Here is a 56,610-nt window from a genome sequence, read left to right on the forward strand (position 1 = left end):
TCTTTTTATTTTATTTATCATACAAATCAAACAATTTCTTTATGGTTTTCGTCTGATTCTTTGTACATATTTTGATATATTCTGAAAAAATATTTTTCAAATCCGACCACAGTCTGGACTAAAAAAGGCCAGAGCGTAAATCCCTCTGGCCGGACGGCTATACATATGAATTTTCTATTCTGACAGCAGTCTCTTTTCTCCGGTGATCTCCTGTATGGGGCCTATGTCCTGGGTCACTTCCAGAACCCCAAGGTACTCTCCTTCATTGCTTCTCACCGCATAATAGCGGATCAAAATATATTTTCCGGCCATTTTGATCCAAAAATCTTCCTGGTCTTTTCTTCCGGCTTTGAAATCCTCAACAATCTTTTCAACAATGTGGACACTGGCCGGCGGATGGCAGTTGGAGACATTTCTGCCGATTATGGCTCTTGTTCTGGGGAAAGCCCGCTCCTTTCCTTCTGAAAAGTACCTTACCACATCCTCCTTATTTACAAAGGTAATGTCAAAGGGAAGCGTATTTAACATGGCGGTCAGCTCTTCCACCTTAAATTCTCCGGAAGGAAGTTTTATAAGACCTGGTTCCTTCTTTGCCTCCGTCTTCTCCTTTTCCTTATCAGCTGCGGCAGGATTCCATTGGGGCACATGGTCGATCATAAAACCTATTTCTCCGCTTCCATCAGCAATTGTTTTCCACTCTTCCTGGGTCAGCTGCTCCAAAAGCATGGGAACCATGATATTTTCCTCTTTAAATATCATTTCCGTGATCTTATCCAGTAATTTCTCTATCTTCTGCACCAGGGGTTCATCGATTTTCACATTCTTTTTAAGAATTTCCATTATTTCTTTTACTTGACTTCTGATCTCATCATCCACTCCCCACATGACCTTTGGAGGCGCCGTGATTCCGTATTTCTCCATATATGGAAACAGCAGATTCTCCTTTTTTTCCGTAATGAAGGGATAAGTCTTTTAGTTGGTTTATGCCTTCCTTAAGCTTTGAAACTTCCTCCTTATCAGCCTTTTTTGCCAGAACCAGATACGGGCGGATTTCATTTTCAATAATATGAGCAATTTTCTTATTTTCTCTGACCAGCACATTCAAAGGATGTCCGGGAATTAAGGTTGGATCGTCCGGCTGGTGGATTTCCTCAATAGACCTTTAAAAACTGCGGCATGAACATCACAAAGCTTTTGTACCTCCTCCACCGGCAGGCCGTCTGCGATCAGAGCAGTCTCAGCCGCAGAAATTTCAGAAGCAGACACGCCATGAAAAGCCTCGTCAAACTGCTGCTTTACATCTTCCACAGATTTTCCTTCATGAAGCTTTTTAATGATCTCTTTTATTGCATTTTGCCTCATTTCACGATTGTTAATATATTCACTCATAGAATTCCTCCTTATGGAACAGAAAACTTTTTTCCCTGTCAAATCACTTTTCTTCCCTGCACGCGCTCATAGAACCCCGCCTGTTTTCATCGGACTGTATCTTCTCCCCACTATATAAAAAACGCCCCCGTCTGATTGGATCATTCCCCTCAGAAGGAGGCGCTCTTCCTGATTATTCTACTGTTATTACTGAAACAGGACAGCCTTCCTGCGCTTCAACTGCTGATTGCTCCGCAGACTCCGGAACTTCATCAACATATGCTTCTGCAGGCCCGTCATCTCCCATTCGGAACACTTCAGGACAAACTGATGCACACAGTCCGCATTCAATACAACCCTCTCTATCTACCGTTGCTTTCATATCAATAACTCCTTTCCCAAAGATATCTTTATTGTTGGTAATTTCTTTACAAATTATCCATTTTCCAAAAATATGTTTTATTTTTTTTCAGGATACCATTGCCTTGGCTGCATGTCTGTTGTAGTTACAACATTTTCCATTTTTTATTGGCAATGGGCTGTAAAATGTTGGGTAAGTTTCTATCGTTGTATGGAAGTATGGAAAAAAATGTGGAATAAAATATTGGTAGAAAACTATTTTCAGGCATGGATCAAAAAAGATGCAGAAGTGCTTAAGACGGTCTTTTCAGAAAAAATTATATACAGCGAGTGCTTTGGGCCGGAATATCATGGAATCGAACAGGTTTTAAAATGGTTTGCTGACTGGAACAAAGTCAGAACCGTTTTAGAGTGGTCGATCAAGCGATTCGTTTCGGAAGGAAATACAACTGTTGTGGAATGGTATTTTAAATGCAATTATAACAACGCAATAGACGGATTTGATGGAATTTCAATGATTGATTTTGATGATAATAAAAAGATCAGAGTATTAAAAGAATTTCAATCAAAGGCAGAACATTATTTTCCTTATGAGAAATAAAAAGCAGGGAAACTGCAAGACCAACTTTCGTTAGTGATGCAGCCCCCCTTTTATTATGCTGGTATCCGGCTATTATGCATTCATGAATAATTCAATGTCATCTTCTACGGTACCAATTCCTGCGATTCCAAATGTATCAACAAGAACCTTGGCAACATTTGGAGATAAGAATCCAGGCAATGTCGGTCCTAAGTGAATATTCTTCACTCCTAAGTAAAGCAGCGCAAGAAGTACGATAACCGCTTTCTGCTCATACCAGGCAATGTTATAAGCGATAGGAAGCTCATTGACATCATCAAGGCCAAATACTTCTTTTAATTTCAGGGCAATGACTGCCAGGGAATAGGAGTCATTACACTGTCCCGCATCAAGAACTCTTGGAATTCCGCCGATATCGCCCAGTTCCAGCTTGTTATATCTGTATTTTGCACATCCAGCCGTAAGAATGATGGTATCGCTTGGAAGCTGCTTTGCAAACTCTGTGTAATACTCTCTGGATTTCATTCTGCCGTCGCATCCTGCCATAACAAAGAACTTTTTAATGGCTCCGGACTTCACGGCATCAACCACCTGATCCGCAAGTGCCAGTACCTGATTATGGGCGAAACCGCCTACAATACTGCCTGTTTCAATTTCAGCCGGAGCAGGAAGCTTCTTTGCCATCTCAATGACAGCAGAAAAATCCTTCTTTCCGTTTTTATTCGCAGGAATGTGAGGACATCCTGGGAAGCCTGCAGCGCCTGTTGTAAAGATCCTGTCTGCAACTTCAGGAGTTTTTGGAGGAACAATACAGTTTGTGGTAAAGAGAATCGGTCCGTGGAAGGATTCAAACTCGCCAACCTGCATCCACCAGGAGTTTCCGTAGTTGCCTACAAAGTTATCATATTTCTTAAATGCCGGATAATAGTGAGCAGGAAGCATTTCTCCATGGGTATAAACATCCACTCCTGTTCCCTTTGTCTGCTCTAAAAGCTGTTCCATATCTGTCAGATCATGGCCGGAGATAAGAATCGCCGGGTTCTTTCTGACACCGATATTAACAGAAGTGATTTCCGGATTTCCATAGCGTGTTGTATTGGCCTCATCAAGAAGTGCCATTCCCTTTACTCCGTATTCACCGGTCTTTAAGGTCAGGGCAACCAGATCATCAGCTGTAAGGCTGTCATCAAGAGTTGCAGCAAGTCCTTCGTAAATAAAGGAATAAATGGATACCTCCTCTTTCCCGATGTTGAACGCATGCTCTGTGTAAGCAGCCAGACCCTTGATTCCGTAGATGATCAGCTCCCTTAAGGAACGGATATCTTCATTTTCCGTAGCAAGAACTCCTACTGAAGAAGCCTTGGAAAGCATGGACTCCCTGGAGTCCACAGTAAACACTGCTGCATCCTGGTTTCCGTTGTATCCTGTATCCTTTGCAAGCTGGTCTCTTAATCCAAGAACCTTTACGATCTGGTTTTCAATTGCATCCGCATCAAAGTTTGCGTTTGTGATGGTGATAAAGAGACTGGTAAGTACCTCATGATTGATTGTATGAATCTCTGCAGCATTGGTTTTTGTCTTTACAACAATTTCAGAAATCCCCTTTACCGCATAAACGAGCAGGTCCTGAAGCTTTGCACCCTCCTCATTCTTACCACAGACACCTTTGATGGTACAGCCTGTGTTTTTTGCTGTCTCCTGACACTGATAGCAAAACATGCTCATATTCCATTACCTCCTATTGTATATTATCTATGCATGGCACCATTCTTTCAGCGCTCCTGCTTTCTTTTAAAAGGATACCATTGGAAAGAATTTATGTCCGTTGTTATTACAACATAGTTTAATTTTTTTATTTTTTATTAAAAGGAGATCATGGATCATCAGCAGTTAAAGCAAGGTATGATTATTTCCGGGTACATTTTTTCACTGAAATTGAGACAAAAAAATGGCTGCATCAGCATTTAGTCCTACCTAAAATGCTGATGCAGCCGGTCATATCCCGGAACACTGATTTTATCCGGGCAGCCTTTATGAACTGCCCTAACGTTCTTCCATACAAACCTTCACAAATTTCGCCATTAATAAAATATAGCTGAATACGAAAACTAAACCTGCTGCCATAAGAGGCATTTTTCTCTTCTTTTCCGGGATCAATAATCCAACCATGATCCTACTGCACACAGACATATCTTTAATAGTGCGAAATCCTTTATGCTGCATTTCTGGACAAATGCATCGGCGCAATCACATATCCCTTTCATCCACACCGTCTCCTTTCATGAATTTTCTTCCCTGGTTCCTTTCAGGTTAGTATACGCTTTTGGAAAAATATTATTATATTCTGAAAGAAAATCCCTGTATAAATTTTGACGGCATGGCTCAAGCAGGATCATTTGTAATCCTGCACATCAAATTCCTTATTTTTATAGTAATATTTCCTGTCTTCCTCTGCAATCTGCCGGACCACTCTGCAGGGATTTCCCAGGGCCACCACCCTGTCAGGGATATCCTTTGTCACAACGCTTCCTGCGCCGATCACCACATCGTTTCCTATGGTAACTCCCGGGTTGATGATGACATTGCCCCCGATCCATACGTTATTTCCTATTGTTACAGGAATCCCATATTCATATCCTGAATTTCTGGAATCCGGATGAATGGGATGGCCTGCGGTATAAATAGAAACATTGGGTGCAAACATTACATTGTCCCCGATTATCACTTTTCCCACATCAAGGATCACGCAATTATAATTTGCAAAAAAATAATCCCCCACCTCAATATTGGTCCCATAATCACAGTGGAACGGCGCTTCAATATGAACATCCTTTCCCGCCTTTCCAAGGATACTGCGGATCAGCTCTTCCATTTTTTCTTCTTCATCCGGGCGCAGCTGATTATACTGGTAAATCTTAAGCTTGTTCGCCATTCGTTCCTCATTCAGCCCATCCAGCCATGCCTTATAAGGCAGGCCAGCCAGCATTCTTTCCTTTTGGTTCATGACCCTTCCACCCTTCCATCTTTCATTATGATCGAAACAGATATTACAATGATAAACCAAGAGCCACCGGATATCAACTGCTGCAGCTAAAAAGGTGGATCCATTATTTTTTTTGCCTTGTATCAGAGTTTATTATATTTTTATTTTAAATCTATTGACAGATCATTATCAAACTGGTATTATGTTCATTAATTTATAATATATTACATTTTTGAACAAAGGAGTGTATTATGCAGGCAATAATCCTGGCCGCCGGAATGGGACGGCGTTTAAAAAAAGCTAACTGAAAACCAGCCGAAATGCATGATTACCGTAAATGGAATTCCTATGATCGAGCGCATGCTGAAACAGCTGGATCACTGCCATTTGAACCGAATCATCATTGTAACCGGCCATAAGGGCGAAGAGCTGCAATCCTTTGTATCCTCTCTCCCTCTTTCCACTCCGGTCACGTACATAGACAATCCGGTCTACAAAACAACAAACAATATTTACTCCCTTTATCTTGCAAAGGACCAGCTTCTCATGGATGATACCATTTTGCTGGAATCAGACCTGATTTTCGAACAGGAAGTCCTGAACCAGATCATAAATGACCCTTATCCCAATCTGGCTCTTGTGGCCCATTTTGAAAGCTGGATGGATGGGACAGTGGTTTTGCTGGATAAACAGGACAATATAATGAAATTCCTTACACGGAAGGATTTCCGTTTTGAGGATATTCATTCCTACTACAAAACTGTCAACATCTATAAATTCAGCCGTAATTTTTCCACAACCCACTATGTTCCCTTTCTGGAAGCCTACAGCAGGGCCTTGGGAAACAATGAATATTATGAACAGGTATTAAAGGTCATTTCACTTTTAGATGACCACGATTTAAAAGCCACCAGGCTGGAAAACGGCTTCTGGTATGAAATTGATGATGAGCAGGATCTGGACATTGCGGAATCCATTTTTACAGATTCCCAAAGCAGGCTGTCCCGGCTATCCAAGCGCTTCGGCGGTTACTGGCGGTATCCTGGTCTTCTGGATTTCTGTTACCTGGTCAATCCCTATTTTCCAAACAGCCGTTTTATGGGAGAGATCAAGGCCAGCTTTGAAATCCTTACCACCAGCTATCCCTCCGGCCTTGATATCAATAACCTGCTGGCTGCAAAATCCCTGGGCTTAGACAGAAACCAGATTCTCACCGGAAACGGAGCGGCAGAATTAATCAAGCCTTTGATCCGCAGCTTTAAAAATGCCGTGGGCGTTCTGCGCCCTTCCTTTGAAGAATATGGAATCTGTTCGCAAAATGCCGTTTATTTCAACGTCTCAACTCCGGATTATACATATACCGCCCAGGATATCATGGAGTTTTACAAGGATAAGGAGCTGGATGCACTGGTTTTAGTTAACCCTGATAATCCCACGGGGAATTATATCCCAAAGCAGGAAGTCCTTTCCCTTGTACAATACTGCAAGGCCAGGAACATTATTTTCATTCTGGATGAATCCTTTATTGACTTCTCCTCTGCGGAGGAATCGCCGTCGCTTATGTGTCAGGAAATATTGGATGAGTATAGAAACCTGGTCCTGATCAAAAGCATTTCAAAGTCATACGGGGTTCCCGGACTGCGGCTAGGGCTTCTTACCTGCAGTGACCCGGAAATTATAAACCAGGTGAGGAAAGAACTGCCCATTTGGAATATTAACTCTCTGGCAGAGTATTTTCTTCAGATCTTTGAGAAATACAAATCAGACTACCAGGAAGCCCTGGAGCATTTTAAAAGGACCAGAGAAAAATTATACCAGTCCCTTGAGTCCATCAGGCAGTTGAAGCTTTACCCCTCACAGGCCAACTTTATTATGTGTGAAATCATTGATGGCTGTTCCGCTTCCCAGATTGCGGAACTGTTGTTAAACCGTTACAACATTCTGGTAAAGGATCTATCCCATAAGCCGGGAATGGAAGGCAGGGAATTCATCCGCATTGCAGTCAGAACAGAGGCAGACAATGAACGGCTGGCAGATGGGCTGAAACATATATTACGCTAGTCAAATATCCCGCAGGCAGCTGCCAGGTCAAGTGAGCTTGTCTTTGGCTCGATGCCTTCGCAAAAATAAAAGGAGGTAATCATTATGAATACACAAAATGCATCAAGAGAAACCTGGCAGCAGATCTGGACCCGGAAAGGCCGGGCAGACGGCTCCGTGACGGACCTGCTGGCATACGACGGCTATGAGGCCACCAAGGTGGATATGGAAGAGGTGGCCCGTCAGATAATCAAGCGGCTGGATATACATAAAAATGACAGGGTCCTTGAAGTCGGCTGCGGCGCAGGTGCTCTGGCCCAGTATCTGGACTGTGATTACGTTGGCATTGACTACTCCCCTACCCTGGTTCAAAAGCATATCGAACTTCTGCAGAATTCGGTCCTGACCGGTGAAGCCGCAGACCTGCCGTTTAAGGATAAATCCTTTGACAAAGTGATCTGTTACGGCGTTTACCTTTATTTTGATAATAAGGAGTATGCAGAGAGAGCAACAAAAGAGCTTCTCCGGGTTGCCAAAAAAAGGCGTGCTGATCGGAGAAATCCCCATGCGTTCTCACCGGAATGAACACTTATTGTTTTCTAAGGAGGAATTTCGCGGCTGGGATATCAGCGATGGTTTTTATGACCCTTACAGAAGTGACCGGTTCAATGCAGTTATATCTTTTCCTGACGAATATTTTATTGAGACGAATCCTGATCAGACCGGCCTCCCGCCTGGGTGTGCCAAATGCCTGCACTCATAAGAGTCCGTCTATATGGGAAAACAAAAAAAGGGCTGCCGCTTTAAGCGGATAGCCCTCCTCTTTCTATTCTTCCGTTCGTTGCAAATACCCCCGGGTATCAGCTGGTTTCAGCCAAAAAGGCACACTTGAATCAGGAGCAGTTCTTTTTTATTGTCATACTCTCATATTCTTTTGGAGTATAACCCGTAATCTTTTTAAATACGGCACTGAAATAGTACTGCGTATCAAAACCAAGCATATCCGAAATTTCATACATCATATATTGATACGTTTCTATCAGCTCCTTTGCCTTTTCAATCTTAACCTCAGTTACGTAATCTGAAAAGTTTTTTCCAGTCTGTTTTTTAAAAATACAGCTTAAATGTCCCTGGCTGATATTTAATAAGGCGGACATCTGATTTAAGGTTATTTTTTCCCGGTAATGCTTCCGAATATATTCCAGAACCAGTTCAATATACTTGTCCTTCCTGCTTTCCTTATAACTCTCCAGGGCTTCTGCCACCTGGTCCCGGAACCGCTCCAGCCAGGCGATCACAGAGTTTAAGTCAAACAGCCGGTTTAACTGCCCTGCCACATCCAAAATATAGGGAAAGTCCTGGTCCTCTCTCTCTTCCAAAAGGAATGTGATAAAGCAATAAAGGTTGCAGCACGCATTTACCGCCTGTGAACGGGATGGCTTACACTGGACAAACAGTTGAATGATCTGATTCATGATATTGGAAAAGCCCTTCCGGTCGTTTTGACGGATAATGCCTGTTAATTCCTTCTTTAAAAAATTAATATTAAAGCTTCTGCTGTGGCTGAAATTTTCTTTACAATTTTCCGGATAAAAAAACAATCGCACTGGAGCTGTCATAATAGGTATCATCCATAGCACTCATGGCCTGGTAAAGAAGCTCCTGAACCCCTTCTGCCTGCCTTACCGGCTGGCTGACAGCAACGGACACGGGAATCTCAAAATGATCCTTCATCGCCTTACAGAACTTGATACTCATGCTTTGGCCTGTTCTTTATACGCATTCATGCCCTCCAGTGAAAGAACAAGGATAAAACCATTTTGATCCTTTCTCAGAAGACAGCTTCTGTCAAAAAAAACCTTTTACCATTTCATGAATGATATTTTCCCCATAATTCATGATTTTCTTCTGGTCTGCCCTGGTGAATTTCCCGGAAGATCCGTCAAATTTGCAGTTAAAATGAAATAACATCAAAAGAAGCACCGGATAACGTTCCCGGATCATCAAAGTCAGCCTTTCATCCGGATGCGTATCCGTATCGCAAAGCAAAATACGCCTGAAATAATTCTGTATATGCTCATCTGGGGTCACCTCTCCGTCTTCCATCGCCCGTATCCTGGGACGGGTTAGATTGCATCTTTCCTTGGCCCTTTTAAGTGCTGCGATTAAAGCCTCCTTATCAAGCTCCAGCTTCACAAGATAATCAACGGCTCCCAGACGCAGCGCTTCTTTCACCAGAGAATATTCCTCAAGATTGGTCAGGAAAATAAAGGAGGCCCCATATCCGCTCTCTACACATGCCTTCATAAAACTGATCCCATCCATGGCAGGCATCTCAATATCCGTTATCACAATATCCGGCCGAAGGGCTCCATTTGGGCCAGAGCCTGGCGGCCGCTGGAGACCTTTCTCACTATTTTACATTGATGCTCTTCCCAGTTAAGAAGAGATGTGACCCCAGCCAGAATCAGCGGTTCGTCGTCTACGATCATGATCCGATACATATTTAATACTCCAAAGGACTTTTTACGGTTACCTGTATATACCCTGCCCCGGTTTTCTTTCAGCTTTTCCCTTTGATTATGGGCAGAGGTATTTTCTCTTCTGGTATTCCGGTTCCATTATCCTGCATCGTAATAAGCAGATATTTATCAAATAAATGCGTATCTCTCAATCGTTCCGCTCTTTCGTCCTGCTGCTTCCTTCCGGCTTATTGCCATTTAAAACAGCTTTTTTTATTGTTTCAGGAAATAACCATACTCTTCCATACACTGTTTTATGTACTCCTGATAAGCTCCCTCCAGCCACAGATTCCTTAAAAGTGTTTCAGATTCCTCATAACCTGCCTTACCGTAGTCGTGCTTATCCAGTACCTTTAAGATTCCCTGGGAGGCTCCATAGTCCAACACTCCGCTGCTTTGCCCCGGTTCCATAAACCGGGTCTGTTCTGCCAGCCAGGTCATTTCCTGGTTGTCTCTTGGAAAATCAGCCGTATCATATTCCGCTTCCTCGTATTCGATTTTAACCCCTGCCCCTTCATTGATCCCATTGACAATATCCGCAGGCTCCTTTTCTTCGGCAAGTCCTTTCTCCACAAGGCCCCAGACCTTTTTCAGTTCCTCCGGATACTCTCCCGCCTTCATGCCGTAATACATATAGATTCCGATCCTGGCTCTGCACCCCTTATCAAACAGGGAGGGATCTGCACTGGCGTAAAGCTCCTTTAACTGCTCTTCAGAAGGTTTCAGCCGTTCCTCCAGGAGTTTTCCCTTTAGTTCGTCTCTCACTTCCATCTGTGTCCTGGAGATATATTCCATCAGTCCATACTGACCCGGACCGTAAGAAACACCGTTAGAGGACTGCCGTTTTTTGTTTTCTACCTCCAGGGACCTTTTTATGTCTTTCAGAGTTATATCCGCAGGCATCCCATATTGGGAAGCCTTTATCCGCTCCACAGTATCCCGGACAAGATGGTCCATGGCTTTTTGCCTTAGTACCTCCCTTGGAATCTCTCCCTGGATTTTAGTCTCCCAGAATCCGTCTTCATTTGGGTCCAGCTGATATTTATTGTAAAAATAGGATGTAACTTCGGCCCGGCAGTCATTTTCATAAAGCGCCAGATGGTCCTGAGTGATGGTGTGGCTTCCAATCTTCATCACTCCATTGGAAGGACTTTTCAGCCACCAGATTCCCATCATGAATAAAGTTAAGATTGCAGCCGCTCCCATTATCCCCATCCATCTGCGCGCTTTCTGTTTCATCGTTTCCTCCTGCTCCTTACAGCTTTCTTCTATATTTTGCCAGTTCCTGAGTCAGACGTTTCTCCATTTCATGAATTTCTTCCATTTCTGCATTCGGATCCTGGAGAATGCGTTTTGCTTCTTTAACCAGCTGTGCCAGACCTGCCTCATCCACATTGCTGTAATCCTCTGCGTTGATATTAGAAGCCAGATCAATAATAAAGCTTAAATTCTTTTTTATTACCTTTTCTGCTGTATAATCGGATTTCCACACCAGGGCTGGCTTTAAAGCTCCTTCTTTGGCAGTTCTGGAAGAGTGAATATCCAGGTAGTTGTTTTTTTGCTGCCGTTGGTATACTGATCTCAAAAGAAATTTCAGTCTCCCCGTTCTTTTTGGCCCTGCAGACAGCTTCCGTCACATGAAGCTTCTGTAGCAGGCTCTCCGATGTCATGGCTTTTGTAAAGGAAGATACCGGTTCTTCCCCAATGCGGGCCGGAAAACGGTTGAAGGTTACTGTTGTCCCTTCCCAATCATTTTCCACCTGATAAATATCTGCACTGGTAAAATCCGCGCTTGGCGTACCTGTCAGCTCAAAGGTCAGATAAATTGCCTGAGCGGATTCCGGCACCTGTTCCAGGCTGAACTTCATAAGGGACTTTCTGGTGTAATTCTGCGCTCCTGCATCATTTTTTACAATCAGGTAAGGAGAACCGTTGAAATTTTTGTCACTGTCCGATCCGCCCTGCACATAAACATCATCCATAACTGGAGTGCATTCATTGCCGACCTGAACCTGGATTAACGCAGAAAACCCTGCCGTATTGTAAAGTCCCTCAGGCAATATTAGCTGCCCGGTTAAATCATAGGTCCCCAATACATCCTTCTGATAATCCCCTCTCTCCCACAAAATATCCAGTGTGTGGGTGCCTCCGGCATTGTCATAGACTTCCACTGTCTTAGGAAGCTGCAAATCCGTGAACTTTGTTCCAGGGTCTGCCTTGATCTGGCCAAACTCTCCGGAAAGCCCAATGATTTCACATGTTTCAGGCTCCAGCACTTTTAGCGTGATCCTGCTGGTCCGGCCTGCCAGCCCTGCCGTCCTTACAGCCAGCTTGATAAACGGAGTTTTCTGAAGCACTTCCACATTGGCGTCAGATTCTTTCATATCTCCCCCTTTATATGGAAGGGAAATCTCAATGGTGCCATTATTCTCCTGGGTCGGATCCGATACCCCCAGGGTTGCCTCATCCCCATTTATCTCCATGGTTATGGATGCGGCTTTATTTGATGTGATTCCTGCCACAGTCTTTATCTTGTTATTCCAGAAATTTACTGCCGTTATTCCCAGGTTCTTTTCTCTTACTCCATGAGCATCTTCGCTGCACTCCAGGACTTCAATGTCCGAATTTTCGCAGTACTGTGCCGTTTCTTCTGCAGTTTTTCCAGGAAGAATCACATAGGAATAATCTGCATTAGACGGCTTTTTCCCATGCTCCAGCCAAAAGGTGGCAAAAAGATTTGTCTCCTCGCCCTCGGTGGTTCCCTGGGCATTCCAATTGCCGGTCCGCTTTTCTTTCAGGGCCATGACATCCGCTTTTCCAGGAAAATAATATCCGATATCAGAGCCGGCCGTATTTCCCTCCAGATGGATCCAGGATGCATTGGCTATTTTTGTTCCTTTTAATGCACCTTCCTTACCATCGTCCTGATATCCTTTGCTTCCCCATTGATCAGCACTTCATTGCTTCCATCCTTATTCAGCTTCCGGTTGTCAATAATGGTCTCCACGTAATTGCCTGTGGAAGAGGTGATCCCGCTTCCCAGTGCTGCGATCTCGTCGTCAAACATGAACCAGGATTTTTTGGCGTCCGTGCCTGATCTGGTGCTGCCGCTGTTGCCCAGGGTCTTATAATGCATTCCTGCTCCGCCGTAATTGCCAAGCTGGAACCGCCCACCCAGCTGTAAATATTCTTTGTGCGGTCACCGGCGCCGTTGGGACGGGTCACATATTCCGTAGTTGTTCCTGCCAGGCGCTTTGGATCTACGGTGGCCCAGTAGCCTTCCCCGTACTGGTCTCTGTCACGGTTATAGAGGTATGTCATGCCATCGGAAACATTCCAGGTGTGCTTGCCTTCATCGTTGATCAGTTCATGCCCGTAGGTACGGCTGGAATGCATGGATAAAGCGAATCCGAATTCCGGCATAATATGTACCAGCTTATCCATGCCTGCAAACAGCTTGTGAAGCACATACTCACTTCTCGGTTCAATAGAAGCATCGTTCATGATCTGATTTGCCTTCATTAAGGAAGCAATATGAGTGCTGCGGCTGTAATAATAATTCTCATCAAGCCCAATGAAATATTTCATCATGCGGTTAAACCGTTCCTGCTGGTCTGCAGGCATGGCATCCCCCATCAGCATCATGGCATCCATGATTCCTGCGCCCCTTGCCTTGTCATTTGAGGTTTTTCTTGTAATGTCCCTGCCTGCTACCATATCCATGCACAGGCCGTTATAGATAAACGGCTCGATTCCTTCAAATACCATATCAAAGATCAGCTGCTCTGCGTGATCCTCATAGGTCAGCTCAAAATCAGTGCCGGAAAATACGGAAAACAGAATGCTCAGTTTCTCATAGAGCTGGGAACCGTATCCGCCCATATAGGCAAGGGCCTGGTGCTGGATAAAGGACCCGTCCTCATAGAATCCGTCTCCAGTGGTCACATATTCAAACACGGTTTTATATGCTTTTTTCACATGATCCAGCTTATCCCTGCTGTCGGTCAAAAGACCGGTCTGGACTACTACCATGCCTTTGTCGATCAGGTTTGCCCCTGTCATGGCCGGAGAACCCGGATAGCCGGAGGGACGGTCGCATACGTTTGTGAACCGGTTGACTGCCGCCCCATAACGGGCGATTTGATCCGGTGTCAGATCCTCATAAAGAATCAGGGCGGTATCCAGAAATGCAATGGGGCCACCGATTTCCCAGTGCCACCAGTTTCCGAACACCGGGGTCTTTTCATCACTGCTGCTATAGTGATGTTCATTCATAAAATCCAGCGCCAGGATCAGCTCATTTTTCACATCTTCGTTCTGGTACAGCTGGCATCCCTTTGTTGCCCATGCGATTGCTATGTCCTTTAACCGATAAAAGGTCTGGGCCACATTTCCGGAATGGACCTTAGCCTCTGCGCCGGTCCCTTTGATGTAGCTCATATCAAGATCGTTCCAGAGATTTGTCCTGGACTCATCCCTTCCCTTTATCATGGTATTCCAGTATTTCCCGGACTTTTCATTAAGCCCTTTGATGTAGGTGCGGACTGCTTCATTGCCGGTATCCAGTTCTCCGCCTAACAGCGTGCCCATCCACTTTTCCCTTAATTCCTGAAACTGGGGATCAACCGGTTTTATCGTCCCGGTTGTGCGGGTGATAAGCCTTGGCCCTCCTTTTCCTTCTGCCTTGTGGAATAAAAGTCAATCATATTGTCATTGGCCGCCACAGGACAGCTGATTTCAAAGGAAATTTCCGTTTTCCCTTCATTCAGCGCATTTCTTACGCTTTCACTAACATCTGCAGTTACGATCCCACCGGATATATTGTCCTTTGAAATCATTCCAGCCGCCTTGTCTCTTATTCTTTCCGGCTTTGTATTCCAGGTCAATGTACCGGAATTCCAGCCGCTTTTCACTTCATAAATTTCCGCAGAAACAAAATCTTTCGCAGGATTGGTATTGCTGATTCCTCCGGTCAGTTCAAGTACAAGATCAGCCTCTCTGGCTGCCCTTTCCACTCCCGATAAATTAAATGTCATAACCGTTCTTCTGGTATAATTCTGCTGGCCGTCAGAGAATTTGACTCTGAGTTTGGAAGCATCGTAATTGCTGTACTGGCTGTTTGTTTTACCGGCATCAGTCCCTCCCTGGAGGTAAACCTCCTCAGTGGGAGCCGTGATCTTTTCGTTGGATTCAAGTTCTTCCATGGCAGCGGTAAGTCTTGATGCAAGGTCATTGATCCGTTCCCTCACCTCCCTGGTAAACAGGCTGATTGCAGGAGGATCCACTTTTTCATAGGTCAGGTTGCTCTGATCATATTTCTTCTGAAAAATTCCTTTTCCCTCTTCCATAAGCTGCAGTACTTTCTCATAAGGCCCGGATGTGTAAGCGCCGGAACTTAAGCTCCTTGCCTTTTTGTATACAGAAGGAAGGCCGGGAATAGCCACTGTTATATCGTACTCCGGCAGCCAGGCAGAGGTTTTAAAGTTTCTTGCCTTAAATACCACACTGTCTTTATAAATCTTTACATGGTAGCCTATTCCGGTTTCCTTTACACCGTTTTCAGACTCATTATAGGAGGGAACATCAATCAAGGTGCCGTATTCCCTGTCAATGGCCTCCGCCACGCCAAATCCGTTGTGAATGTGGCCGGACATGTAAATCACCTGAGGGTATTTGGAAAATATCTCCTTTACTCTTAAATCCTGGTTCCCGAAATCCAGCAGGATATTGCTTCTCCAGTGGGTATCCTTTAATGCATTGTGTCCCATGACAAAAATCGGCTTATCCGGGCTGGCATTTTCAGCCAGAGTCTCTTCCAGCCAGTTTAACTGTTCTCCGGAAAGATACATGGTATCCTTTAAGCCGTTTTCCGTATTGATTACGATAAAATGATACCCACCCAGCCACCGGTCAAAGTAGAGCGCTTCCCCGTTGTTTGGCATATATCTTTTGTTCTTTTTCAGATAAAGGGCTTTTGCCGTAGGCCAGTATGCACTGATAACGGTTTCATCCTTGTTCCAGTCAGCAGAATTGTATCCCCTGACATCATGATTTCCAAGAGCCATGATAACCTTATCATCAGAAACCGGAGAATACTGGTCCATAATGTTATAGATCCCGTTATACTGGGCTTCTGTGCCGCTCTGTGTAAAATCACCTAAATTCAGCACCCCCAGAGAATCAGGGGCAATGGTTTTCATGTCCTTTAACCCAGCTATGAAATTCACTGCATTGGTATCCGATAAGTTGTCGGACTTAATATGGATATCAGCAACCACCTGGAAGCTGCAAAGCGGTTCGCTGCCTTCCAGAAATTCATTAAACCGTTCTTTGAGGCTTCTGACGCTGCCACAGCTTCGGCTGCTGTCATGCCTCCAGCCCATTCTTTACATGTTCAATTTCCAGTCCCATAGCCTCGATCCGGTCCATGGGATACTCTGCCCCCGGCTTTATTGAAGCCAGCTGATTTTTCATCTGTTCCAAAGCTTCCATTACTCCTTCCGTTTCATAAATTGTTTTTACGGTCAAGGCATTAACCGCCTTCTTATACACCCGGAGTTCATCAATCATACAGCCGCTCATGCCATAACACCCTCTGCCATCGCCGCCTAAAATGAAATCCAGTCCCGTATCAACAGATTTTCCTTTGTGTCCTGTCATAGAAATAGACGAATATTTCTCTCCATCCAGATAAACCGTCATATCTCCATCCCTGTCAAAGCTGCCGGCACATGATGCCATTTGTCATCGTTGGCAGGTATTCCTTTTAATTCTACCCGGCTGTTTCCTGTCCCGGAAAAATTCATTCTCATATCCACGTTGCTGACATTATTGAAATTACCAAAGGCCCAGCCCGTATTGCTGCCGCTGATATAATTTTTATTGGAAAGGATGGTACCGTTATTCTGACCATGATTTTCCGTTTTCATCCAGAAGGACAAGGAAAAATCTTCCGTTCCAAACTTTAAATCAGCGGTCTGGCCATAGGTAATATATTGATCGGCTTTCGTGTCGGGCTGACCGGCTTTGCTTCCGTTATCCATTAAAACACCATTGCCCCGGATCCCCTTTACAAAAGCCGGCTGACCGTAAATTGTCCCATCATTTCCTCTTCCGGTCTGGTCCTTTACCTTATTCCCGGAGATACTGCTTTCGTCAAAAGAAGAATGCATGACCAGCCCGTCATTTAAAATCGTTTCCAGGGCGTTTTGATCCGTATCAGATCCAGGGCTCCCGGGCAAAGGAGCTGCGTAAGCAAGGTTTCCCATAACCATAGAACAAATCAGCACCGCCCCGCATATTTTTTTCCATTTTACCTTCATAAGACCGCTTCCCCCAAATGGTCCCCGAAAGAGGGAAACCCCTCTTTCAATCCCTCTTTCAGGCTAAATTGATCACCGGATCCAGGCGCCGTTTTCATCCACCCGATACCCGTCTGCCGTTGTGGTATTGGTACAAAGGCTCCCACTGGCCTGCTTCCGCTTTCTCCAGTCTGATGCCCCCATTTGCCGTCTTCTGTTTTCTGCCAGCCCGTATTTCCCTGAGTAACAGGATTAAAGTAATACCAGATACCATGAATAAGGACCCAGCCGGTTCTCATGGCACCGGATCCATCAAGGAAATACCAGTACCCGTCTGATTCTTCTTTTACCCAGCCCGACTCCATGGAACCTTCCGTACCAAGCCTATACCACATGCCCTGATCCACGATCCATCCGGTCTGCATCATTCCGTCTTCGTTGAACCGGTACCATTTTCCGCTTATCTTTGCCCATTCATTGGCAGCATAGGTTTTGTCTGGCTTTAAGAATCTCCATGCCGTTCCGCTTGCCTTCTGCCATTGGCCACTTATACCGTCTCCTCCTGAACTGCCGGAACCACTTCCCTGAGAAGTCTCTTTTTTTTAACCGTTATCTGGAATACAGCCGTGAACACTTTAACGGCGTTATTTACCGCTGTCCGGTAAGTAATGACCACATCCTTTACACCCGGCACGGAAGTGTTCACATCTGATATTTCATAGCCCTTTATAAGCTTTAATGAGCCATCGCTGTATACGGCAGCCACGCTTAAGCCGGAATGGCTGATTCGTTCTCCTGTTTTGTATTCTGTTTGATTTGGCAGTGCAATGATTTTTATTCCCGTGACAATCTTGTTTTCCGTTCCCGGGTTTCCATCAAACTCCAGGCCGTCAATGGCCTCCTTCAAAGAATCGTATGCCTGGTCTACCCGGTACTGGTCCCCCTTTGTAAGAGTCTTATCCTTTAAAACAGACCTGGCTTCTGAAAGAGCATCCTTTAACACCTCATAGGACTCCTCGGTATAATCCTTCTTGTTCTTGGATTCCCCTATGAGCACCAGATCCTTAAGGGCTGAAGTATCAGGCTTTAAATTTTCTTCTGAATCCAGGCTCCAGATTGCTTCCATCAAATTAACATAAGCATTATGTACTTCTGATTCGGATGCCTTTGTATTGATCAGTACAGAAGCGGCCTGGTTGAATGCCTTCATAAAACGGCCTTTTGCTCCATCAGTCAGCCGTTCCAATGCACCTTGATTAATTAAATCCGCTGCTTCTGTATAAAGAACAAGAAGGGCATTCTTGTCTTCCGGTTCAATCATGTTTACCGTTACCGTAGCAAACTTCTGATTGGGGTTTTCAATCGTCTCATGGCCTGTAAGCTCCAGATATCCGATGCAGGTATAGAAAAATACTTTTTCCGGGTCATAGGCATTATCAGGGAACCAGTATTCAATGGGCACTTGTGCTTCCTTCCCATTATCTAACAGCGCTGCTGCTGTCTTTGGAAGCCCCAGTTCCTCCCAGGCTGTTCCAACCAGCTGGATAATGGGAGGAATATCCCTGACCGAGACAACTTTATGCAGCGCTTCCATGACATATACGGTACACCTGATGGGAAGCTTCACCCATCTGCCTTCCCATACACCACAAAGTTCCCCTCGCCCTGGTAATTTGCAGAATCAATGCCATTCCACTCCACAGTCACATTCTTTTGCTCTCCGTTGGAATAACTGACTGATACCGTCTCCGGCAGAACCGGCATCTTCCCTGCCGGTGTTGATACGGAAACACTTTCCACCTCTGTTTCATAGACATTGCTTAATACCAAAGCAGGAGCCATCTTTCCCCCTGCCTCTTTGGAAGCGAAATCAATGCCGCCGTTGTCGCCATTTGCATACTCACCGAAATAATCCGTTGTCATTAAGAAGGAAAACTTTGTCTGTCCTTTTTTTTGCATAGGCATTTTTCACCCAATCAGTTACATCCAGTTCCACAATATTCTCATGGGCATCCCGGATATTGGTATAGACTATTTTTTTATCACGGATCACCAGGTTATCACCGGAAACATCTGGAGAGGAATTCCATGTTACCGTTCCTTCTTTCCAGTTGTCATTTACCTCATAAACCTTGAGGTAAAAATGATTGTTAATGGTTTTATAATCTGATTCCGTAACCGGTCTTGTCATTTGCAGCTTTATGGTAATGCTGGAAGCAGATCTTAACATCTGCTCATCACCGCTTAAGTCAAAGCCAATCAGCCCATTTCTTGTATAGGCAGGCGAATTATTGGCCGTTTTGACCTTAATGACATTGGGGTCAGAGCTTCCATAAGCCTTATTTCCGTCGCTTTGCTGGGTATAGGCATCCTTTGAAGCCACCTTTTCCTTTACACTTGTTCCATCCCCCAGTTCACCGATGACTGTTACCTTTGCCTGGCATTTTTCCTTCAGGCCCGTAACAGTCCCTCCTACCGTAATCTCACCTTCGTGGGAATACTGTTCCAGGGTTAGCGTTTCCCATGTCACTCCAAGCTCCAGGGTCAGCCCACCGGCAAATTCCGCTGTAATTTTATCAGGGAGTACCGGGTAAATTCCTGCAAAGGTGGAAACCTCAACCGGTTCAAAGCGTTCCGGTGCGTCGGCTATAATTATGGAAGCCACAACCTGATTGGACAATCCCGGCAGGACTCCTGACAGTTCGATTACTCCCGCCTGCATACAGTCTTCCTTTGTCAGTTCATCCCAGTTAACCGGATAATCAAAGGATTTCCCATCCAGAACGATTTTTAAGGTTGCCGGCAGCTTCGGCACAACTCCGGGAGTCGTTACAATATGAACCTCCTCCACTTCCTCTGCCAGCTCATCCTCACTGGAATATTCCAAAGCGCCCATATCCACACGCCCGGCAATGGTATTGCCCATGATATCTTCCGTAGGCATGCCATCGATCCTCTGTCCGGCACGGATACAAGGGGACCCTTCTGTCAGCTGATACGGCTCTGCCAGCTTCTGGATTCTGTCTTTTGTAAAATCGGAATCCATAAGATCTTCCAGCTCCTCCAAAGGATATTTATATTTGGAATAATCCTTTCCCGCCTTATAATCGATCAGCATGGGGTCCTTAAATATATTTCCTTTGGCCTGCAGGCTCTCCTTATTTAAAACAGAACCCGCACTGGTGTTGGCAATGGTATCCGGATAGAAACAGTTGTTTTCTATTAAGCTGTCACTGTGAATGGTGGATCCCTGCTCCAAGACCGCAAAGTCTATGACTGCCCCGTCTTTAGCCAGAACAATATTATTTTTGAAATCCACAAAGCAGGTTCTTTTGCTCTTTCCGCCAAACAGAGAGGTTTTTTTACCGTCTCCAAAGAGAACAATGGTGTTGTTATAAATCTTTCCTACACCGGGTCCTGCAGAAGTTGTATTGTCATAATGGAAGGTCTGCTGCTGCATCCTGCTTTCACCGGGATAGGTGCCTGTACCGTCATTAATGCTTAAATTATAACGGAATATGGTATTTTTCTGGCTTGCCATGAACAGCATGACGCCGCCGCCGCAGTCATGGCTTAAATTGTACTGGAAAATATTGTCCACATTCATCATATCGGAGTCAAAGGCCTCGCCGTCATCGTATCCGTACCGGTTTCCGTAAACTTCATTATACTGCACGGTAACATCATCGGCAAACATGGTCCAGCACTGGGCATAGTTTACTGCGCCCCTGTCAAAGCCGCAGGAAGAATTCACCATATTCCCCTCGATCAGTCCGCCTTTTGTTTCTGTCAAAACGATGCCGTCACCCACAACATTTTCCAGATAATTATTGCGGATGGTCACATTGGAATAGTTTTTAAGGAATTCGTTTTTCCCCCAGCCGGAACCGGAAATATCCGTATTGCATTTATTCCGGATTCCTTCAATCGCCACGTTCTTTACATAATTCCCTTCAATAAGTACATCCTCAAAGGCTGCCCGCCCCATGGCCTTTGCGGTCAGATTTCCGTTATCATCGATGGTGACCCGTTTTCCGTCTTTGTCCAGATAATGGCCCATAACGATGATGCCGCCGGATGTTTTTCCGCCTTTAAAGTTGGAGTTGACATCGTGTACATAGCAATTCTTCACGGTAATGTGTTTGTATATTTTTTTCTGGTTGGAGGAATAGATCAGGATCCCGGCCCGTTCACTGGTACCGCTGTCCATGCTTCCCCCATTTTATCCGTATTTTCCAGATTCGTCACTTCCAGATTGTAAATTTCCCAGTACTCTTCGTTATAGATCGTCACCGCGCCGGTAATGGAAGGGCCAGAGGTTCCATTGCCATTAATCACAGGGCGGCTGCCTTCTCCATATGTATCAATGGTGATGGGTGCGCCCTCCCGGCCGCTTCCTTTGGGATTCAGTGCCTGGTTCCAGATACAGTCTGCTTTCAGCAGTAACTTGTCTCCGGGCAGAAAGGTTTTGGAATTGACCCTGTCAAAGGTCTTCCACGCAGTCTCTTCTGTTTTTCCGTCCCCACTGTCATTGCCGTTTTTGGCATCCACATAATACACAGTCCCCTCCTCTTGCAGCTCCTGTGCTTTCTGTGCATCGGATGCAGTGGCTAGACTGGCATTGGACCTTGTCGCCGTATGTTCATCCATGTTATCATAGCTGTCCGGCGGCATTTCAAAGACATCAGCAAATCCGATCATGTTCACGGGCAAAATGCCGATCATCATGACTGCTGCCATCATGCCAGCCGCTTTTCTTTTGAAAAGCCTACTGCTTTTAAGCATAAGAAAAGATCCCCCTTACTTTTTATTACGCCCTTATCCGTTCCTTTTGAAAACAGCGGCATTTTTTTCAAAAAGAGCGGAACAAAAGCGTCTGCTTATATAAAAAGTATAGCATTTATGGACCGGCGTAAAAATAAATCATCTTAAGGTTTATAGCAATATCTTCATCTTTTCCCAATTCTTTTCATATAGAATTTTACGATTTTTACAATTTCATCATCTTTCTGTTTATAGGCGGCAAAAAAAACCTGTATGCTCTGCTGAACTTCCACTGAAACTAATACATTTTACTGCACCTGTTTTTACAGGCTTGTACATGATTTTCTCAGAATAAAAAGCATTTTCTGGTTTGCACAAAAAAACAGCCTTATCTTCAATATCCACAGAAAATAAGCTGCCGTATTTTAAAATGCATTTTTATCGTTTGTATCTGTCTCTAATTGATTCCTCAGCTGCCATGCTGTCCTCCTCCCAAATGAGCTGAAATCCCTTTTTCATATGGCTGTCTTCCAATCCTCCCAACTCATATCAAATCCCCCCCAATATCTGGAACTGATTTCCAATCACATGATACCATGAAAGCAATGAGCCAGGCGCCGCAAAGCGGCATTTGGCGAATGCAGCACAATGCTAGACGCTTGCGCCTATTATAGCACAAAAACATAATTAGCAATACCCTTTCTGCCATTTTCAGACAGTCCGTCTGTTCCTGCTTATGCGGCAATCTGCAGGCAAAAGCCGTCAGTGTCTGCACCGGCTCTGTATCATAGTTGAAAATCACGCAGCAGAGTCTTTCAATCACATTCCGCCTTAGCAAAAAAGGCCCAAAGAACCGTCTCCGATCCTTTGAACCTTTCCCCATACCTCTTTCTAATCTGCCGTTATTTGAGTGATATCCATAATCTCCTCATACAGGGCTGTTGCCGCATCCTCCTGGTATCCATACATCAAAAGTACGTCAAGCACATAGGGAGAGAAAGATATCCCCAGCATTTCCCTGGCAAATTCCATGCCTGCCATCTCCCCTAAACACACCAGCCTGGACTTGTTGGAAAAGGGGCGCTTCCAAAGCTCCACCTTCTCCGTCTTTGTATAAATGGAATCCTCCTTGCGGTATTCTACTCCGTGAAAAATCTCATGGGCAAGAAGAAGGCTGCGGACATCCACATGTTCCAAAAGTCCGCCAAGGGAATGATCTGCAATCAGCTTTTCAGCCCTTTCCACTCCATCCATGAAGATGGTCACTTCATCCGGCTCCACATACTGGGCAAAGATCACATGGCCGCCTCCTATGGGAATATCAGGGGTAAATACCTTAAGTCCCATATTACGGGCTATGATGTCCGGATCTCCCGTTTGATACTCCTCTTTTAAAAGTGCAGCCTCTTCCCTTCCGCACCTGCCGGCTTCCAGGATATAGCGGAGTTTTTCCTCCCGGTCAAATTTCCTCTCCAAAGGCTCTCTGGACCATGCGTACATGCCAAATTCCGTCTCAGACAGCTTTACCAGTTTTTCGATCATGGGACGGAGAGGGAGTATTCTTCCTGTTTCCTCCAGCCCAAAATCAGGTATCTGCTGCTTTCCAATGAATCCCTGAACCAGCCTTTTTGCATCTTCCCTGTTCATTGGCATTGCTCTCCTTTCCCATTCCTGTTTTATGATCTGCCTCCGCTATTGCCTATAGCTGGTTCTTTGCACCAACAATGATGATGTCATCTGCTGTATCGATCATCTGCATCTCCACATCCATCAGCATAAGGATCTGTTCCAGCTCCCCGGTCCCGTTAAAATCCATGACCCGGGCACCCACACAGAGATAATAATCAGGCCGCAGGATGGCATCGGCTTTAAATAAGGCCAGCTCCTCCCACATCTTAGACACAACGCTCCGGTAGGAGGATGCTTTTGCAAGCACCACCTTTCCGTCAGTTCTCTGAACCTTGATAAAGCCCTTTTTATCCAAAATGCGGAGAGGCTGCTTTCCTTTTGCCTCCATGTTATATACATAGAAATTCGGTGTCTGGCCCACAAGAGTGATGTCGGCCGGTTTGGCCCGCATATCCTCTGCTGCCAAAGCTCTTGCCTCTTCTTCCCTACATTCCTTTAACAGATCAGTGGTCTTAACCTCTGTGGAGCCTAATGCAATGGCTGTCAGCTTGGAGGTCTGAGGATCAATCTCAATATGGACCTCTACCGTGTCAGGAGAAGCGCCGCTTTCCACCGCCTTATCGATGGCTTCTCTTTTAATGCTTTTAATATCCTCAGGCGTTGGATTAGGAATCACCCGCTCTACCACATCGCGAACCATGGCAAGCGCCACGCCAATGGAGGAGATTACCTCTGCATTCTCAGGTACACTGTATTTGATGTTCATCTTTTCCGCACAGAACCCGATCAGGGAGGTGGCTCCTCCGCCTACGCCAACCAGGCATATCTGGTCATGCTCCAGACGGTATTTCTCAGCCAGCTCCATAATGATGGGCTGGATCTTCTCATAAGCCCTTGTCAGGATCTGCTTTGCTACCTCTTCCACCGTCACTCCCAGATAATCCGCAACCGGCTGCATGGCTTTTCTTGCCGCATTGACGTTTCCGTAGGAGAAATCCTTTGGAGTAACCAGGCCCAGTACATTGGCCGCACAGCTGTTTGTGAGAGTAATTCTCTTTCCGCTTGCAAGGCGGATGGCTACATAGTCAGCCGGATCTCCTTCCTTTGGAGAGAAAAATTCCAGCTTAGGATCAACGATCTCCGCTTCATCAGTAAATACCGCATAGTCCAGGCCCGCAATATGGGCGGAACGAGGTCCTACATCATGAATTCCATTTTTATTTGCCCGGATCATGCTTCCTCCGGCAACCCCCAGGACCCGTACATCAAGTGAACTGATGTAAGTCCTGTGTCCTCCTACGATGGAATAATCAATGGCCGGACGGCCGTTTTTAATGACTCCTATGTTGGTAGTGGTTCCGCCCACCTCAAAGTAGACACCATTGGAAGCCCTTAAGTACATGAGGGAGCCCATGACACTGGCTGCCGGGCCGGACAGCATGGTCAGGACCGGCCGTTTCTTCATCTCATTGATTTCCATAACGCCGCCGTCCCCGCGCATGATCATAAGCGGTACCTCTACGCCTGCTCTCCGGACACTTTGCTCCGTGGAGTTTGCCGTATTTAGCATTTTAGGCAAAATACTTGCGTTGATGGCTGCTGTCCTGGTTCTTCTGGTTAGTCCATACAGCTTGGTGATGTCGGAAGCCAGGGTAGTCTCCAGCCCCATCTCATCATGGGCGATTTCAAAGACAAACTGCTCTCCCCCAATGTCATCCACACCGTACGTATCCGAAGCCACCAGCACCTGCGCCCCTTCTGCCTTTAACTCCTCCACCGCTTTTCTCACCGTATTCTCATCCACATCCATATCCCTGATATAGCGGTTCTTTATGGCAATGTTTCTTCCTGAACCTAAGTCAATGTCCTTTAACTTTGTCTGGCATCTGGATAAAAATCCTTCCACTCCCTTTGGCCCCATTCCAATCACTCCAACCGTTGCAACATCCCCTTCGATCAGGCATTGGTCGCCTGAGTCGTACTGTGGGCCACAAAGATCACGTCCTCAGGATCAATGCCATTTTCCCTTAAACAGTTCTGGAACGCAGCCACAACACCTGCCGCAACGCCGCTGCAGTCATCATGAGTTGTCTTGACGGAGGATTTTCCGATAATTTCATGGGTTGCATTATCAATAGCAACCGCTTTTGTATGGGTACCTCCTACATCGATTCCCATTCTTACCAATCTTTTTCCCATGTGTTTTCTCCCTCCATTAACCGAACATGACAAATGTAATGATCTGCAGGATAATACAGATGATCCAGCCGCAGACAATGCTTACTTTTAAGAAATCCTTTGTGGAAACCTTGGCATAGCTGATTCCCCACACAATCCAGGACTGGGTGATACAGCAGGAAACGTTCATGACTGTTGTGGAAGCGATCATAAGAGGAGCCAGGAAGGTTGCGGAAAATCCGATTCCTTTTAATATCCCCAGAGTCGCAGCGCCGCAGCCATACAGGGTAAAAGGTCCGCGGAACAGGCCAAGAGGCGCAAGCACACAGAAAATGATGGTGATGAACAAGGTGCTGTGTGGAATAATATTTCCTAACAGCGCATTAAAATATGGAATGCAAAGCTCCGCAGCCTTATTAAACATTGGTACCATCAGCAAAAAGCCAACCAAAGGAGCAGTATCCACAACACCGTCAAAGAAATCCTTATTAAAGGTACGGCATGCGGTCCTGAAATCCTTAAGCTTTCCGCATACGAACAGGGCATAAAAGCCGCCGATCAAAAAGCCCATAATAATGGGAACCTTGAATGCGATCAGCAGGAAAACAGGGATAAACGGCGTCAGCAGGGATCTGCCCGGCGCAAAATCGATCTTTTGCCTCATAGGTCTTCTGGCAGCCCATGGATGGACTGTTTTCTTTTTTCTCATGAAGAACAGCACAAGGCAGATGGTGAAAACAAGCTGGACAGTCAGAGCAATTCCGCCCCACCGCACATACTGGTCGTAAGGGTAAACCGTCTTTCCCTCTGCATCCAGGAAAAATGCCGTATACTGTCCGAATAATACCGGATTTAAGAACATTCCCGCGCCAATGCTCAGCATGAAAGAAACCACGGAAAGCACCTTGGGAATGCCAAGGGACATGAGGATAGGAAGAACGATAACGCCGATCGCAACCACCGCGCCGGCTCCAAACAGGGAAGAGAAGATAGCAGTGGTAACGATGCATAACAGGATGCAGGTCACAGCCGGCTTATCGCCTCCAAGCTCTGTTGTCTTGCGGATCAGGGTGGCGGCAATGCCTGTTTCCAAAAGGACACGCCCAAACCATGCACCAAACACTACGTTGACAAGAACATTGCCCCAGCCTTCAGGGCCGCTTTGAAATACTTTTGCAAATGCCTGGATCCAGGTGATCTGAATCCTGTCTGCATTGGCTGCTATAAACTCCGGATTTGTTGCAAATGTATTGCCAAGCATGGGAAGTATTGTCCAGAGAATTGCCATGACCAGCATTCCCATCATTAAGTTGCCGCCCCTTGCGGCATAAAATGCCAGGCCAAAGAATGAAACCAAAATCAGAATCCCTATGATATATTCCATTGATTTACCTCTCCCTCTTTATACTCTTTTTCTCATACGGTGAACAGTTCCTTATCTCTCCAGGGAATTTAAGGTTTCCCAAACTTCTTCAATCACCGGGATACCGTTCTTTAAGTTGTCTTCTCTTGTCTTTAATTCCAGTTCGCCCGGATAGAATACTTCCCCGCCTTCTGCAGCCGGTTCAGAGGACTTGATGTCCTTTAAGATTTCATCAACGATGGAATCTGTCTCTTCCACGGAATTGAATTTTCCCGGATCAATGGCGATCATCACCTGGGACAGCCCCACTTCGTCTCCAAAGGTGCCGATCTTTCTCACGGAATTTCCATTGGTCAGTACGGTTGCAATTAAGTCAAGGGCAATGGAGATCCCGCTTCCCTTCCAGTAGCCCATGGGAAGGACTCTCCAGGTTTTTTCAATCTCAGCCGGATCCGTGGTAATATTTCCGTTTGTATCATAGCCGCCCGGAACCGGAAGCTTCTGTCCCTTTAACCTGGCCTCTTCGATCTTTCCATAGGAGAACTGGGATACCGCACAGTCAATAACTGCATGCTTTCCATTGCTTCTGGGAATTGCCATGATGAAGGGGTTATTTCCAATCTTTCTGTCCTTGCCGCCCCACGCAGGCATGTTGGGCATGGTGTTGGACCAGCAGATTCCGATACAGCCTGCATCAGCAGCCTGCCATCCATAGCTGCCGCCCCGCATCCAGTGGTTATTATTGCCCAGAGCTACAACGCCTACACCTTGCTCCTTTGCCAGTTCGCATGCCCGGTCCATGGCAAGCTTTGCATTTAAGGGACCAAATCCCCGATGCCCATTCCAGCGCTCTATGTTCCCCATGGAAGATTCACAGGTGGCAATGGCTGCCGGATTGATCTCCCCCTTGTCCAGGTAGCTGACCACTCTTGGAAAACGGTTTACGCCGTGGGAGTAAACACCATCCAGGCTGTTCTTTGCAAATACAGTGGCTGCTCCCTCTGCATGATCCGCCGAAAATCCTCTGCTCTCCAAAATCCTTTGAAATTTCTTTAATAAATCCTCATACTGCACTCTCATGCTCTTTATTCTCCTTTTCCTTCCTGTACACCAGGTTCCAGATTTTGATCTTTCTCTTTTGAGAAAGCGCTTTCTTGAGTATTATTATAGCATTCTTGACTTATATGTCAATATAAACATGATTAAACAGCTTAAATTAGTGAGTTTTAGACATATTTTTGAACTTATTTTTGTAAAAAAGTCATATAAACTTTTATGTCAAAAAAGCGTTTTCTTACGAGATAAAAAAACGGCGCTTATCTTCATATATTCTCAGAAAATAAGCTGCCGTATAACAAAAAGCGTTTTTACTATTCCGCTTGTCCTGTCTAAAATTCTGATCCTGTCATGTGGTTGCCCGCGCAACCAGTTCCGGCTGGATTGCCAGGTTGGGAGCTGACGCCTTTCCTTCTAAAACCTCCTGCAAAAGCTGGGCACACAGCCCGCCCAGCAATTCCGGTTTATTGTCAATAGTCGTAAGCTCTGGCTCGCAGATCAGGGAGTCCGGAGAATTATTGTATCCGATGATCACCACCTGATCCGGAATGGAAAAGCCCTGCTTTTTTAAGCCCTTCATCATGCCAATGGCAGTACTGTCTTCCCCGCACACCACACCGGTAAAACTGATGCCAGAGGAACACAGTGTCTCCGCTGCTTTCAGGCCGCCTTCCAGGCCGAATTTGCTGGGTATCACCCTTTTTTTCCGCCTCAAGAAGGTCATGAAGCTTCATGGCTTCCAAAAATCCCTGACGCTTCGCCCAGCCGCTGTCGGTTTCCATGTCATAAACGTAAACCAGCTCCCGGTGTCCCTTTTCATATAAATAGTCCACTGCAGTCCTGATCCCCTTTGTATCATCCACCAGGACAGAATAAAAATTAGGCAGGTTTACTTTGCCGTTGGCCATAACCACCGGAATATCCTTTATTTTGGAGGTTATGTCAGGATAGTTGATCAGTTCATTGAAAACGGAACCAATGAGCACGATCCCGTCAACCTGCTTTTCTGACAGGATTTCCATGTATTTTTCACATTCTTCTATGGAACCTCCTGTGTTGCACACCGTTACGTTATACCCTCTGTTGCTGAATTCCTGCTCGATCACATAAATCATGCGGGCATAATGGGTCACTCTTACATCCACGGTCAGGATGGCAATGCTTTTCATGGTCTTTGAGACCAGTCCCCTTGCAATGGCGCTGTTTATAATCATATTTCTTAAGCACTTCTTCCACCCGCCTGCGTATCTCCGGATTCACATTTCCCTTATTGTTCAAGACACGGGAAACCGTAAATATGGAGGTCTTTGCTTCTGCCGCAATATCATAAATATTCATCAGTTATCACCCTTGAAAGCCCTTTCTTAAACTTATTTTATCTGATTTTCCAAGGTTTGTCACGGATTTTTATAATTTTTATAGACGAATCCGCCGGGTCCGCCTTCCCTGGTCTTGTGACCGGCTTTGCAGCTGGGTTTAAAACAGGCTAAGCCCGGAGGTCGTTTCCGCCACCCAGGACTTAGCCTGTAATTTTATTCTTATTAACTGAAAAACAATTCCTTCACTTCCTCTACAGGCATTTCCTGTCCTGTATAAAGCTTAAATGCCTCAGCTCCCTGCCATACAAGCATTCCCTGTCCATCAATGCATGTGCAGCCGGCAGCCTTTGCCTCTCGAAGCATCTTCGTTTCCTTTGGATTATAAACCGCATCAACCACAACTAAGCCAGGACGGAACATGGCAGCATCCTTCACAACACTCTCTTGATCCATTGGCTTCATGCCTACAATTGTAGCATTAGCCAGAATATCACTGGCAGCTATCTCTTCCCTCATCTTTTCAATATCCGCAATGTCATATACATTTACAATGCATTCCGGCTTTTCCTGCCTGATCTTTTCGGCGGTTTGAAGGGTTCTTTCAAAGAATGCATCCTTTATGTTAAAGATGGAAATTTCCCTGGCCCCCTCCAGCGCGCACTGCACCTGGATTGCGGCAGCTGCTCCGCCTCCGCCGCAGACAATGATCTTCTTACCGTTAATTTCTACTCCGTGGTCCCGCAGATTATCTACAAAGCCCTGGCCATCCGTAATATGACCGATCAGCTTTCCATCTTCATTTACTATGGTATTGACCGCACCGATGATGCGGGCGGCGGGTGACAGCTCATCCATGTATTTCACGGCTTCATTTTTACAGGGCATGGTCACGTTGCAGCCCCTCATGCGGAGTGTTTTTATGGCATCGATTGCCTTTTCAACCTCATCCACCTTGATATCAAAAGCAAGATATGCGTAATCCAGTCCCAGCTTCTCAAAGCAGTAATTATACATGGCCGGTGAACCGGAATGTCCTACCGGCGAGCCAATCAGACCTAATAAACCTGTTTTTCCCGAAATTCTTTTTTCCATCGTTTTTTCTCCTTCTCACACAATTGCCCATCTTTTCCGGGCAGGATCCACCCCGCTTTGCCGGGTGTAAAGGCATGCCTGTATTACCGATAAGATACACTTCTTTCACCGGCTTGTCAACATTTTCCTTTCGGCAGGCCAGGAGCCAGCCCTTCTATTTTCTGTCAATTTCCTTCCAATCAGAGGATGGCTTTTATTATGAACCATAAGACAGGCACCAATAAAGATGGAAGCATGTTTAACGCCTTACAGTCTTTAATTTTTAATATGGAAAGGCCGGAACTGAAAATCAAAAAACCGCCTACAAGTGAAATCTCGGTTAATAGCTCGGAAGTTAAAAAAAACAGACAAGCGGCCGGAAAAAAAGATAAATGCTTCCCTGCCACAAAAATAGAATCACTGCAGACAATGCAATCCCGATCCCATAGGTCGAGGCCAGGACCATGGATGTAACAAAGTCCAGAGTTGCATTTGTAAACAGATAGGTATTATTTCCATAAAGAGCGCTTTCCATGGGACCTAAAATCGAAAGCGTTCCGATACAAAACAGCAATATAGCCGTAGACAGCCCCTGGCCCAAATCTCCTTTTGAAAAGCGGGCTACAATCTTATCAAACCTTTCCACCAGATCCAATCTGGCGCCAAGGAGGCTGCCTGTTGCAAGGCTGATGATAAACAGCACAGGAAAGCTGCTTTTTGGCATATTCTGCACGACTGCATTGATGCCAAGTCCGCAGGCGGAAAGTCCCATGGCATGATATAATGCGTCCTGATATTTGTCTTTGATCCCCTTTTTAACACAAGTTCCTATTACACTGCCGGTCAGAATCGCAGCTGTATTTACAATGGTCCCTATCACGGTCGTTCTTCCTCCCTGAAACAACTAGTCTTCCAAAACCTTCATGTTTTTCCTATGAAAAACAGTATAACAGATTCCTTCCATTTTGCAAGACATTGTGTAAGGCCAGCTTTTCAATTCTTTGCCGGTCTATGCCACCTCTCTTACATAAAGAATACCGGGCAATTGCCTGATTTCTTCTATAATCTTTGCATGGTTTACCTTATGACGGAAATTGACATCAAAGGTCAAAGTGCCAAATTCCCCGTTTAAGGTCTTTATTTTGCCGGCTTCCATATCAAAAATTTCGTAACAGGACTGCTCCGTGTACAGGGATAAATTCTGCATGGAAAATTCTTCGTTGTATTCCAGATATATTTCCATGGTTTTTGCATGAGTTTTTATGTAAAGGTCAATCTTCTTTAAATACATCAGGGAAAAAAATAATAAAAATACTTCCCAAAATAGCTCCGCCGTAAAAACCGATTCCAACTGCCAGCCCAACCGCTGCAGCGGCCCAGAGGCCTGCCGCAGTTGTCAGGCCCCTGATCTCGTTTTTAGAAGTGGTGATAATGGTCCCTGCTCCTAAAAAGCCAATTCCGCTTACCACCTGGGATGCCATCCGGGTAGGATCCACATTGGTATAGATTGTTGCAATATACTGATTGGTAATCATAATAAGTGCTGAGCCGCACCCTACCAGAAGGTAAGTCATAAAACCTGCCGGTCGGTTTCTCAAACCCCTTTCCATTCCGATTGCCCCGCATAAAATAATGGACAGAATAAGCCGGAATGCAATAGAGGCCATATTTACCTGTGATAACATATAATGAATCAATCACCTCTCCCGCTCTATGTAATCAGATACATAAGTTCCCGAATCAATTCTCTATTATCTGGCTGGCAATTACCTTCACAAATGACATTGTGCCTGTATGTTCCACACCTGGTACACCGGTGAATCAGTTGAAATCCTTTTCTCGTATGATATCGAATTCCTATTGGCTCCATAAGCCCCTGCAGCTGTTTTTTCTGTCGCCCGGAACTTCATCATCTACATGGAGAGAAAACAGGCAAAAGGGACAATGGTTTCTGTAGCTGCCGTTTGGTATGGGCAGTACCTGTCTTTTACAATTTTGACAGACAAATGCTGCGTTCAGTTTTCTTTTTTTGCATGAAAATCACCTCCGTTTTCCGAAAAACGGAGGCGATATCTCATAATCCTAACACAATGAGCCGCATATTAAAATCTATGCAGCCTCCGTTTTTCATATTCTTTTCTTCTGTTCCTCTCATATTCCATACGCATCACTCCTCTTCTTTCTCCATTTCTTTACTGGCCCAAGGGCTTTAACCTGTTTACCAGGCAGAAGTACTGGTAAAATTCCTCTGCTTCATTCCGCCGCTCCTCATCAACGAGCCCGCTTTTCATATCATAAAGGATCTTTTGCATGATTGTATTGGAAAAATATTTAAGCTCCACATTTCCCCATTTTGTAATCTCCGCTCCATCGGAAAAATAATCCCAGTAAAACAGAGTTTCTTTGTCGTTTAGCTGAATCCTGTATTTTTCGTGGCTTTGAATCATACCATCCTTGCAGGCAGAGCTTTCAAAATTGTCCTGCAGCATAAAGGCCCCTATGATTCGCCTCCTCTTTTCTGCTACCCCCTTCGGGCATATCGTAAGGAGACAGGCTGAATTCAGCTTGAGCCTTACCGGAATCTTGGGTTTTCCTTTGGAAGCTCCGCTCTGATAGGAACCTGCATAGACTGCCCAATTGGAAAAAAACACTTTCCCTGTCATTCTCCACAAATCCAAAGGCTGCCTGGGAATCGGGACGGATCTTTAGGTTTTGTATTTCCTCCATACGTTCCTGCTCGCTGATCTCCTCCGCCCGTCTGATTTCCTCTTCCTCCATGATATGCTTCAGCATATTGTTCATTTCTGTTTGTACCTTTTTATCCTTGAGTGTAAGAAATTTCTTAAAGGAATTGGGATATAAGAACTTTTTTTTCACCCTGCGGGAAAAGTATGGTGATATATTTTTCCTCAAGCTCTTTAACCTTCCCCTCTCCAAACTTCATATGGCTGACTTCCATTCCTTCCAAATGCATAATGTTCCTCCTTTCAAAAAAAAGAAGGGCTTTTCATATCCATGCCATTGGCACAATACTAAAAGCCCTTCTTAAAAAGACGGTTCTTTACATGTCAATTATAAGATTGTTCATGAAACATCAAATCCCTCAACACACTAGGATATAACGTCTAATTATATTATACCACAAAAAAAATAATAAGCAAGACCCCTCTCCCTGGATCTTTAGACGGTTTTACCCGCCTTTTATCATTGGTCTGATCTGTATTTGATTGCCAGGCCCTTTAAGAAATTTCTGATATACCTGTCCTGGCACTCCTTATAATTGCGCTGCCCTTCCCTTCGCAAAAGTGCACTTAATTCACCGTTGGACAGATTGATTCCAACAGACTTAAAAATAGCAAGCATATCATCACCGGTAAGGGACAGGGCAATTTTAACTTTCTTAAGCAGGACATTATTGACTGATCTGTGGTCTTTCACCATGAACAGCGGCTTTTCCGGCTCTCCCGGCTTTGATTCCTGCTTTCCCCGTTTAAAAATAATATAACCGTTTAAAAAAAGACTCCAGCATAAAATCATTGCAGATATCCCTGTTTTTATCAGCAATGGCCTTTTCTTCCCCGGAAACGCCTGTATCGGTTTGAGGCTTTGTCAGAAGCCTTCGGATCCCTTCCTTTGTAGTCTTGATTCCGCCCAGTTTAAATATTTCTACCATATCAGAATCCTTGATATCCATGGCATACCGCAGTCTTATTAATATATCGTTGTTATCCACTCTGTTCCTCCTTAGGAAATACATTTTCTAAATGAAAACTGTAATAAAAAAATTATACTAATTTGTGAAGGAAATAGCAATCTTTCTGATGGGATGTTTGTAAAAAAATATGGTATACTGTAAATATAAACTGCTTTTTAAGAGGTAATACACATGAATAAAGAAAAGATAATTAAAAGCATTAAAATTGCCGCTGCCGCAGTGCTGGCGATTACCATTGCCGCTGAGCTTGGTTTAAAGTATTCTGCTACAGCCGGCATCATCACGGTGCTCAGCATACAAAACACCAAGAGAGAAACCATTAAAAGCGCCAGAAACCGGACGCTGGCCTTTCTATGCGCATTAATACTGGCTGCCGCTTCCTTCCGGCTTTTGGGCTTTACTCTTTTTGCATTTGCCTGGTACCTTCTGTTATTTGCCCTGCTATGCCTTTATGCGGACTGGGGAGAGGCAATTGCCATGGATTCCGTATTGATCACTCATTTCCTGTCCGAGAAGTCCATGTCCGCACCTCTCATAGGGAATGAGATCTCTTTGTTCTTGATCGGCACCACCGTTGGGGTTCTGGTCAATATGCATCTCCGAAGGAAAGAAAAAGTATTTAAGAAACTGGCAGATGATGTGGATTCCCAGATAAAGGGGATCTTAAGCCGCATGTCTCTTTGGCTGGTGGAGGAGGATAAAAGCGGATATGGTCCTGATTGTCTCATACAGCTAAAGGAAAGCCTGGACCTGGCAAGAATATGCGCGCTTAATAATTATAACAATGCACTTTGGAAAAAAGCTTCCTATGAAGTGGATTATATACAGATGCGCCAGCAGCAAAGCATGGTGCTTCAGGAAATCTATGAAAATATCAAAAGCATCACCTGCCTTCCAAGACAGGCAAAGCAGGTGGCCCTGCTTCTTAAGGGAATTGAACAGGGATATCACAGGGAAAATACAGCAGAAGGGCTTTTAAAGGACTTAGACCTTCTATTTCAGGATTTAAAAAGCCATGAGCTCCCTTCTGGCCGGGAGGAATTTGAAGCCAGGGCCATTCTGTTTTATATTTTAAAGCAGATAAAAAAGCTGCTGATAATAAAGAGGGAATTTATTATGGCTCATCCTAAATAAATCCAGGAGGCCGACGGGACCGTTTCCTTCCCGTCAGCTCCTGGTCATCTTATTTCACCGCCTGTATCACACCAGGCACCACCCATGCACCGTCACTTCCAACCGCATAACCATCGGGAGTCAGCGTGTTCACAGCCATGGCGCCACTCCATGTCAGGTAATACCACTTTTCTTTACAGAGAATCCATTTACCCGCTGCCATGCTTCCGTCTTCGTTTAAATAATACCAGATTCCCTTATCAAGGATCCAGCCGGTCCTTATATATCCCTGTTCATCAAAATAATACCACAATCCATTAATTCTTGCCCAGGCCCCGCTAATATATCCTCCGGCCTTTTTCTCATACCACCAGCCGGTATCATTTTTCTTCCATTCTCCAGGAACAGTGAAGCCCGGACCCTGGTCAGCATCTCCATCCTCTCCGCCGTCTTTGCCAGGTACGGGCAGAATTACATCATCCTTTGTGTTGGCCGCCACGAACATGGAAAGCTCCCATACGTCAAAGCTCATTCGGTTTCCTTTTACAACTGGGTGGATCACATGGATTTCTCCGTCATGGCAATGGTAAATAACCAGTTTTTCTCTTCCAAGGCCTTCCGGAATATCCATACTGATTCTGATTGGAAGCCTGGGCTGCATTTCACCCTCTGCACCGGAAAGGACAATGTCCATTGCTGCATATTTCTTTGCCTTATCCAAAATCTCCTCCGGCACTTCTTCCACTGCCCTGCGTATCCGCAGCCGTATCATCTGAGTTCCTTCCGTCTCTAAACCGGCATTGAGTCCCAGACCGTCGGCACGGACATTTTTTAAAGAAGCTATCCGCCTGCAGGGAGGTTGTAATGTGAGTAAATTGTTTCAGTAGCTTTTCTTCCAGATCCTTCAGCAGTTTTAACGTCTTATCACTTAATTTTTCCCTTTCTTCCACCTTTTCCATTATTTCCGCTGCGCCATCCAATGCCTCTGTAAAGGCCGATTTTTCTCAGCCTCTGTTAGGTAGTCTCCATAGAGGAGCCTATCCTCCAGTATTCTCTCAAGTGCCTCTAAATTTCCCTCCGTGACTGCCGTTTCATTTCTGGTGACAACCACGTTCAGCGTGTCTGAGAATTCCTTTTCCTCCCCATTTTCTCCGTCAGCGTAATAAAAGATGCGGACCTTTTTCTTACCGGTCTTTGAAAAATCATACGGCTCCACTACCAACTCCTCTGGAAGCACCGTTTCTTTATAAGTGGCATTGCTTGAGGAAGCCACTATTTTTACGGTTTTCTCCACAGTTATTCCTTCTACGTCAAAATCATCACCCGGACGGTAAATCAGCCGGTAAGGCTTTTGAATGATCTGAATATGATCAACATAGCGTTCCGATTCTTCCTCTTCAAACACCGTAACTTGGAAAGAATCTTTTAAAACTGCGGCCGGTTCTCCGTCCTTTTCAAGGGTATAGGTAATAGCGACTGCTGAAATTCCCGGCTCCGTGAAGTCATATTCTGCCTCATAATCCCCAGCCTCCAGTATGGTCACACCTGCTTCCAAAAGGTTCCGTCCGCGTACTTCCATACCAGACAGATCCAGATCCTCTCCGGAGAAATAAAACAGCTTGTCCGGTTTCTTTACGACTTTGATTTCCGGAGCTGAGTCGGCTTTATAGACGATGACTTCAAAGAATGTCTTTAATGTTTTCTGTTCGTTTCCTTCCTCTTCCACATATGTAACCGTAATTTTCTTTTTACCGGAAGTAGAAGAATCCAACTCGCTTAAGGTATACTCCTCTTTCTCCAGAATACGTTCTTCCTCTCCTGCACGGTACAAAGCCACTTGGAGCCCCTCAGGGTCAAGCTGCTCTCCCATCAGGTAATTTCTCCGTACCGGAAGGGCCTTGATTCTGATTTCCTCCGCGTTCTCCGGTTCTTCCTTCCTGGTTAACTCCAGATCAGCGTCAGTTAACATTTTTTTCCATTTACTTTGATGACTTTTACTGCCTGCTTATATCCTTCCTGTTCCGGCACCTCAATGCTGTAGGTCCCATCCTTTAGATTTTTAAATGCATAGACCCCGTCTCCTCCGGTTTTCGCAGCCTCCGAAGGACTTGCAATAGTTATATCTCCTCCTTTATAGAGATTGACATCCAAATCTGCAACACCGTTTTCCTTGTCAGTTACAATACCGGATATTGTGTAATATGTCTCCGCTATCTTTTCCGGCACCAGACTGATGAAGCTTAATACCGGGTCATCTGATCCTGTTTTCTCCACACGGACAACCACATGGCTCGTATCATTACCTTCAGGTACCGTGAATTTCAGTTCCTGTACCAGATTCCTGTCGTACTGTTCCAGGGTAAAATCTTTGGAAGCCAGTTTTTCTTCCGTTCCGGCCTCATTTTTCTTTCCTGCCGAAATCCTGATTCCACGCTTCGTATTCCACCACTCCTGATATCCGGTATAAACGGTATACTCTCCCGGTGCTAATTCAAATGCATATTCAATAGATTGGTCTTTTTCCGCCCACCAGCCGTTTCCATATAAATCATGGCCGGAGTATCGTCCAAACACAGTGCCTTCCGTACCCATATATCCGGCATGGTTTTCTTCCGTATATGCCTGATCCGGTTCCATGTTCTTCAGTTCTGGGGCCTGATCCTTCATTAAATCAAAATATTCCGAAGAATCCGCACCGCAGTCAAAGAACCATATGGTATTCCGGTTAAGGATTGTGGCAGTATGGCTTATCCGGTTTCCCTGTTCTTCCAGTCTTCCGTATACAGTATATTCTCCAACGAACGGACGGCTTTCATCAATGTCATCCCATTTGACCGGCGCGTCATTCCATGTTTCGTTACCAGATTTTACGTCAACCGTACCTGGCAGGGCTTCTTCCAGTTCTGCCAGTGAGGCGAACTGCTCCGGAATCTCCGAAGTGATATAGGCAAGTCCCTTGTTGTCCAGTTCATCCAGAGTCCAGTTGCTGTAAGGCCGTAATACCAGGCGGTTTCCATCATGGAATTCCACCGGCAGCCATACGTAGCGGGATTCGCTCAGATCATCGGCATTCCACCGGTCACCCATGTAGATATACTTTCCAGCCTCTGCATCCACAGGAAATACACAGGTACTCTGGGTGTAAAAGGTTTTATTGGAATTGGCTCCGTCACAGGGGTCACCCATGTCCGTCCACGGACCCAGTGGGTGCTCAGCTACCGCGTACTTTGCCTCATTCGCCGACCAGCCGGTGCAGCCGGAGTTGATCATGTAATATTTCTTGTTGTATTTAAACATGGCCGGGGCTTCTCTGGACCAGCTTTAAAGTTGGTGGTAAAATGCACTCCTTGCACCCCATCGTCTTTGGGAACCACCAGGCCTGTATACTCCTCGTTCAGCCTGGAAATGAACAATGTCTGGTTTCCCTGGGAGGAATAGATCACATATGCAGTCTTATCTTTATCGTCATCCACAAACAGGTTTATGTCACGCACGGCGCCCAAATGATTTCCATCAAATCCCTGGTTATCGCTTCTTACGTAGTTCAGGTCATAGGAGCCTAACAGCTTATATGGTCCCTCGGGCCTGTCGGCGATGGCCACACCTGCTTTTGCCTTTCCATAATCCGCATCATTCCATGGTGTTCTGCCATCCGCATGGAACCATATTACGTATTTGTCCATCTTTTCGTTATAAATCATCTTCGGACGCTCGATCACACAGTTATTCTTATCCAGGTCAATGAATACTTCCTGCTTCTTTTCCTGGCTGTAGTCCCCATACACTTCATTAAAATACGGGTCCGTTTCAAACTCATCCATGCTTTCCATCGTCCTTAGCACCACACCCTCATCCTTCCAGTTATAAAGATCTTCCGAGGTATAAAGATGAATGCCCCCTACCGGACGGTAATCATATGTTTTATCTTCGCCGATCCAGTAATATTTCGTCTCTCCATCTACAGTAAGCTGCTGAATCTGTCCGCCGTGTGCCTGAATCTGTACACCGTTGGTATCATAATAAGGCGCACCCTCCACTCCTGTGATGGAATCGTACTCTCTGCGGCTGACCAGTCCGGCAAACGCTTCATACAATGTAAAATACATGTTCCGGATTTCTTCCCTATCCTCTGTGCCTTTCTCTATCAGAATTTCCGCCTTCTCTCTGGCTATCTGGAAAGCGGAAAGGCTCTTATCAGTCCAGTTTCTGTCTTCTTCTGCCTGATCCACAGTTTCCTCCATCTTTGTAAGTGTATTCCGAAGCATATGTAAGGTATATTCCGGCACAGCCTTAACAATGAGGTAACTTAAAATCGGATCTCCATACTGGCTGGTTCGTTTGGGACTGTGCACCATTACATTCAGCTCCCCATCCGTTACTTCCGCCACATATTGTTTTTCAATCAAGGTCTCCTGCTGCAGATTGACAGACGCTCCTGCTGTTCTTCCCTCCAGCCTCACATCAACATCCCGGGCACTCCATGGGTTCATAAAGCCTGCTGTTACCTGGTAATCTCCGGCTGGAAGGGCAAAACTGTATCTCAGCCCGCTTTTTTCCCGGTCAAATACCACATCAGCTCATGCTTACGCAAGTGCCGGTGATGTCGGCAGCATCAGAGCCGTTTCTGTCCATAGCGCTGTATGCATCAGCTTCCGCATATCCCCATAAATTCTTTTTCACCGAATCCTTCCCATACATTTGATCCACAACGGACTGCATGAGTCCCAGCTTATACCCTGTCGGCACAACCGACGGATCCGGTGTTCCGCAGTTGACCAGATAGAGGATATAATCATTTGCAGCCAGTTCTTCTTCTGTAAATTCTTTTCCATTTACTAAGGCAGTCAAAGCGTCGGTAACAGCCTTTGCAGCTCTGTTGGAATCGGCCTTTGTAGTCTCCGGGGCGGTCAGTTGTTTATAGCCTGCTAAAACAGCAACATCAAGTGCTTCCAGCAAAGAGGCTTCACACCCCGTCCGGTTTAAGGTACGGGCCTGACCAAGGGCGGAAATCAGAGGTGCATGGTCTATCTTCTGATGAACGTCAAAGAAACTTAACACCGGATCCACACCATTGTATTTTGATACCTTAAATGCCACCTCGGTCTTCTCAGGCAAATCCAGTGATGCAGAAACCAATGCCTCCGGATTCCCTCCTGTCACCGTTACTGTTCCCAGCTCCCTGGTAACTGTGTTTCCATCTGCCTTGGTATAAGAGGCGCTTATCTTCATGGGACGGCTCTGTCGCCACCATTCCTGGAAACCGAAGTCCACCGTATAGCTGCCTGCCGCCAGAGGCATTTTATAAACAATGTCCTGATCCTTATAGGCATACCATCCATTCTCGTACTTATCCTTTGTGCCGGATTGATGAGAGCCATAATCTTCTGCATACCCCCAGCTTCCGTCCGAATATTTTTGATCCGCAGATTCGTTGAAGAGCGGAAGATGGTTCTTCAGTTTTTTTGTAAATATCAGATTCCTGATTGTTGCAGTCAATAAAATACTGAAGATTCTGAGGCACCACCAGGACCTCTGCACTGACTCCCAAGGCATATCCATCCACGTCACCCTTTATGGTCACCCCGGTATACTCTTTGACATCCAAGGCATCGGCAGATACCTTCCATTCTACCTCCCTCTCTACAGTATCTCCTTCAGGCGTGGTTCCTTTCACCGTACGTGGCAGATTGGGAATCACCCCCCTGACTGTGACATATCCTTGAAGTTTTTCTATGTCCACCAGATTATCATTTGTTATTTTCCTGATCTTGATCCAGTTCATAATAGGATCGCACTGAGAATCCGTATTGCCTTTGGAACGCACTGCTTTTATGGTGAGAAGTCCATCTTCCCTGACCACAGCATTATATTTTTTTCACGGTCTTGTCGTATGGCACAAGTGTTTCCATCTTCTCTCCCTGTAAAATAATATCCTGACTGCGTTTACTGTTATTCCATGGATCATCCATCCCTATTTCAACGGTATAGGCCCCCTCATCTAACTGGAAACGGTATTCCAAGCCTTTCTCTGCCGCATCTCTTCCGTCATACCGTAAGCTGTCCCACTCTGACCGATCCTCACCGGTATGGCCATATGCCATGTCATCCGTATATCCCCAGATCTTACCGGTTACTATGTCCATGCCGTAAGCCTGGTCCAGAATGCCGTTATCACGCCCAAAAGACTGCCCGGCCTTAAGTACACGGGGCCGTCCCGTACCGGCATTTACAAAGTAACACAGACCTTCCTCCACTGCAGAAGGACGTCCGCTTTCCGCGAGAGAAACAGATCCATCATTTCCTCTAACCTGGACCAGATAATCCGTGCCGTTTATAAGGCCGCCAAGAACTGCCGCCCCATTCTGTGCAGGTTCACTCACCGTTATATTCTCCAGAGAAGTACCGCATTCCACGGTATAATCCGTAACCCCATCCATGCCTTGAAATTCCACAATTAATTTCCCATCGTGAGCTGCAATATTCGTAATCCGCGGGGTCTTCACGGCTAATTCTCCGTTTATGATTTCCGCATATTCCAGCACAATTTCCGGTGCTTCCGCTGTCTGGCTGTCTGCCATGGTTATGGCGACCGTGTGATCCCCTTCGCCCAGGGCAGGCGTCATATAGAGCAGGCTTCCCCTCACTTCTGATGAGGAATTGGTGCTGATACTGATGGGATTTCCTTCATCAACCGTAACCATGAGATTTGCACCATTGGGAGACTTCTTTCCATAGATTGCCGCCTGTGTACCTGTAAAGTGGAAACTGGCGGAGGAACCTTTTTGGGTCGTGTATTTCTCCTGGATATTCCAGCCATCCCTCCAATCTCCGGAATATGTAAATTTATTAAGATCCGAGGCACCTGATAAAGCCGTATCAACGGTGGTCTGTATATCACATTCCACGATTTTCTTATAACCATCGCTGTCCAGGAGCGCCTTGCCATCCTTTGCCGTAATCACATAAGTGGACACCGAATTCCCGGGTAATGAAACAGGAAGAACTCTTCTCTCCAGCGTCTCCTCCTGTATCAGCCGGCAGTTTTCAGAGTCGCTGGTTCGGTAAAGCTTCACATCGGATCCATTGGGAAGCATATTTAAATCCACACTAGTTTCCCGTGTGCCTGTAGTAAAATTCTGTGCAACAATGACCAGAACCTGTTTATCCGGTGAAATGGCCGCACACATATTGCCATCCCCTATTTCCACCATGGTATATCCGGACTTTAAGAATTTGCTGTACTGCATCATGGTGTAAAACTGTTTTGTCAAAGCGAAATATCCTGCTCCCGGGACATCTGCCTTCACAATTCCATTTCCGTCAAATAAATTGGTATGATATCCTTTTACCGGCCCATGATCTTCAAATACATAATGAATCGGTCCCCAGCTGCTGTTGGTCTGGATACATTCATACTCACTGTCAGCAGCCAGCCACATAATCCAGGCAGATACTTTCATCTTCTTGATATCGGCCATGATCCCTTCACTCTGGTCCTTTGTATTGACCGCCCACATGGAATCGTGGGTGCCTCGCCGTGGGTGCCTCCACCCTTTGTGACCTCGGACATCCAAAGCCCTTTGTCGTAGGATGCAGCCAGCTTTCTAAGCTGTTCCCGTTCACTGTCACTGCCGCCATAGGTATGAGCGCTTATGACAGCCATATCCTTCCTGGTCTGTGCATCCAGTTTTTCAAAAGAATTGATGGCATTCCAAAGTGCAGTCTCATCTGTACCGGTCAGCTTGACATCACTTAATTGTTCCTGCTCCAGCGCCTTTTTCACTTCCTGGTAAGCCTTGATCTGATTGGTGCCCGGCCGGAAGATACAGCCTTCCTGCTTGGTGCTGCCGTTGAACCAGAAATTCGTATCCGGCTCATTTAAAGGCTCCACATAATCCACACCAGTACCGTACTTGCCTTTTAAGTCCTGGTTCAGCCATTTTGTTGCGCGCGCCAGATACGATGCAAAATCGTCGTAGCAGTCATCTCTTAAATTCTCTTTATCCCATTCATAACCACCTGTGGAGCTGCCTGATTTCGTCATGTAGTAAGGTGGAGAATTGGAAAATACTTTATTAATGATATCGCCTTCTGATGCCCGCCATTGATTGGCCTGCTCCAGCATCCAGATCTGGCCGGCATCATTCATTTCTCCTGATTCCTTACTGTAGAATTCCTCTTCCTTAAATGTTCCCGTTCCATCATCCGTGCCGAACATGTCCCTGCTCCAGCCTGGCACAAGCCCTTCTACCCGTTTAATGGTCGTATCCGGCTTGTCACCCCCTCCCACGTTATAGCGGACAATATTCAAATTTAAATATTCCGGGGAAAACACCAATTCCGCGATTTCCTCGCGGTCGGACCTGCCATTACCGTTGGTATCCCGGTCTCCGGCAGAACCAATAATATTCCCCCACCAGCAAAGAGAGGTTCCCCAACCCTCTAATGTCTGGTAATGTACCTGCGGATCCAGTGCAATTTCCCCTATAAAACTGGAAGACAATGCAGGTACTGTCTGTGCGGCAGTCGGAAACGGCATCCCCGACAAAGACATAGGCATAGCTAAAAAAAAGCGACCACACCACGTTGAAACAAACTTAATTGTTTCATAAATTCCCTCCTCCTGAAAAATTTTTAGACATCAATAATGATATCAGTTGATGAATTGGAAAAATATGACATAAAGTTATATAACTTGATCTATGGTTAGATATTAGTCATAAAATATCCTTAACAATCTACACCATCCCTTTTTAACGTTTCTCCCGGATTTACTCTAAAACACTGGGTTCAGATCTACAAAACCTGTGCCTTGCAACCTCTGATGCCATATCAGTATGCTAATTTTCAGATAATTTCAGACAGTTTTATAGATTCTTCCTATTTCCTCTTATTTACTATATTTCCACACATAAAAATGCCCTCCTTGCAGCAAATAGATGGATTCTCCATCCGATTTACCACAAAGGGAGCATATCATTGTTTTTTTGTCTATAAATCATCATGCAAAACCAAAATATCTCATAATACCTAAAAAAATGCCATAGGCAAATCCATACTGGTCATCGCGCAGCTTCTCAGCATCCGATAAGTTGCTTAAGTAGCTAGTTCAACAAGGTTGGCCGGCATATTGGCATTCCTTAATACATACAGGGATGGGTTCTCCCTGATTCCGTTGTTTATCGTTCCTGCTACCTGGTTTATTCCTTCCATGATCTGTTCTGCCAGCCACTGTGCCTGGCTGTAAAATTGATAAATGTATACCTCCGTGCCACGAATTGCCGGATTCGGATTCAGATTACAATGTATGCTGATAAAATAGTCGCCGGCCATTCATTCGCCATGGCAACTCTTTGTGCCAGACTGGTAGTATTATTGGTTCCTAATACGGTATCAGGTTCCGGTCTGGAGACACGTGCCTCAAACCTTGGGTCGCTGTTTAACAGATTTTGCAGATAAATTCCAACCTGAAAGTTGATCTCTGACTCACTTAAACCATTGGCCTCTGCCCCGCTGTTAAAAAATCCGCTGGGATTATGTCCTTGGTCAATAAATATTTTAATAGCCATATCAGCATTTCCTTTCATACTTAACTATAATAAATATATGACCTGATCCTGCAAATGCCACTTTCTATTCAACTTTTTGGTTATTTTTACATACAAAAACACGAATTTTCCCTAGCAGATCCTTGGCAATCCCTCCCCATACAATACATCAATGGTTCTGCTTCCCTGCAGCCTGGTTTTCATGGTCACGCCCCTGCCCTCCAGAACAGTTCCGATAATTCTGGCGTTTTTCCCGTATTTGCTTTTCTGAACTGCCTGCAAAGCTTTTTGCGCCTGGTTTTCCGGAACCACCGCTATCATCTTTCCTTCATTTGCCATGTAAAGAGGGTCAAGTCCCAGAATATCGCTAAACCCCCGGACCTGGGGGCTGACCGGAAGAGTCTCCTCCCATATCTCCACCCTGCAGGAGGACTGATCCGCTGCTTCATTAAGGACCGTAGCAAGCCCTCCCCTGGTAACATCCCTCATGCAATGGACCCGGATGTTTTCATCAAGAAGATTTTTTACGATGGAGGTAAGGGGGGCGCAATCACTTGCGATCTGATTTTCAATTCCCATCCGGTGAGACAGGATGGCCGCATGATGCTCTCCCAGATTACCGGAAAGAATGATGGCATCCTTTGGCCTGCAGTTTGAGATACTGATCCCTTCCTTCCGGATTTCTCCGATTCCAGAGGTATTAATATAAATTCCGCCGTTTCCTTCCACCACTTTTGTATCACCGGCTACAATCCTTACGGCCGCCTCTTTTGCTGCCAGGGCCATGGAAGCGGCGATCTGTTCGATGGTCTCAAGCTCCGCGCCTTCTTCTATAATAAAGCCTGCAGTCAGAAACTTAGGGACAGCCCCCATCATGGAAAGGTCGTTCACGGTCCCGCATACGGCAAGCTTTCCAATATTCCCGCCTTTAAAAAAACAGGGGAGTGACTACAAAGGAATCCGTGGTATAGGCAATTTTCCCCTTTATATTCAGTACTGCGGAATCTTCCAGTTTATTTAAGGTTTTATTATTAAAATGCTTTAAAAACACCTCATTAATGAGATTTCCGGTCTGCTTTCCTCCGCTGCCGTAGGACATATCGATTTTCATGGCTGCGCCTCCTCTTGTCATACTCTTTTTCAAAGTTAAATAGGATCATGAATTCTGATACCAGATGCCGCAGGATCCTTCCTGGGACACCATACAGGGACCGATTGCGTGAAACGGGGTACAGACTGTCTTAAACAGCGGGCAACCGGTTGGATTGATCCGCCCAAGTATCACGTCCGTACACTTGCAGCCACTTGGCATATCCTCCTCAACCTCTTCTTCCCCGCTTCCGGCATCGTAGGCACTGAATTCTTTCTTAAGCCTTAAAGCCGATTTTTCTATGGTCCCGATTCCCCGCCAAAAGCCATCTCCTGCTTCAAAATACTCCTTAATAAGAGCGGCCGCCTTCTGGTTTCCTTCCTCGGTCACAGCGCTGGCATACATATTTTTCACTTCAAAACGCTGCTTCTTTAGCTGATTCATGATCTCATATATGGCAGCCAGGATATGCTCCCCCTCAAAGCCTGCTATAACAAAAGGCTTCTGGTATCTGGCGGCCAGCCCCCGGTATGCTCCGCTTCCGGTGATCACGCTGACATGTCCGGGACTTAAAAACCCGTCAATACTCTTCTCTTTTTCACAGAGAAAGGAAAGAGCCGGCATAATGGTCTTTAGGGAAGTAAGTAATTTCAGATTTTCAAGCTTCTTCTGCCGGATTTCCTCAAGAAGCAGGGCATAAACAGGAGCCGTGGTTTCAAACCCCACTGCCGCAAAGATATACTGGATCTCTCTGTTTTTCTCTGCTTCCGCCACTGCCATAAGGGGAGAATACAGGATCTTTACCCTTCCTCCGGCCGCTCTTGCCTCTGTCAGGGTCATTCTGCTTCCTTTGACCTTCATCATATCTCCAAAGGTGAGGACGCAATGGTTCTCCTTTAGGGAATATTCCGTCAGCTTATCAATATAGGCGGGAGAGGTAACGCAGACCGGACAGCCCGGACCTGAAATCAACTGGATCTTAGGAGAGATCATGGTGCGGATTCCGTTTTTAAAGATGCTGGATGTGTGGGTCCCGCATACCTCCATGATCTTTACCGGCCTGCCGTCATAATGTTTCAGTTCACTGATCACCTGGTCAATCATATGCTACTGGTCCTCCTGAAGCTGGGAAAATATAGTGAGAATCTCCTCAGCTACGTCTTCCTTTAAGACATCAATGACACAACCGGCATGTATGAGAACATAATCTCCGATTTTGGCATCCACCAGCTTTATATTGGCATCGGTGATATTGTCCATAATGTTGACCTTTGCATAATCACCCTTTATCTGAATTATTTTTCCCGGTACTGCAACACACATGGCATCCTGTCCTTTCCAAATCCTTAATCCCGGATTTTAAATATTTATTTCCCAGGTAAGCCTGGCCCAGGCTTACGCCTCCATCATTGGGGGGAACCGCCTGATTCAAATAGACGTTAAATCCTTTTTCCCTTAAAAGCCTGACTGTATGCCCTGTCAGCAGGGCATTCTGAAATACGCCGCCGCTTAAGGCGCGGCATTGCTTAAGTATTTGCTCCCCAGCCTTTCACAGATCGCTGCAACCGCTTGTGCCAGGGCAAGATGAAAGCCAAGTGCCAGGGAACCTGTTTCCGCCTTATTTCTCATGCCGCAAAGGGCCTCAAAGACCGGCCGGGGATCTAACTCCAGGATCCCTCCCCTTTCCTTTATTCCAAAACACAGGTCAGCCGGCTTTACGGCCTTTCTTTTGGCAAGCACTGCCTCTTTTTCCAGCAATATGGCGCATTCCCCTTCATAATGGTTCTCATGCCCGATGTTTAAAACAGATGCCGCCGCATCAAACAGCCGCCCCATGCTGGAGGTTAAGACCGTGTTGACGTTATGCTCCAGCGCGGCCTTTATCACACCCATTCTTTCATCCTGAACGTAAGCTTCAAGGCCTGCAAAAAGCAAATAGCAGGACGCCGTTTTCCTGGCATCCCTCATGGAATTGTCTCCTCCCAGAATGGGAAACATGCTTACATGGGCTGCCCGTATGAAATCACTTCCTTCACAGACAAGAAATTCTCCGCCCCATATATTCCCGTCTGTGCCATAACCGGTCCCGTCAAAGGCTGCGCCGATCACAGGCCCCTTTAAATCGTGCTCAGCCAGGACCGACGCAATATGAGCATGGTGGTGCTGTACCTTAAGGACAGGAAGCCCTAAAGCTTCTGCAAAATGCGCGGAATGGTAGTTTGGATGAAGATCACAGACTGCCAGCCCCGGGGCCATTTGAAACAGCCTGGTAAGATCTTCATAGGATCTTTGAAATTCCTCCATAACAGCAGCTTCTTCCAGATCCCCGAAATACTGGGATACCACTGCGCTTCCCTTTTTGCAGAGACAGAAGGCGGCCTTTAAATCTCCTCCCGCCCCAAAGATTCCGGTGTTTGTCCAGTCTGTCCCTTTCTCGCCTCTTCTCTCTTCCGTAGAAAGGAAAACAGGATAAGGGACATAGCCCCTGCTTCTTCGGATCATCTGGGGTTTTCCCTCTATGATCCTGGCAACCGAATCATCTACGGAACGGACGATCCTTCTTTTATTATATAGCACCCCGTTTAAATAAGGAGATGAGAGTGCCAGCATGGGGCCATCCTCCCGAATGATAGGTTGTCCGGAAATATTGGCGCTTGTCATGATAAGAGGCCCAAGCTTTTCAGTCAGCATATATTGAAGGGGAGTGTAAGGCAGAAAAGCGCCGCAATAAATACTCCCGTTCCCCGTAGAAGGCGCCATAGAATCCTGTTTCATGGAAAGCAGCACGATTGGCCTTGCTTTTGATTCCAGCAGTATTGTCTCTTCTTCTGAAACCAGACAGTGCTTTCTTATCTCCGAAATCTTCGGAAACATGACCGCAAAAGGCTTTTCCTCCCTGCCCTTTAATTTACGAAGCAGGATTACAGTATCTTCCATAAAAGGGGAACAAACCAGATGATAGCCCCCGATACCCTTAACCGCAACGATCCCTCCCTGTGACAGCACCTTTACCGCCTTTTCAAACGCTTCTTTTTCCAGCAGTTCACCGGGGCCATCTTCCTGATCCCGGTATATCAGGTAAGGACCGCAGTCATTGCACGATATGGTCTGGGCGTGAAAACGCCTGCTTTCGGGCGAGGTATATTCTTCCCGGCAAGCGCTGCACATGGAAAAGTCCTCCATGGAGGTACGGCTTCTGTCATAAGGCAGATCTTCAATAATGGTATATCTGGGACCACAGGACATGCAGCTTGTAAAGGGATTCCGGTATCTTCTGTCCGATGCATGGGAAAGCTCTCTCAAGCATTCCGGACAGACCGGCAGATCAGGCAAAATCACTAATATTTCCCCACTTGACCCGCTCTTTACAATGGAAAAATCTTTAAGCTCCATGAAAGGAAGTTCTTCGGCTTCCATCTTTATGATTTCATAACCGCCCCTTTTGTTTTCTTTAAGGTCAGCGAGAAAACGGTCAAGGACCTTTCTTTCAGACTGTGCCACAATCTCAACGTAACCGCCTATATTTCGGACAGTCCCTTTTATTTCATATTGTCTGGCTGCACGATAAACAAGGGGCCGGAATCCAACCCCTTGTACAATGCCGTAAACCTTTATTTTTTTTGTAATGACCTTGCTTTTTCCACGATCCATTCCGCTACCTTTTCGTAACCTTCTCCCGTCTTTCCGGATACCTTAATCACCGGAGCTTTTTGATTCAAAGCCCGGACTCCCTTCATAAAAAAATCCTCGTCAAAATCAATATATGGCAAAAGATCACATTTATTCAATAAAATCAAATCGGCTTTCTTAAATGCCAGAGGATATTTATATGGCTTATCACTGCCCTCTGTTACGGTTGATATCAACATCTTCGCATGTTCACCGATCATGAATTCAGCAGGGCATACCAGATTTCCGATATTCTCAATAAACAAAATCCCGTCGCTGATTTTCAGTTCATTCACTGCATTTCCGATTAAGGGAGAATCCAGATGGCAGGCTCCTCCCGTATTGATCTGAATGGCCTTTACGCCAAGGGACAGAAGGGCTTTCGTATCAAAATCAGCCTCAATGTCCCCTTCGATAACATAAGAGGTCACATCCGTAAGACGTTTGATAATCTGTATTAAGGAAGTGGTTTTTCCCGCTCCCGGTGCTCCCATCACATTAATGGCATAAATGCCGTTATTTGTTAACGACGCATTGATCTGTGCTGCAGCCTGGTCATTCCTGTCATAGACAGACTGCATGATTTCTATTTCCTTATTCTCAGACATCGTTTCCTCCATATCTAAATTTCAATCGACTTGATATAGAACTCCTGCCCAATGCTTGTAGGACGGCCTTCTCCTTTACAGAAAGGACATTCAAAGGTAAAGGGCTTTCGGACAAAGAATTTTTCGCAGGCGCTGCACTGAAGCTCAGGCGCTACCCGTTTCATATGAAGCTTCGCTTTTTCACACGGGGTTCCCTCCGCGATCAAATCAAAATAAAGTTCAATGGAACTGGCCACATAACCGCAGGTATCCCCCACCACCAGGTTAATGGCCTTCACTTCTTTTGCTTGGTTTTTTTCAGCATATTCTCCGGCAATTTCTATGATTCGCCGGGTGATTGGGTATTCATGCATTTTACATATTCATCCCTTACATTTCCGAATGATGGCTGGGTATACTGATTTTCCATCCTCAGACATTTCTTCGGACATACTTCACTGCAATAACCGCATTGGATACACTTAAGCCTTTCTATACTCCACAGGGTTTTGGATTTATCTGTTTGAATGGCTCCTGTGGGACATTTTCTTTCACACATCCCGCAAAAGATACATTCTTCCACCGATATTTCGATGCTTCCTCTGGTTCGTTCATACGTTTCTTTTCGCTTAACCGGATATGGAACCGTATAGGGACCATGTAACAGGTTCTTTATAAGCGTCTTTGACATCCTTAATATAGACATACTATCCTCAATTCCGCTGTTCTTCCCAGCAATGGCATTTCTATAGACCGGAGCTTATCACCGCTCGGTACAGCTGATGCATGGATCAATGGTAAGGATCAGAATCGGCACATCGGCAAGGGAACAGTTCTTTAAAGTCTCCAGTAAGGCCGGGATATTGGCAAAAGTAGGGGTACGGACCCTGACCCTGTCCAGGAATTTTGTACCGTTTGCTTTTGCATAATAAAGGACCTCGCCTCTCGCTGCTCCAAACGGGTGAAATGCTCTCCCTTGGGATTTCCCGTCACTTTTATTTTTATCTCTCCATCGGGTATGATGCAATGCACTGCCTGATGATATCAATGGACTGGAACATTTCCCCGATCCTGACTTTGGTTCTGGCATAACAGTCCCCTCTCCCATTGGTAACCGGCTTAAAATCCAGTTTATCATAAGCCCCATATCCCTGGGTCCTTAAATCCATTTCGATCCCGCTGGCCCTTGCCATGGGCCTACTGCTCCCAGATCAAAAGCCGCCTGCTTTGACAGCACGCCAACGCCTTTTGTACGGAGTTTTACTGTGGAATCGTTTAAGAATACAGCGGCAGACTCCTTTAAATCCATCTCCATACCGGTCAACACATCCTGAATCTTCCTTAAAGTCTCAGGAGAGATATCCTTTTTCACGCCGCCGATATCGCACACGGAAAATATGACTCTGCCTCCGGTGGTCTCTTCAAAAATATCCAGAACCTGCTCCCTTAATTTCCAGGACTGCATGAACAGGCTTTCAAATCCAAAGGCATCTGCCAGAAGGCCCAGCCATAAAAGATGGCTGTGCAGACGGGACAGCTCGGCCCATATGGTCCGCAGGAATTTTGCCCGCTCAGGAATCTCTGCCTCCATAATGCTTTCTATGGACATACAGTATCCCATGCCATGCATAAAGGAACAGATGCCGCAGATCCGCTCCGCAACATAGACATACTGCTGATAATCTTTCTTTTCTACCAGCTTTTCCAGTCCTCTGTGAATGTATCCGATTCTGGGGATCGCCTCAACAACCCTTTCATCCTCCAGAACCAGATCCAGATGGATCGGCTCAGGAAGCACCGGATGCTGAGGACCAAAAGGAACAATTGTCCTATTTCCCATAAGTAGCCTCCATTCTGATGTCAAATGGCATCATTTGTTTAATCGTTCCTATGAAACGGTGTTTTAACCGGAATTTTATACAGGGTATCATTAAAATCCGGCGTTATTCCAGTGATCTTTACTCCGAACAGCTCCTTTATCTCATTTTCATACAGGAAGGAATAAGGGTAAATAATACTGATGCTTGGCAGTTCTGTCTCTGTATCTGTTATGATCCGCAGGTTTAAAAGCTCATGGTCCTTATCAAAGGAATAGGTCAATTCCATGCCATCACGATTGGTACAGGTAACGGCAACAAGCCGGTAACCGTCATTTTTTATTTTCAGCGTCTCCGTCAGCAGATCATTTGCGGAGATCTCCTTTAAAATCTGTTCAGCCATAATTTGCCTCCTTATGATTTCTTTCTGCCGGTTTTCTTTCTCTTTTCATCCAAAATATCAAGTGCTTTCACAACACCATCTATGATCGACTCCGGGCGGGCCGCACAGCCCGGCACGTAAACATCCACCGGAATCACCTTCCCCACTCCGCCGACCACGTTATAGCATTCTGCAAAAATGCCTCCTGAAGTGGCGCAGATCCCAACTGCCACCACTGCCTTTGGATCAGGCATCTGTTCATAAAGCTGCTTTACGACCGGTATATTCTGCTCATTTACGCTTCCGGTAATGAGTAAAATATCCGCGTGCTTTGGATTGCCTGTATTGATTATTCCAAAACGCTCCACATCGTAAAGGGGCGTAAGACATGCCAGCACCTCTATGTCACAGCCGTTGCAGCTTGTACCGTCATAATGCAGAATCCAGGGAGATTTTTTTACAACACTCATAAGTATCCTCCGTTCCGCCTTTGGGCAGCTTTTATGACCTGCCAGAAATTCATCTGAAAAATGACAGGATAATCAGATTTACAGTCCCCATAATGCCGGTTACGATCCACGCTGATTTAAGTGCCTGCTGCCATTTCAGCCTTGCAGTCCCATTGTCTATCATGATCTCAAGTAAGTATACTAACAGGCAGACGATGACCGCAAAAACACGGCTCATTGGCGCGGCAGTTGCAAAAAAAGACATAAACCAATGCCAGAGAAATAATGACCTCATACCAGTGTGTTACCTCAATCACAGCCAGATCCTTGCCGGAATATTCCGTTGTAATGCCTTTTACGATTTCCTGATGTCCATGGTGGGACATGCTTAAATCAAAGGGAGATTTTCTAAGCTTAAATGTCAGGATAAATAATAGTCCCACAAACACTCCCGGAAGGTAAACGATGGAAGGGGTTTGTGCCATTACAATATCCTTTACGAAAAAGCTGTTCTCAGCATAATATAAGCCAATGCAGGTAAGCAGTACCATCGGCTCATAGGCCATGATCTGCAGCAATTCCCGTTCTGAACCAATGGTGTTATAAGGAGAGTTTGATGCATAGCCGCCTAATACGAAAAATACGGAACCAAGAGTCAGGGCAAATATGGCTAACAGGATATCTCCGCCTGAGAGCAGAATCACTGTGGTAAATACTACGAAAGCAAGGGAGATGTACACAAAGAAACGATGCATGGAATTAACCTCAATGGATTCCTTATGACACAGTTTCAATACATCGTAAAATGGCTGAAACAAGGGCGGCCCCTGCCTTCCCTGAAGCCTGGCGGATATAATACGGTCGATTCCGGTCAGCAGGCCGCCCGCAACAGGAGCAAGCACAGCGATCCCTATCATGATTGCAGCATTCATATTAAGCCATCCCTCCTATTATCAGTATGACACCGCCGACTAACATTGCAGCAGCTATGACATCACTCCACATGGATAATCTCTTAGGTCCAAAATAATCATCCATATACCAGTTGCGCAGTTCCATCTTTTGCTTTTCTTCCATGGCTCCATAGAACGTTTCGTTATCCCCGGTGTTTTCTCCTGCCATATAAACCGGAACTCTTCTCCTTTTATCATTTTTATAAATCGGAATAAAACTGATAGGCAGAAGGATGAGCATGCTCAGCATGCACAGCATCAGCTTGATGTCACTTGCTCCAATGGGGATCAAAGCCTGTCTGCCAAAGACCTCCGTCAGATAAGGAATCAGGGCATATTTCGATATCAGCGGAAAGGTAAAGCAGGACACCACTACCATTGCCGCAAGTATTGTAATGGGAATCTCCTCATCCAGATGAAATTTGCTCTCACTCTGCTGTTTCATATTTGCCCTAGAAACCAGTTTTCCCATCCACTTTGTCCAATAAAACAATGTGGCAGCACTGCCATAAGCCAGAATAATAACAATGATAATGTTATTGGAATCAATGAACGCCTTCATAGCGACCCATTTTGATATCAGCATTCCAAATGGGGCAAGAAACATGCCTGCAATACCGATCATCATGTAAAGCGCAAGTTTTTTTGAAATCCCAAGAAGGACATCCATATTTTCTACATCCCGGTTCCCGATCTGATGCTCGATGGAACCAACTGATATAAAAAGCAGGGATTTGGACACTGCATGGAATATGATCAAAAGGATGGCAGCCCATAAGGATTCCTGGGTTCCGATGCTGGCGCATATTACAATGAGGCCAAGGTTCGCCAGGGTGGAATAGGCTAAAATCTTCTTGGCATCGCTTTGTGAAATAGCCATCAGGGAACAGGCCAGAAAGGTTATTCCTCCCACAAAGGTTACGGTTCTTCCCACAGGATTCGCTCCCAACAGGGGGGCAAGACGAAGGATTAAATACACACCGGCTTTAACCATGGTAGCGGAATGCAGCAATGCGGAAGAAGGAGTGGGCGCCACCATCGCTCCAAGAAGCCAGGAGGAAAACGGCAGCTGGGCCGATTTGGTCAGCGCGGCCAGGGACAGGAAAAATACGGGGATCATCATAGCTGCTTCCTGCTTCATGGAAGTAACCACCGACAATTCCAGGGTATTGTAATAAATGCCGATGAAAATGATCCCAGCCGCAAAAGCAACTCCGCCTCCCAGATTGATCACCAGGGCGCGGAAGGCATTATTTCTGGCTTCCTTTGTCCTGGTATAGCCGATCAGCAGGAAGGAGCAAAGCGTCGTCAGCTCCCAGCAAAAATACATCCATGTGAGATCATTGCTCAATACGATTCCAAACATGGCAGAAAGGAATAAAAATAGAACTGCGAAGAAGAAGCTTTTCCTTTCTTTATATTCCTTGTGGTGGATATGATAAGTCTTCATATATCCCACCGCATAAATACAAATCAGGCTTCCTACCAGTCCAATAACCAATACCATGATCGCTGTCAGTTTGTCGAAAATCATGGCATGTTCTACTTCAATTTTATTTTTTTACCGTAAATTCAAAGCAGAGCATTGCTGCCGTCTGTACAAACGATAAAACTGAAACAACATACTTTTTATACCGGATACCAAGGGAAATCACATACACTGCCACTGCTGTCTCTGTAATTGCCATGATTACTTCAATCGCTTTTTCCAGGCGGAAGGACAAAGCGATTCCACTCTTAAAATATAACCCTACAACTGCCAAAGTCAAAACAGCCGTACCTGCGGCACTTACCCTGACAATCATATCCCTTACTCCATCATTCTAACCAGAAAGATTCCTAACGCCGCAGCTAGTGGAAATAAAATTAATACTGTAATCGCACCCATACATTCATCACCCTGTTTTTGTTTTATTATATCTGTCATAATCAAGAACAAAAAAATCAACAACACCGTCAAAATTCTCTAATTGAATGACCTTTTTTGCATCATTGATTAATTCGTGCTCATTATATCACACTAAAAGTGGTTGTCAATGTTTTGTTTTGTGTACAATTTACACAATTTTTACATCAAAAAGCAGAACATAAAAAAATCAATTCATAAAAAAAGAGAGAACTCCCCATAAAACAGGATGAAACGGGAAAACACAGGAACATACCATGTATTTTGCAAATATATACAGTTTCTTAACAAGTTTACAGGAAAGATACACAACATCTTAACGAGGCTTTCATTTCTTTACAGGGAATCATGATGTGAAGAAACTGTTAAATTAATGAAGGCCAGCCGTAAAACCGGTAATGTCACTAATTTAAACGCTTATTAAACCAATAGCTAATAAGAAATGGGGGATCTTCCTTGATTCGGTAAAAAAGAGGAGCAAGAATTTTATTTTTTTATTTTAAAACGAAATTTTTGTGGTAAAATAAAATAAACGACAGAAGGAGGCAGGATATGGAACAGAAACTCCCAGCCACCATTGATGAATACATCGCTGGCCAACGCCCGGAAATACAGCCCATTCTGGGAAAGCTGTACCAGACCATAAAAGATGCCGCACCGGAGGCAACGGAAAAAAATAAGCTGGGGAATGGCCACATTTTTCTATCACGGAAATCTGGTACATTTCTCCGCAGAGAAAAAGCATATTGGGTTTCATCCGGCACCGTCCGCCATTATTGCCTTTCAAGAAGATCTGAAGGAATACCGTTACTCAAAGGGCACGGTTCAGTTTCCCTATGACAAGCCC

The 56,610-nt window shown here is 45.4% G+C and carries 62 protein-coding genes and 6 pseudogenes (1 of these 68 only partly in view); 5 read left to right on the forward strand and 63 right to left on the reverse strand.

Annotation, left to right across the window (positions count from 1 at the left end):
- Positions 1-174 precede the first annotated feature (174 nt).
- Both JCM10519_RS09480 and JCM10519_RS09490 read right to left on the reverse strand, forming a co-directional pair.
- Positions 175-1,389 (reverse strand): annotated as a pseudogene (locus tag JCM10519_RS09480) (DUF438 domain-containing protein).
- Positions 1,390-1,561: 172 nt separating this feature from the next.
- Positions 1,562-1,750, reverse strand: coding sequence for a ferredoxin (locus JCM10519_RS09490; RefSeq protein ID WP_054738812.1), 189 nt, complete (start codon positions 1,748-1,750; stop codon positions 1,562-1,564).
- A gap of 207 nt (positions 1,751-1,957) precedes the next feature.
- Here JCM10519_RS09490 and JCM10519_RS09495 point away from each other — a divergent pair, with 207 nt between their 5' ends.
- Positions 1,958-2,329, forward strand: coding sequence for a nuclear transport factor 2 family protein (locus JCM10519_RS09495; protein ID WP_054738813.1), 372 nt, complete (start codon positions 1,958-1,960; stop codon positions 2,327-2,329).
- Positions 2,330-2,401: 72 nt separating this feature from the next.
- Here JCM10519_RS09495 and hcp read toward each other — a convergent pair whose 3' ends face one another.
- Together hcp and JCM10519_RS09510 are read right to left on the reverse strand one after the other, a co-directional pair.
- A complete protein-coding gene (gene hcp / locus JCM10519_RS09500; protein WP_054738815.1) occupies positions 2,402-4,033 on the reverse strand; it encodes a hydroxylamine reductase in 1,632 nt (543 codons plus the stop codon).
- Between the two features lie 667 nt (positions 4,034-4,700).
- Complete coding sequence (locus JCM10519_RS09510; protein ID WP_054738818.1) at positions 4,701-5,312, reverse strand: maltose acetyltransferase domain-containing protein; 612 nt, start codon at positions 5,310-5,312, stop codon at positions 4,701-4,703.
- Positions 5,313-5,615: 303 nt separating this feature from the next.
- On the opposite strand from JCM10519_RS09510, the gene JCM10519_RS09515 reads away from it, so the two are divergent.
- Complete coding sequence (locus JCM10519_RS09515) at positions 5,616-7,352, forward strand: aminotransferase class I/II-fold pyridoxal phosphate-dependent enzyme (protein ID WP_347843705.1); 1,737 nt, start codon at positions 5,616-5,618, stop codon at positions 7,350-7,352.
- Between the two features lie 84 nt (positions 7,353-7,436).
- The gene (locus JCM10519_RS09520) at positions 7,437-7,916 is read left to right on the forward strand and encodes a class I SAM-dependent methyltransferase (protein ID WP_347843706.1); all 480 of its coding nucleotides are present in this window, start codon (positions 7,437-7,439) and stop codon (positions 7,914-7,916) included.
- Between the two features lie 308 nt (positions 7,917-8,224).
- Here the strand turns inward: JCM10519_RS09520 and JCM10519_RS28380 are convergent, their stop codons facing one another.
- From JCM10519_RS28380 to JCM10519_RS09630, 34 genes and pseudogenes are all read right to left on the reverse strand, one after another.
- Positions 8,225-8,950: an AraC family transcriptional regulator gene (locus JCM10519_RS28380; RefSeq protein WP_347843707.1), complete on the reverse strand. Its 726-nt coding sequence runs from the start codon at positions 8,948-8,950 to the stop codon at positions 8,225-8,227.
- Positions 8,907-9,089: a hypothetical protein gene (locus tag JCM10519_RS28385; RefSeq protein ID WP_347843708.1), complete on the reverse strand. Its 183-nt coding sequence runs from the start codon at positions 9,087-9,089 to the stop codon at positions 8,907-8,909. The genes JCM10519_RS28380 and JCM10519_RS28385 overlap by 44 nt, the downstream gene beginning before the upstream one ends.
- A 90-nt stretch (positions 9,090-9,179) precedes the next feature.
- Positions 9,180-9,683 (reverse strand): response regulator, encoded by a 504-nt coding sequence (locus tag JCM10519_RS28390; RefSeq protein ID WP_347843709.1) that lies wholly within the window; start codon positions 9,681-9,683, stop codon positions 9,180-9,182.
- Entirely contained in the window at positions 9,680-9,835 is a 156-nt protein-coding gene (locus JCM10519_RS28395; RefSeq protein WP_347843710.1) for a hypothetical protein, read from the reverse strand. Before JCM10519_RS28395 ends, JCM10519_RS28390 begins: the two co-directional genes overlap by 4 nt.
- A 231-nt stretch (positions 9,836-10,066) precedes the next feature.
- Positions 10,067-11,092 (reverse strand): hypothetical protein, encoded by a 1,026-nt coding sequence (locus JCM10519_RS09530; protein ID WP_054738820.1) that lies wholly within the window; start codon positions 11,090-11,092, stop codon positions 10,067-10,069.
- 16 nt (positions 11,093-11,108) lie between these two features.
- Complete coding sequence (locus JCM10519_RS09535; protein ID WP_054738822.1) at positions 11,109-11,345, reverse strand: hypothetical protein; 237 nt, start codon at positions 11,343-11,345, stop codon at positions 11,109-11,111.
- The gene (locus tag JCM10519_RS09540) at positions 11,284-12,741 is read right to left on the reverse strand and encodes a polysaccharide lyase beta-sandwich domain-containing protein (protein WP_347843845.1); all 1,458 of its coding nucleotides are present in this window, start codon (positions 12,739-12,741) and stop codon (positions 11,284-11,286) included. Before JCM10519_RS09540 ends, JCM10519_RS09535 begins: the two co-directional genes overlap by 62 nt.
- Positions 12,742-12,829: 88 nt before the next feature.
- Positions 12,830-14,443, reverse strand: coding sequence for a polysaccharide lyase family 8 super-sandwich domain-containing protein (locus JCM10519_RS09545; protein ID WP_054738826.1), 1,614 nt, complete (start codon positions 14,441-14,443; stop codon positions 12,830-12,832).
- Between the two features lie 41 nt (positions 14,444-14,484).
- Positions 14,485-16,236 carry a DNRLRE domain-containing protein gene (locus JCM10519_RS28400; RefSeq protein WP_347843711.1) on the reverse strand — a complete coding sequence of 584 codons (1,752 nt, stop codon included), beginning with the start codon at positions 16,234-16,236 and terminating at the stop codon, positions 14,485-14,487.
- The gene (locus JCM10519_RS28405; protein WP_347843712.1) at positions 16,220-16,555 is read right to left on the reverse strand and encodes a hypothetical protein; all 336 of its coding nucleotides are present in this window, start codon (positions 16,553-16,555) and stop codon (positions 16,220-16,222) included. The genes JCM10519_RS28400 and JCM10519_RS28405 overlap by 17 nt, the downstream gene beginning before the upstream one ends.
- Complete coding sequence (locus JCM10519_RS28410; RefSeq protein ID WP_347843713.1) at positions 16,552-17,175, reverse strand: LamG-like jellyroll fold domain-containing protein; 624 nt, start codon at positions 17,173-17,175, stop codon at positions 16,552-16,554. The genes JCM10519_RS28405 and JCM10519_RS28410 overlap by 4 nt, the downstream gene beginning before the upstream one ends.
- Entirely contained in the window at positions 17,172-17,582 is a 411-nt protein-coding gene (locus JCM10519_RS09555; protein WP_054738828.1) for a hypothetical protein, read from the reverse strand. Before JCM10519_RS09555 ends, JCM10519_RS28410 begins: the two co-directional genes overlap by 4 nt.
- 22 nt (positions 17,583-17,604) lie before the next feature.
- Positions 17,605-17,705: pseudogene (locus JCM10519_RS28415) on the reverse strand (hypothetical protein); the annotation flags it as partial.
- Positions 17,702-18,781: a bacterial Ig-like domain-containing protein gene (locus JCM10519_RS09560; RefSeq protein ID WP_054738830.1), complete on the reverse strand. Its 1,080-nt coding sequence runs from the start codon at positions 18,779-18,781 to the stop codon at positions 17,702-17,704. The pseudogene JCM10519_RS28415 and the gene JCM10519_RS09560, both read right to left, overlap by 4 nt.
- Positions 18,778-19,113 carry an Ig-like domain-containing protein gene (locus tag JCM10519_RS09565; protein WP_347843714.1) on the reverse strand — a complete coding sequence of 112 codons (336 nt, stop codon included), beginning with the start codon at positions 19,111-19,113 and terminating at the stop codon, positions 18,778-18,780. Before JCM10519_RS09565 ends, JCM10519_RS09560 begins: the two co-directional genes overlap by 4 nt.
- Positions 19,055-21,364 (reverse strand): DNRLRE domain-containing protein, encoded by a 2,310-nt coding sequence (locus JCM10519_RS09570; protein ID WP_054738834.1) that lies wholly within the window; start codon positions 21,362-21,364, stop codon positions 19,055-19,057. The genes JCM10519_RS09565 and JCM10519_RS09570 overlap by 59 nt, the downstream gene beginning before the upstream one ends.
- On the reverse strand, positions 21,328-21,939 hold the full coding sequence (locus JCM10519_RS09575) for a hypothetical protein (protein WP_347843715.1): 612 nt from the start codon (positions 21,937-21,939) through the stop codon (positions 21,328-21,330). Before JCM10519_RS09575 ends, JCM10519_RS09570 begins: the two co-directional genes overlap by 37 nt.
- A gap of 228 nt (positions 21,940-22,167) precedes the next feature.
- Positions 22,168-22,323, reverse strand: a complete 156-nt coding sequence (locus JCM10519_RS28420) for a hypothetical protein (RefSeq protein WP_347843716.1) — start codon at positions 22,321-22,323, stop codon at positions 22,168-22,170.
- Positions 22,324-22,809: 486 nt separating this feature from the next.
- Positions 22,810-23,565, reverse strand: coding sequence for a hypothetical protein (locus JCM10519_RS09585; protein WP_054738841.1), 756 nt, complete (start codon positions 23,563-23,565; stop codon positions 22,810-22,812).
- A gap of 52 nt (positions 23,566-23,617) precedes the next feature.
- Positions 23,618-25,746, reverse strand: a pseudogene (locus tag JCM10519_RS09590) (hydantoinase/oxoprolinase family protein).
- A gap of 16 nt (positions 25,747-25,762) precedes the next feature.
- On the reverse strand, positions 25,763-27,109 hold the full coding sequence (locus tag JCM10519_RS09595; protein ID WP_054738843.1) for a hypothetical protein: 1,347 nt from the start codon (positions 27,107-27,109) through the stop codon (positions 25,763-25,765).
- Positions 27,110-27,160: 51 nt separating this feature from the next.
- Entirely contained in the window at positions 27,161-28,168 is a 1,008-nt protein-coding gene (gene yiaK, locus JCM10519_RS09600; protein WP_054738844.1) for a 3-dehydro-L-gulonate 2-dehydrogenase, read from the reverse strand.
- A 325-nt stretch (positions 28,169-28,493) separates the two neighbouring features.
- Positions 28,494-28,760 (reverse strand): substrate-binding domain-containing protein, encoded by a 267-nt coding sequence (locus JCM10519_RS28425; RefSeq protein ID WP_347843717.1) that lies wholly within the window; start codon positions 28,758-28,760, stop codon positions 28,494-28,496.
- The gene (locus tag JCM10519_RS09605) at positions 28,660-29,358 is read right to left on the reverse strand and encodes a substrate-binding domain-containing protein (RefSeq protein WP_347843718.1); all 699 of its coding nucleotides are present in this window, start codon (positions 29,356-29,358) and stop codon (positions 28,660-28,662) included. Before JCM10519_RS09605 ends, JCM10519_RS28425 begins: the two co-directional genes overlap by 101 nt.
- A gap of 327 nt (positions 29,359-29,685) precedes the next feature.
- Complete coding sequence (locus tag JCM10519_RS09610; RefSeq protein ID WP_054738845.1) at positions 29,686-30,555, reverse strand: shikimate dehydrogenase; 870 nt, start codon at positions 30,553-30,555, stop codon at positions 29,686-29,688.
- 179 nt (positions 30,556-30,734) lie between these two features.
- Positions 30,735-31,414, reverse strand: a pseudogene (locus JCM10519_RS09615) (DUF554 domain-containing protein).
- A gap of 129 nt (positions 31,415-31,543) precedes the next feature.
- Positions 31,544-31,777, reverse strand: coding sequence for a hypothetical protein (locus JCM10519_RS28430; RefSeq protein ID WP_347843719.1), 234 nt, complete (start codon positions 31,775-31,777; stop codon positions 31,544-31,546).
- A gap of 28 nt (positions 31,778-31,805) precedes the next feature.
- Positions 31,806-32,231 (reverse strand): MgtC/SapB family protein, encoded by a 426-nt coding sequence (locus JCM10519_RS28435; protein WP_347843720.1) that lies wholly within the window; start codon positions 32,229-32,231, stop codon positions 31,806-31,808.
- Between the two features lie 14 nt (positions 32,232-32,245).
- Complete coding sequence (locus JCM10519_RS28440; protein WP_347843721.1) at positions 32,246-32,404, reverse strand: RNHCP domain-containing protein; 159 nt, start codon at positions 32,402-32,404, stop codon at positions 32,246-32,248.
- Positions 32,392-32,553 (reverse strand): RNHCP domain-containing protein, encoded by a 162-nt coding sequence (locus JCM10519_RS28445; protein WP_347843846.1) that lies wholly within the window; start codon positions 32,551-32,553, stop codon positions 32,392-32,394. Before JCM10519_RS28445 ends, JCM10519_RS28440 begins: the two co-directional genes overlap by 13 nt.
- A gap of 173 nt (positions 32,554-32,726) precedes the next feature.
- Positions 32,727-33,023, reverse strand: coding sequence for a hypothetical protein (locus JCM10519_RS28450; protein WP_347843722.1), 297 nt, complete (start codon positions 33,021-33,023; stop codon positions 32,727-32,729).
- Positions 33,004-33,336, reverse strand: coding sequence for a hypothetical protein (locus JCM10519_RS28455; RefSeq protein ID WP_347843723.1), 333 nt, complete (start codon positions 33,334-33,336; stop codon positions 33,004-33,006). Before JCM10519_RS28455 ends, JCM10519_RS28450 begins: the two co-directional genes overlap by 20 nt.
- A 40-nt stretch (positions 33,337-33,376) precedes the next feature.
- Positions 33,377-33,502: a hypothetical protein gene (locus JCM10519_RS28460; RefSeq protein WP_347843724.1), complete on the reverse strand. Its 126-nt coding sequence runs from the start codon at positions 33,500-33,502 to the stop codon at positions 33,377-33,379.
- A gap of 236 nt (positions 33,503-33,738) precedes the next feature.
- Positions 33,739-34,291: pseudogene (locus JCM10519_RS09630) on the reverse strand (DUF1456 family protein).
- A 129-nt stretch (positions 34,292-34,420) separates the two neighbouring features.
- Here JCM10519_RS09630 and JCM10519_RS09635 point away from each other — a divergent pair.
- On the forward strand, positions 34,421-35,383 hold the full coding sequence (locus JCM10519_RS09635; protein WP_054738847.1) for an aromatic acid exporter family protein: 963 nt from the start codon (positions 34,421-34,423) through the stop codon (positions 35,381-35,383).
- A gap of 49 nt (positions 35,384-35,432) precedes the next feature.
- Here JCM10519_RS09635 and JCM10519_RS09640 read toward each other — a convergent pair whose 3' ends face one another.
- The 25 genes and pseudogenes from JCM10519_RS09640 to JCM10519_RS28490 all read right to left on the reverse strand — a co-directional run bounded on the left by JCM10519_RS09640 (position 35,433) and on the right by JCM10519_RS28490 (position 55,662).
- Entirely contained in the window at positions 35,433-36,134 is a 702-nt protein-coding gene (locus JCM10519_RS09640; protein WP_347843725.1) for a hypothetical protein, read from the reverse strand.
- 186 nt (positions 36,135-36,320) lie between these two features.
- A complete protein-coding gene (locus JCM10519_RS09650; RefSeq protein WP_054738854.1) occupies positions 36,321-37,331 on the reverse strand; it encodes a bacterial Ig-like domain-containing protein in 1,011 nt (336 codons plus the stop codon).
- Positions 37,325-38,659, reverse strand: coding sequence for an Ig-like domain-containing protein (locus JCM10519_RS09655; protein ID WP_054738856.1), 1,335 nt, complete (start codon positions 38,657-38,659; stop codon positions 37,325-37,327). Before JCM10519_RS09655 ends, JCM10519_RS09650 begins: the two co-directional genes overlap by 7 nt.
- Positions 38,629-39,933 (reverse strand): hypothetical protein, encoded by a 1,305-nt coding sequence (locus JCM10519_RS09660; RefSeq protein ID WP_054738858.1) that lies wholly within the window; start codon positions 39,931-39,933, stop codon positions 38,629-38,631. Before JCM10519_RS09660 ends, JCM10519_RS09655 begins: the two co-directional genes overlap by 31 nt.
- Position 39,934: 1 nt before the next feature.
- Positions 39,935-40,660, reverse strand: coding sequence for a hypothetical protein (locus JCM10519_RS09665; protein WP_054738860.1), 726 nt, complete (start codon positions 40,658-40,660; stop codon positions 39,935-39,937).
- Between the two features lie 49 nt (positions 40,661-40,709).
- Positions 40,710-41,222, reverse strand: a complete 513-nt coding sequence (locus JCM10519_RS09670; RefSeq protein ID WP_054738862.1) for a hypothetical protein — start codon at positions 41,220-41,222, stop codon at positions 40,710-40,712.
- Between the two features lie 4 nt (positions 41,223-41,226).
- On the reverse strand, positions 41,227-42,879 hold the full coding sequence (locus tag JCM10519_RS09675; protein WP_054738864.1) for a hypothetical protein: 1,653 nt from the start codon (positions 42,877-42,879) through the stop codon (positions 41,227-41,229).
- The gene (locus tag JCM10519_RS09680; RefSeq protein ID WP_054738866.1) at positions 42,819-43,865 is read right to left on the reverse strand and encodes a glycoside hydrolase; all 1,047 of its coding nucleotides are present in this window, start codon (positions 43,863-43,865) and stop codon (positions 42,819-42,821) included. Before JCM10519_RS09680 ends, JCM10519_RS09675 begins: the two co-directional genes overlap by 61 nt.
- Positions 43,866-44,458: 593 nt before the next feature.
- Positions 44,459-44,695 carry an N-acetylmuramoyl-L-alanine amidase gene (locus JCM10519_RS28465; protein ID WP_347843726.1) on the reverse strand — a complete coding sequence of 79 codons (237 nt, stop codon included), beginning with the start codon at positions 44,693-44,695 and terminating at the stop codon, positions 44,459-44,461.
- Entirely contained in the window at positions 44,656-44,931 is a 276-nt protein-coding gene (locus JCM10519_RS28470) for an N-acetylmuramoyl-L-alanine amidase (protein ID WP_347843727.1), read from the reverse strand. The genes JCM10519_RS28465 and JCM10519_RS28470 overlap by 40 nt, the downstream gene beginning before the upstream one ends.
- Positions 44,932-45,042: 111 nt before the next feature.
- Positions 45,043-46,021 (reverse strand): annotated as a pseudogene (gene hypE / locus JCM10519_RS09690) (hydrogenase expression/formation protein HypE).
- Between the two features lie 45 nt (positions 46,022-46,066).
- Positions 46,067-47,104, reverse strand: a complete 1,038-nt coding sequence (gene hypD, locus JCM10519_RS09695) for a hydrogenase formation protein HypD (RefSeq protein WP_054738868.1) — start codon at positions 47,102-47,104, stop codon at positions 46,067-46,069.
- A gap of 3 nt (positions 47,105-47,107) precedes the next feature.
- Entirely contained in the window at positions 47,108-47,323 is a 216-nt protein-coding gene (locus tag JCM10519_RS09700; RefSeq protein ID WP_054738869.1) for a HypC/HybG/HupF family hydrogenase formation chaperone, read from the reverse strand.
- A gap of 186 nt (positions 47,324-47,509) precedes the next feature.
- Positions 47,510-49,651 (reverse strand): carbamoyltransferase HypF, encoded by a 2,142-nt coding sequence (gene hypF / locus JCM10519_RS09705; RefSeq protein ID WP_347843728.1) that lies wholly within the window; start codon positions 49,649-49,651, stop codon positions 47,510-47,512.
- On the reverse strand, positions 49,612-50,277 hold the full coding sequence (gene hypB, locus JCM10519_RS09710) for a hydrogenase nickel incorporation protein HypB (RefSeq protein ID WP_054738871.1): 666 nt from the start codon (positions 50,275-50,277) through the stop codon (positions 49,612-49,614). The genes hypF and hypB overlap by 40 nt, the downstream gene beginning before the upstream one ends.
- A gap of 14 nt (positions 50,278-50,291) precedes the next feature.
- Complete coding sequence (locus tag JCM10519_RS09715) at positions 50,292-50,630, reverse strand: hydrogenase/urease maturation nickel metallochaperone HypA (protein WP_054738873.1); 339 nt, start codon at positions 50,628-50,630, stop codon at positions 50,292-50,294.
- Positions 50,597-50,962 (reverse strand): 4Fe-4S binding protein, encoded by a 366-nt coding sequence (locus tag JCM10519_RS09720; RefSeq protein WP_347843729.1) that lies wholly within the window; start codon positions 50,960-50,962, stop codon positions 50,597-50,599. Before JCM10519_RS09720 ends, JCM10519_RS09715 begins: the two co-directional genes overlap by 34 nt.
- A 57-nt stretch (positions 50,963-51,019) precedes the next feature.
- Positions 51,020-51,283, reverse strand: a complete 264-nt coding sequence (locus JCM10519_RS28475; RefSeq protein ID WP_347843730.1) for a hypothetical protein — start codon at positions 51,281-51,283, stop codon at positions 51,020-51,022.
- Positions 51,258-51,449, reverse strand: a complete 192-nt coding sequence (locus JCM10519_RS28480; protein ID WP_347843731.1) for a hypothetical protein — start codon at positions 51,447-51,449, stop codon at positions 51,258-51,260. Before JCM10519_RS28480 ends, JCM10519_RS28475 begins: the two co-directional genes overlap by 26 nt.
- On the reverse strand, positions 51,416-52,096 hold the full coding sequence (locus JCM10519_RS28485; protein ID WP_347843732.1) for a nickel-dependent hydrogenase large subunit: 681 nt from the start codon (positions 52,094-52,096) through the stop codon (positions 51,416-51,418). Before JCM10519_RS28485 ends, JCM10519_RS28480 begins: the two co-directional genes overlap by 34 nt.
- A 38-nt stretch (positions 52,097-52,134) precedes the next feature.
- Positions 52,135-52,476 carry an NADH-quinone oxidoreductase subunit C gene (locus JCM10519_RS09730; RefSeq protein ID WP_054738875.1) on the reverse strand — a complete coding sequence of 114 codons (342 nt, stop codon included), beginning with the start codon at positions 52,474-52,476 and terminating at the stop codon, positions 52,135-52,137.
- Positions 52,477-52,487: 11 nt separating this feature from the next.
- On the reverse strand, positions 52,488-52,925 hold the full coding sequence (locus JCM10519_RS09735; protein ID WP_054738877.1) for an NADH-quinone oxidoreductase subunit NuoB: 438 nt from the start codon (positions 52,923-52,925) through the stop codon (positions 52,488-52,490).
- A gap of 167 nt (positions 52,926-53,092) precedes the next feature.
- Entirely contained in the window at positions 53,093-53,836 is a 744-nt protein-coding gene (locus JCM10519_RS09740; protein WP_347843733.1) for a complex I subunit 1 family protein, read from the reverse strand.
- 1 nt (position 53,837) lies between these two features.
- Positions 53,838-55,409, reverse strand: a complete 1,572-nt coding sequence (locus JCM10519_RS09745) for a proton-conducting transporter membrane subunit (protein WP_347843847.1) — start codon at positions 55,407-55,409, stop codon at positions 53,838-53,840.
- 1 nt (position 55,410) lies between these two features.
- Positions 55,411-55,662, reverse strand: a complete 252-nt coding sequence (locus JCM10519_RS28490) for a hypothetical protein (protein ID WP_347843734.1) — start codon at positions 55,660-55,662, stop codon at positions 55,411-55,413.
- A gap of 789 nt (positions 55,663-56,451) precedes the next feature.
- Between JCM10519_RS28490 and JCM10519_RS09750 the strand changes: the two genes are divergently transcribed.
- Positions 56,452-56,610 carry the 5' portion of a hypothetical protein gene (locus JCM10519_RS09750; protein ID WP_347843735.1) on the forward strand. It continues 126 nt past the right edge of the window, so only the first 159 of its 285 coding nucleotides appear in the window; the start codon lies at positions 56,452-56,454; its stop codon lies off the right edge, out of view.

Source organism: Clostridium sp. NkU-1, from assembly GCA_001312405.1.

What these genes read in the sequence shown, in the direction of transcription:
- JCM10519_RS28410 (WP_347843713.1), bottom strand. Translation starts at nt 17,175, where the DNA reads ATGAAGGTAAAATGGAAAAAAATATGCGGGGCGGTGCTGATTTGTTCT.
- JCM10519_RS09635 (WP_054738847.1), top strand. Translation starts at nt 34,421, where the DNA reads ATGAATAAAGAAAAGATAATTAAAAGCATTAAAATTGCCGCTGCCGCA.
- JCM10519_RS28400 (WP_347843711.1), bottom strand. Translation starts at nt 16,236, where the DNA reads ATGGGCTGGAGGCATGACAGCAGCCGAAGCTGTGGCAGCGTCAGAAGC.
- JCM10519_RS09605 (WP_347843718.1), bottom strand. Translation starts at nt 29,358, where the DNA reads ATGATTATAAACAGCGCCATTGCAAGGGGACTGGTCTCAAAGACCATG.
- hypD (WP_054738868.1), bottom strand. Translation starts at nt 47,104, where the DNA reads ATGATTGACCAGGTGATCAGTGAACTGAAACATTATGACGGCAGGCCG.
- JCM10519_RS09575 (WP_347843715.1), bottom strand. Translation starts at nt 21,939, where the DNA reads ATGCTTAAAAGCAGTAGGCTTTTCAAAAGAAAAGCGGCTGGCATGATG.
- JCM10519_RS09565 (WP_347843714.1), bottom strand. Translation starts at nt 19,113, where the DNA reads ATGCAAAAAAAAGGACAGACAAAGTTTTCCTTCTTAATGACAACGGAT.
- JCM10519_RS09735 (WP_054738877.1), bottom strand. Translation starts at nt 52,925, where the DNA reads ATGAGTGTTGTAAAAAAATCTCCCTGGATTCTGCATTATGACGGTACA.
- JCM10519_RS28455 (WP_347843723.1), bottom strand. Translation starts at nt 33,336, where the DNA reads ATGAACAATATGCTGAAGCATATCATGGAGGAAGAGGAAATCAGACGG.
- JCM10519_RS28395 (WP_347843710.1), bottom strand. Translation starts at nt 9,835, where the DNA reads ATGTATCGGATCATGATCGTAGACGACGAACCGCTGATTCTGGCTGGG.
- JCM10519_RS09545 (WP_054738826.1), bottom strand. Translation starts at nt 14,443, where the DNA reads ATGGGCACGCTGTTAGGCGGAGAACTGGATACCGGCAATGAAGCAGTC.
- JCM10519_RS28385 (WP_347843708.1), bottom strand. Translation starts at nt 9,089, where the DNA reads ATGAGTATCAAGTTCTGTAAGGCGATGAAGGATCATTTTGAGATTCCC.
- JCM10519_RS09530 (WP_054738820.1), bottom strand. Translation starts at nt 11,092, where the DNA reads ATGAAACAGAAAGCGCGCAGATGGATGGGGATAATGGGAGCGGCTGCA.
- JCM10519_RS09520 (WP_347843706.1), top strand. Translation starts at nt 7,437, where the DNA reads ATGAATACACAAAATGCATCAAGAGAAACCTGGCAGCAGATCTGGACC.
- JCM10519_RS09655 (WP_054738856.1), bottom strand. Translation starts at nt 38,659, where the DNA reads ATGTTTAAATACAACAAGAAATATTACATGATCAACTCCGGCTGCACC.
- JCM10519_RS09715 (WP_054738873.1), bottom strand. Translation starts at nt 50,630, where the DNA reads ATGCATGAATACCCAATCACCCGGCGAATCATAGAAATTGCCGGAGAA.
- JCM10519_RS09720 (WP_347843729.1), bottom strand. Translation starts at nt 50,962, where the DNA reads ATGTCTATATTAAGGATGTCAAAGACGCTTATAAAGAACCTGTTACAT.
- hypF (WP_347843728.1), bottom strand. Translation starts at nt 49,651, where the DNA reads ATGGATCGTGGAAAAAGCAAGGTCATTACAAAAAAAATAAAGGTTTAC.
- hcp (WP_054738815.1), bottom strand. Translation starts at nt 4,033, where the DNA reads ATGAGCATGTTTTGCTATCAGTGTCAGGAGACAGCAAAAAACACAGGC.
- JCM10519_RS09730 (WP_054738875.1), bottom strand. Translation starts at nt 52,476, where the DNA reads ATGGCTGAACAGATTTTAAAGGAGATCTCCGCAAATGATCTGCTGACG.
- JCM10519_RS09675 (WP_054738864.1), bottom strand. Translation starts at nt 42,879, where the DNA reads ATGTGGGCGGTCAATACAAAGGACCAGAGTGAAGGGATCATGGCCGAT.
- yiaK (WP_054738844.1), bottom strand. Translation starts at nt 28,168, where the DNA reads ATGAGAGTGCAGTATGAGGATTTATTAAAGAAATTTCAAAGGATTTTG.
- JCM10519_RS09700 (WP_054738869.1), bottom strand. Translation starts at nt 47,323, where the DNA reads ATGTGTGTTGCAGTACCGGGAAAAATAATTCAGATAAAGGGTGATTAT.
- JCM10519_RS09665 (WP_054738860.1), bottom strand. Translation starts at nt 40,660, where the DNA reads ATGCCTCTGGCGGCAGGCAGCTATACGGTGGACTTCGGTTTCCAGGAA.
- JCM10519_RS28470 (WP_347843727.1), bottom strand. Translation starts at nt 44,931, where the DNA reads ATGGCTATTAAAATATTTATTGACCAAGGACATAATCCCAGCGGATTT.
- JCM10519_RS09585 (WP_054738841.1), bottom strand. Translation starts at nt 23,565, where the DNA reads ATGAACAGGGAAGATGCAAAAAGGCTGGTTCAGGGATTCATTGGAAAG.
- JCM10519_RS09515 (WP_347843705.1), top strand. Translation starts at nt 5,616, where the DNA reads ATGATTACCGTAAATGGAATTCCTATGATCGAGCGCATGCTGAAACAG.
- JCM10519_RS09555 (WP_054738828.1), bottom strand. Translation starts at nt 17,582, where the DNA reads ATGATGCAGACCGGATGGATCGTGGATCAGGGCATGTGGTATAGGCTT.
- JCM10519_RS09570 (WP_054738834.1), bottom strand. Translation starts at nt 21,364, where the DNA reads ATGGACAGCGGTACCAGTGAACGGGCCGGGATCCTGATCTATTCCTCC.
- JCM10519_RS28440 (WP_347843721.1), bottom strand. Translation starts at nt 32,404, where the DNA reads ATGGAGCCAATAGGAATTCGATATCATACGAGAAAAGGATTTCAACTG.
- JCM10519_RS09740 (WP_347843733.1), bottom strand. Translation starts at nt 53,836, where the DNA reads ATGAATGCTGCAATCATGATAGGGATCGCTGTGCTTGCTCCTGTTGCG.
- JCM10519_RS28485 (WP_347843732.1), bottom strand. Translation starts at nt 52,096, where the DNA reads ATGGGAAATAGGACAATTGTTCCTTTTGGTCCTCAGCATCCGGTGCTT.
- JCM10519_RS28450 (WP_347843722.1), bottom strand. Translation starts at nt 33,023, where the DNA reads ATGCTGCAGGACAATTTTGAAAGCTCTGCCTGCAAGGATGGTATGATT.
- JCM10519_RS09490 (WP_054738812.1), bottom strand. Translation starts at nt 1,750, where the DNA reads ATGAAAGCAACGGTAGATAGAGAGGGTTGTATTGAATGCGGACTGTGT.
- JCM10519_RS09650 (WP_054738854.1), bottom strand. Translation starts at nt 37,331, where the DNA reads ATGTTAACTGACGCTGATCTGGAGTTAACCAGGAAGGAAGAACCGGAG.
- JCM10519_RS28480 (WP_347843731.1), bottom strand. Translation starts at nt 51,449, where the DNA reads ATGGCAAGGGCCAGCGGGATCGAAATGGATTTAAGGACCCAGGGATAT.
- hypB (WP_054738871.1), bottom strand. Translation starts at nt 50,277, where the DNA reads ATGTCTGAGAATAAGGAAATAGAAATCATGCAGTCTGTCTATGACAGG.
- JCM10519_RS09495 (WP_054738813.1), top strand. Translation starts at nt 1,958, where the DNA reads ATGTGGAATAAAATATTGGTAGAAAACTATTTTCAGGCATGGATCAAA.
- JCM10519_RS28490 (WP_347843734.1), bottom strand. Translation starts at nt 55,662, where the DNA reads ATGATTGTCAGGGTAAGTGCCGCAGGTACGGCTGTTTTGACTTTGGCA.
- JCM10519_RS28405 (WP_347843712.1), bottom strand. Translation starts at nt 16,555, where the DNA reads ATGACGGTTTATCTGGATGGAGAGAAATATTCGTCTATTTCTATGACA.
- JCM10519_RS28465 (WP_347843726.1), bottom strand. Translation starts at nt 44,695, where the DNA reads ATGGCCGGCGACTATTTTATCAGCATACATTGTAATCTGAATCCGAAT.
- JCM10519_RS09510 (WP_054738818.1), bottom strand. Translation starts at nt 5,312, where the DNA reads ATGAACCAAAAGGAAAGAATGCTGGCTGGCCTGCCTTATAAGGCATGG.
- JCM10519_RS28430 (WP_347843719.1), bottom strand. Translation starts at nt 31,777, where the DNA reads ATGGAAATATATCTGGAATACAACGAAGAATTTTCCATGCAGAATTTA.
- JCM10519_RS09610 (WP_054738845.1), bottom strand. Translation starts at nt 30,555, where the DNA reads ATGGAAAAAAGAATTTCGGGAAAAACAGGTTTATTAGGTCTGATTGGC.
- JCM10519_RS28380 (WP_347843707.1), bottom strand. Translation starts at nt 8,950, where the DNA reads ATGACAGCTCCAGTGCGATTGTTTTTTTATCCGGAAAATTGTAAAGAA.
- JCM10519_RS09640 (WP_347843725.1), bottom strand. Translation starts at nt 36,134, where the DNA reads ATGATACGGCTGCGGATACGCAGGGCAGTGGAAGAAGTGCCGGAGGAG.
- JCM10519_RS09595 (WP_054738843.1), bottom strand. Translation starts at nt 27,109, where the DNA reads ATGGAATATATCATAGGGATTCTGATTTTGGTTTCATTCTTTGGCCTG.